Origin of the sequence: Phaeocystidibacter luteus (assembly GCF_008933115.1) — a bacterium.
In the GTDB taxonomy this organism is placed as follows: Bacteria; Bacteroidota; Bacteroidia; order Flavobacteriales; family Schleiferiaceae; genus Phaeocystidibacter; species Phaeocystidibacter luteus.
In genome coordinates this window covers 114223-162539 of sequence record NZ_WBVO01000008.1, presented here as the reverse complement: position 1 = coordinate 162539, position 48317 = coordinate 114223, and the positions used below count along the sequence as shown (strand labels likewise).

At 47.6% G+C, this 48317-nt stretch carries 45 protein-coding genes (1 of these 45 running past the window's edge); 14 read left to right on the top strand and 31 right to left on the bottom strand.

Translation table 11 applies throughout. The features are described 5' to 3' along the window. Window positions 1–349: 349 nt before the first annotated feature. Window positions 350–796 carry a GNAT family N-acetyltransferase gene (locus F8C67_RS10655; RefSeq protein WP_151667832.1) on the bottom strand — a complete coding sequence of 149 codons (447 nt, stop codon included), beginning with the start codon at window positions 794–796 and terminating at the stop codon, window positions 350–352. A gap of 62 nt (window positions 797–858) precedes the next feature. Between F8C67_RS10655 and F8C67_RS10650 the strand changes: the two genes are divergently transcribed. From F8C67_RS10650 to lipB, 3 genes are read left to right on the top strand one after another with little or no spacing between them, the layout of a single operon-like run. Further along, window positions 859–1848, top strand: a complete 990-nt coding sequence (locus F8C67_RS10650) for a bifunctional phosphoglucose/phosphomannose isomerase (protein ID WP_151667831.1) — start codon at window positions 859–861, stop codon at window positions 1846–1848. Continuing rightward, window positions 1845–2384, top strand: coding sequence for a hypothetical protein (locus tag F8C67_RS10645; RefSeq protein ID WP_151667830.1), 540 nt, complete (start codon window positions 1845–1847; stop codon window positions 2382–2384). The genes F8C67_RS10650 and F8C67_RS10645 overlap by 4 nt, the downstream gene beginning before the upstream one ends. After that, entirely contained in the window at window positions 2381–3082 is a 702-nt protein-coding gene (gene lipB / locus F8C67_RS10640) for a lipoyl(octanoyl) transferase LipB (protein ID WP_151667829.1), read from the top strand. The genes F8C67_RS10645 and lipB overlap by 4 nt, the downstream gene beginning before the upstream one ends. On the opposite strand, the gene F8C67_RS10635 is transcribed toward lipB, so the two are convergent. Further along, complete coding sequence (locus F8C67_RS10635) at window positions 3063–4232, bottom strand: serine hydrolase domain-containing protein (protein WP_170266435.1); 1170 nt, start codon at window positions 4230–4232, stop codon at window positions 3063–3065. The two genes, lipB and F8C67_RS10635, sit on opposite strands and share 20 nt — an antisense overlap. 94 nt (window positions 4233–4326) lie before the next feature. On the opposite strand from F8C67_RS10635, the gene F8C67_RS10630 reads away from it, so the two are divergent. From F8C67_RS10630 to F8C67_RS10610, 5 genes are all read left to right on the top strand, one after another. Next, window positions 4327–5025: a ribonuclease H-like domain-containing protein gene (locus F8C67_RS10630; protein WP_151667827.1), complete on the top strand. Its 699-nt coding sequence runs from the start codon at window positions 4327–4329 to the stop codon at window positions 5023–5025. Window positions 5026–5054: 29 nt separating this feature from the next. Continuing rightward, a complete protein-coding gene (locus tag F8C67_RS10625; protein WP_151667826.1) occupies window positions 5055–6707 on the top strand; it encodes an ABC transporter ATP-binding protein in 1653 nt (550 codons plus the stop codon). 6 nt (window positions 6708–6713) lie between these two features. Further along, window positions 6714–8120 (top strand): MBOAT family O-acyltransferase, encoded by a 1407-nt coding sequence (locus tag F8C67_RS10620; RefSeq protein ID WP_151667825.1) that lies wholly within the window; start codon window positions 6714–6716, stop codon window positions 8118–8120. 71 nt (window positions 8121–8191) lie between these two features. Then, window positions 8192–9238, top strand: coding sequence for an alginate O-acetyltransferase AlgX-related protein (locus F8C67_RS10615; RefSeq protein WP_170266434.1), 1047 nt, complete (start codon window positions 8192–8194; stop codon window positions 9236–9238). Then, window positions 9222–10583, top strand: a complete 1362-nt coding sequence (locus F8C67_RS10610) for a hypothetical protein (RefSeq protein ID WP_151667823.1) — start codon at window positions 9222–9224, stop codon at window positions 10581–10583. The genes F8C67_RS10615 and F8C67_RS10610 overlap by 17 nt, the downstream gene beginning before the upstream one ends. On the opposite strand, the gene F8C67_RS10605 is transcribed toward F8C67_RS10610, so the two are convergent. From F8C67_RS10605 to F8C67_RS10565, 9 genes are all read right to left on the bottom strand, one after another. Further along, the gene (locus tag F8C67_RS10605) at window positions 10567–11631 is read right to left on the bottom strand and encodes an alginate O-acetyltransferase AlgX-related protein (RefSeq protein ID WP_170266433.1); all 1065 of its coding nucleotides are present in this window, start codon (window positions 11629–11631) and stop codon (window positions 10567–10569) included. The genes F8C67_RS10610 and F8C67_RS10605 overlap by 17 nt on opposite strands. Window position 11632: 1 nt before the next feature. Continuing rightward, window positions 11633–13402: an ArnT family glycosyltransferase gene (locus F8C67_RS10600; RefSeq protein ID WP_151667821.1), complete on the bottom strand. Its 1770-nt coding sequence runs from the start codon at window positions 13400–13402 to the stop codon at window positions 11633–11635. A 17-nt stretch (window positions 13403–13419) separates the two neighbouring features. Then, complete coding sequence (locus F8C67_RS10595; RefSeq protein WP_151667820.1) at window positions 13420–14082, bottom strand: 3-oxoacid CoA-transferase subunit B; 663 nt, start codon at window positions 14080–14082, stop codon at window positions 13420–13422. Between the two features lie 91 nt (window positions 14083–14173). Beyond that, window positions 14174–15133: a glycosyltransferase family 2 protein gene (locus tag F8C67_RS10590; protein ID WP_151667819.1), complete on the bottom strand. Its 960-nt coding sequence runs from the start codon at window positions 15131–15133 to the stop codon at window positions 14174–14176. Then, the gene (locus tag F8C67_RS10585; RefSeq protein WP_151667818.1) at window positions 15123–16565 is read right to left on the bottom strand and encodes an ArnT family glycosyltransferase; all 1443 of its coding nucleotides are present in this window, start codon (window positions 16563–16565) and stop codon (window positions 15123–15125) included. Before F8C67_RS10585 ends, F8C67_RS10590 begins: the two co-directional genes overlap by 11 nt. A gap of 19 nt (window positions 16566–16584) precedes the next feature. Beyond that, window positions 16585–17286, bottom strand: coding sequence for a CoA transferase subunit A (locus F8C67_RS10580; protein ID WP_151667817.1), 702 nt, complete (start codon window positions 17284–17286; stop codon window positions 16585–16587). Between the two features lie 5 nt (window positions 17287–17291). After that, on the bottom strand, window positions 17292–19607 hold the full coding sequence (locus tag F8C67_RS10575) for a penicillin-binding protein 1A (protein WP_151667816.1): 2316 nt from the start codon (window positions 19605–19607) through the stop codon (window positions 17292–17294). Next, entirely contained in the window at window positions 19607–20089 is a 483-nt protein-coding gene (locus F8C67_RS10570; protein ID WP_170266432.1) for a gliding motility lipoprotein GldH, read from the bottom strand. Before F8C67_RS10570 ends, F8C67_RS10575 begins: the two co-directional genes overlap by 1 nt. Next, on the bottom strand, window positions 20076–21347 hold the full coding sequence (locus F8C67_RS10565; protein WP_317132320.1) for a PSP1 domain-containing protein: 1272 nt from the start codon (window positions 21345–21347) through the stop codon (window positions 20076–20078). Before F8C67_RS10565 ends, F8C67_RS10570 begins: the two co-directional genes overlap by 14 nt. Window positions 21348–21599: 252 nt before the next feature. Here F8C67_RS10565 and porZ point away from each other — a divergent pair, with 252 nt between their 5' ends. After that, the gene (gene porZ / locus F8C67_RS10560; RefSeq protein ID WP_151667813.1) at window positions 21600–23900 is read left to right on the top strand and encodes a type IX secretion system anionic LPS delivery protein PorZ; all 2301 of its coding nucleotides are present in this window, start codon (window positions 21600–21602) and stop codon (window positions 23898–23900) included. Continuing rightward, window positions 23897–24613: a DNA repair protein RecO gene (recO, locus tag F8C67_RS10555; RefSeq protein ID WP_151667812.1), complete on the top strand. Its 717-nt coding sequence runs from the start codon at window positions 23897–23899 to the stop codon at window positions 24611–24613. Before porZ ends, recO begins: the two co-directional genes overlap by 4 nt. Here the strand turns inward: recO and F8C67_RS10550 are convergent. The 12 genes from F8C67_RS10550 to F8C67_RS10495 all read right to left on the bottom strand — a co-directional run bounded on the left by F8C67_RS10550 (window position 24606) and on the right by F8C67_RS10495 (window position 38034). Then, a complete protein-coding gene (locus F8C67_RS10550; protein WP_151667811.1) occupies window positions 24606–25583 on the bottom strand; it encodes a DUF4837 family protein in 978 nt (325 codons plus the stop codon). The two genes, recO and F8C67_RS10550, sit on opposite strands and share 8 nt — an antisense overlap. Beyond that, complete coding sequence (locus F8C67_RS10545) at window positions 25583–27067, bottom strand: lytic transglycosylase domain-containing protein (protein WP_151667810.1); 1485 nt, start codon at window positions 27065–27067, stop codon at window positions 25583–25585. Before F8C67_RS10545 ends, F8C67_RS10550 begins: the two co-directional genes overlap by 1 nt. A 112-nt stretch (window positions 27068–27179) precedes the next feature. Beyond that, entirely contained in the window at window positions 27180–28598 is a 1419-nt protein-coding gene (gatA, locus tag F8C67_RS10540) for an Asp-tRNA(Asn)/Glu-tRNA(Gln) amidotransferase subunit GatA (RefSeq protein ID WP_151667809.1), read from the bottom strand. Window positions 28599–28621: 23 nt separating this feature from the next. Beyond that, window positions 28622–28819: a twin-arginine translocase TatA/TatE family subunit gene (gene tatA, locus F8C67_RS10535; protein ID WP_151667808.1), complete on the bottom strand. Its 198-nt coding sequence runs from the start codon at window positions 28817–28819 to the stop codon at window positions 28622–28624. 73 nt (window positions 28820–28892) lie between these two features. Then, on the bottom strand, window positions 28893–29450 hold the full coding sequence (locus tag F8C67_RS10530; protein ID WP_151667807.1) for a GNAT family N-acetyltransferase: 558 nt from the start codon (window positions 29448–29450) through the stop codon (window positions 28893–28895). Between the two features lies 1 nt (window position 29451). After that, window positions 29452–30468 carry an NAD(P)H-dependent glycerol-3-phosphate dehydrogenase gene (locus F8C67_RS10525; protein ID WP_151667806.1) on the bottom strand — a complete coding sequence of 339 codons (1017 nt, stop codon included), beginning with the start codon at window positions 30466–30468 and terminating at the stop codon, window positions 29452–29454. A gap of 1 nt (window position 30469) precedes the next feature. Further along, window positions 30470–32134 (bottom strand): M20/M25/M40 family metallo-hydrolase, encoded by a 1665-nt coding sequence (locus tag F8C67_RS10520; RefSeq protein ID WP_151667805.1) that lies wholly within the window; start codon window positions 32132–32134, stop codon window positions 30470–30472. Window positions 32135–32179: 45 nt separating this feature from the next. Beyond that, window positions 32180–32794 (bottom strand): lipoprotein signal peptidase, encoded by a 615-nt coding sequence (locus F8C67_RS10515; RefSeq protein WP_151667804.1) that lies wholly within the window; start codon window positions 32792–32794, stop codon window positions 32180–32182. Window positions 32795–32796: 2 nt separating this feature from the next. Next, window positions 32797–33177: a TraR/DksA family transcriptional regulator gene (locus F8C67_RS10510; protein WP_151667803.1), complete on the bottom strand. Its 381-nt coding sequence runs from the start codon at window positions 33175–33177 to the stop codon at window positions 32797–32799. A 66-nt stretch (window positions 33178–33243) separates the two neighbouring features. Further along, window positions 33244–36642, bottom strand: coding sequence for an isoleucine--tRNA ligase (gene ileS, locus F8C67_RS10505; RefSeq protein WP_223277553.1), 3399 nt, complete (start codon window positions 36640–36642; stop codon window positions 33244–33246). Window positions 36643–36749: 107 nt separating this feature from the next. Next, window positions 36750–37457, bottom strand: a complete 708-nt coding sequence (locus F8C67_RS10500; RefSeq protein WP_151667801.1) for an SDR family oxidoreductase — start codon at window positions 37455–37457, stop codon at window positions 36750–36752. A 91-nt stretch (window positions 37458–37548) separates the two neighbouring features. Then, complete coding sequence (locus F8C67_RS10495; RefSeq protein WP_151667800.1) at window positions 37549–38034, bottom strand: hypothetical protein; 486 nt, start codon at window positions 38032–38034, stop codon at window positions 37549–37551. A gap of 111 nt (window positions 38035–38145) precedes the next feature. On the opposite strand from F8C67_RS10495, the gene F8C67_RS10490 reads away from it, so the two are divergent. Both F8C67_RS10490 and F8C67_RS10485 read left to right on the top strand, forming a co-directional pair. Beyond that, the gene (locus F8C67_RS10490) at window positions 38146–39219 is read left to right on the top strand and encodes a transporter substrate-binding domain-containing protein (RefSeq protein ID WP_151667799.1); all 1074 of its coding nucleotides are present in this window, start codon (window positions 38146–38148) and stop codon (window positions 39217–39219) included. Between the two features lie 46 nt (window positions 39220–39265). Continuing rightward, window positions 39266–40000 carry a hypothetical protein gene (locus F8C67_RS10485; protein ID WP_151667798.1) on the top strand — a complete coding sequence of 245 codons (735 nt, stop codon included), beginning with the start codon at window positions 39266–39268 and terminating at the stop codon, window positions 39998–40000. An 856-nt stretch (window positions 40001–40856) separates the two neighbouring features. Here the strand turns inward: F8C67_RS10485 and F8C67_RS10480 are convergent. Both F8C67_RS10480 and F8C67_RS10475 read right to left on the bottom strand, forming a co-directional pair. Then, window positions 40857–41282 carry a RidA family protein gene (locus F8C67_RS10480; protein ID WP_151667797.1) on the bottom strand — a complete coding sequence of 142 codons (426 nt, stop codon included), beginning with the start codon at window positions 41280–41282 and terminating at the stop codon, window positions 40857–40859. After that, window positions 41282–42184 (bottom strand): bestrophin family protein, encoded by a 903-nt coding sequence (locus F8C67_RS10475; RefSeq protein ID WP_151667796.1) that lies wholly within the window; start codon window positions 42182–42184, stop codon window positions 41282–41284. The genes F8C67_RS10480 and F8C67_RS10475 overlap by 1 nt, the downstream gene beginning before the upstream one ends. A 95-nt stretch (window positions 42185–42279) precedes the next feature. Between F8C67_RS10475 and F8C67_RS10470 the strand changes: the two genes are divergently transcribed. Both F8C67_RS10470 and F8C67_RS10465 read left to right on the top strand, forming a co-directional pair. Beyond that, complete coding sequence (locus tag F8C67_RS10470) at window positions 42280–42612, top strand: hypothetical protein (RefSeq protein ID WP_151667795.1); 333 nt, start codon at window positions 42280–42282, stop codon at window positions 42610–42612. Between the two features lie 119 nt (window positions 42613–42731). Continuing rightward, complete coding sequence (locus tag F8C67_RS10465; protein ID WP_151667794.1) at window positions 42732–43190, top strand: response regulator; 459 nt, start codon at window positions 42732–42734, stop codon at window positions 43188–43190. Here the strand turns inward: F8C67_RS10465 and F8C67_RS10460 are convergent. The 6 genes from F8C67_RS10460 to F8C67_RS10435 form a co-directional block, all read right to left on the bottom strand. After that, a complete protein-coding gene (locus F8C67_RS10460) occupies window positions 43182–43703 on the bottom strand; it encodes a GNAT family N-acetyltransferase (RefSeq protein ID WP_151667793.1) in 522 nt (173 codons plus the stop codon). The genes F8C67_RS10465 and F8C67_RS10460 overlap by 9 nt on opposite strands. Then, entirely contained in the window at window positions 43700–44044 is a 345-nt protein-coding gene (locus tag F8C67_RS10455) for a TfoX/Sxy family protein (RefSeq protein WP_151667792.1), read from the bottom strand. The genes F8C67_RS10460 and F8C67_RS10455 overlap by 4 nt, the downstream gene beginning before the upstream one ends. A 48-nt stretch (window positions 44045–44092) precedes the next feature. Continuing rightward, a complete protein-coding gene (locus F8C67_RS10450) occupies window positions 44093–45811 on the bottom strand; it encodes a DEAD/DEAH box helicase (RefSeq protein WP_151667791.1) in 1719 nt (572 codons plus the stop codon). A gap of 137 nt (window positions 45812–45948) precedes the next feature. Next, window positions 45949–46542 (bottom strand): N-acetylmuramoyl-L-alanine amidase family protein, encoded by a 594-nt coding sequence (locus F8C67_RS10445; RefSeq protein ID WP_151667790.1) that lies wholly within the window; start codon window positions 46540–46542, stop codon window positions 45949–45951. Window positions 46543–46602: 60 nt separating this feature from the next. Next, window positions 46603–47913 (bottom strand): TolC family protein, encoded by a 1311-nt coding sequence (locus F8C67_RS10440; RefSeq protein WP_151667789.1) that lies wholly within the window; start codon window positions 47911–47913, stop codon window positions 46603–46605. Then, window positions 47885–48317 carry the 3' end of an efflux RND transporter permease subunit gene (locus tag F8C67_RS10435; protein ID WP_151667788.1) on the bottom strand. Its footprint extends 2729 nt past the window's final position, so 433 of the gene's 3162 nt are visible here — the last part of the coding sequence; its start codon lies off the right edge, out of view; it ends in the stop codon at window positions 47885–47887. Before F8C67_RS10435 ends, F8C67_RS10440 begins: the two co-directional genes overlap by 29 nt.

Genomic DNA, 48317 nt, shown 5'->3' with positions numbered 1-48317 from the left:
GCTAGATCCTAAATACTTTTTAGGTAGACTGCAAACTAAAGGGAAACAGAGATATTTTTGGAATTGACGTGGCTCGATGTGCTGGACGTGGAACAGAATCGGGATTTTATACTGATGCCATTCCCCGGAGGGGATTATTCTATTAGCCTCGCGGCTTTAGCCCGAGGTTACGTGATGGATGGACTCATACAGAAGACACAGAGATATTTTCAGGATTGACGTGGCGGGACGTGGAACAGAATCGGGATTTTATGCTGACGCCATTCCCTGGAGGGTATTATTCTATTAGCCTCACGGGTTTAGCTAAAGCTCTTCGTCTAACCCTCCAACCCTCTAACCCTCCAACCCTCTAATCACAAATCATCCACCAATGCGGCAACCCATCCTCTAAAAACTCCTCTCCCTCTTTCACAAATCCGTAAGATTCATAGAATTTGAGGAGGTACGATTGCGCCATAATGCGGATAGGCTTGCCAAATTGCGATTCCGTTTCCTTCATGGACCTATCCATCAGACGCCGGCCCAAACCTGTTCGCCGAGCTCTTTCAGCAGTAATGACCCTCCCGATGGATGTCTCTTCGTATATCTCTCCAGGAGGGGCGATACGCGAATAGGCCGTTATTCCTTGCGAGTCTTCCGTCCAAAGGTGAAGGCAGTTTTCGTCGTGATCATCGCAATCCAAATAGGGACAATGCTGCTCGACCACAAAGACTTCCTGGCGCAATTTTAGAATTGCGTAGAGCTCTTCTTTGGAAAGCGACTCCCAATCTTTAATTTTAAACGACTCTTGGCTCATTTTATAACTTGCTATCAGACCGACTCAAAGTCGTACTTTCGCCTTAAACCTACAAGGACTACATGAAGGATCTCATTGCCGATTTTCCGAAACACTTGAAAGACGCATTGTCGATTGCCAACGAGGCTCAACTCAGGTCTCAAGGTATGCGCCCAGCTAACGTGCTTATCACAGGCATGGGCGGTTCCGGCATCGGAGGTAGCATTGTAACCGAGTTGTGCGCCCCAACAGCGCGCATTCCCATCGCCGTCAATAAAGGATACTCTGTTCCACATTGGGTTGGAACCGAAACGCTCATCATCGCTTCTAGCTACAGCGGGAATACCGAGGAAACTTTAGAAGCCGCCCTAACCGGACTTGAGTATGGTGCCATGCTGGCCGCCATTACCAGTGGCGGACAACTCAAGAAACTGTGCGAAGAGCGCGGACTTAACCACATCATCATTCCCGGAGGTAACCCCCCGCGCTCGATGTTTGGCTATTCCTTCGTTCAACTTTTTCGACTACTTCAAAATTACGGAGTTCAAACTCCAGACTGGGAAACCGAAATCGCAAATGCAGCAGATTATCTCCTAGAGAATCAGCAGCAAATTTCCGACGATGCTAAGGCCCTTGCTGAAAAGCTTCAGGATAAAACACTAGCTATATACGCAACTAACGGTCTTGCCGGAGTGGCCACTCGCTGGCGCCAACAAGTGAATGAAAATTCAAAAGTTGTGGGATGGGATGCAGCCGTTCCAGAAATGAACCACAATGAGCTCGTAGGCTGGGCAGGCGGTTCCGACGATCACGGAGCTATTTTCCTAAGAAGCGAAACCGAGCACAAAAGAAATGGAGTTCGCGCTGAAAAGAACGCCGAGCTTCTAAAAAAGCAAACGCCTCACGTATACAGCGTCACCGCCAAGGGGAAGACGGATATCGAAAGAGCGCTGTACATGATTCATTTTGGCGACTACGTTTCGCTACATCTCGCCGAACTCAAAGGGGCCGATATGATGGATATTCGAGTGATAGAAGACCTCAAAAGCCATCTCCAAAATATCCCTCAATGATAAAAAAACTACTCTCTGCTCTAATTCTCCTCATTTCGATTCAAGCCGCTGCTCAAGAGCACCCACGCTTGCTCCTCGGAGGTGATGTTCAATTGAGCGGAGAGGGCGTTTTTGGTGAGGTCTCCTACTACGGGAGTATCACACTTTCGACAGGGTATTTCGTAAACGAAAACCTGCTCTTTGGAGTCGAAGGTAACGTGAGTATTTCCCCTGTATCCAGGTACTATGAAGCCGTTCCTATCGTCCGATACCATTGGTTACTTACCGAAAGAGACGTGCTCTACGCCGGCGCGAGAGGTGGATATGGGTGGGGAAACGACATTTCTATTATTTCTTCCGATAAAAAGCACCGCTACGCCTGGCTTTGGGGCTTTAGAACGGGATACCTAAATAGGGTGACAGAGAACGTAGGTATCGATATCTTTGCATTCTACAATAGCAGGCACAGCTCAAGTCAGAAACAAGACGGCTCTTTTACCGAGCCCTCTATCACAACCGTATTCGGACTTGGCCTCGGCCTCCAAGTTTGGTTATGATGCGGAAGGTTCGGTTTGAGGATTTAGGTACAATGAAGTACAAGGAGGCTTGGGACTACCAAGAGCAACTCTTCGATGAAATTGTTGAGATTAAATCAGCGAACAGAAAGCGAGAGGAAGCCGACCGTCAACCTACCCAAGATCATCTTCTTTTTGTTCACCACCCCCACGTGTATACACTTGGCAAGAGCGGAAAGGTTGAACACCTCCTCATCAACGAAGAACGCATGGCGCAGGAGGGAATCGATTGGTACAAGATCAATCGAGGAGGTGACATCACTTACCACGGCCCCGGTCAGCTTGTAGGTTATCCAATTTTCGATCTCGACGAGCATTTTACCGACATCCACAAGTATCTCCGATACCTCGAAGAGGCCATTATTCTGACTATGGCCGAGTATGGATTAAAGGGCGATCGAAGCAAAGGGGAAACCGGAGTTTGGCTTGATGTTGGAACCCCATTCGCCCGTAAGATTTGTGCAATGGGTGTCCGCGCCAGTCGTTGGGTAACCATGCACGGTTTCGCTTTTAACGTGAATGTGGACATGAAGTACTTCGACTACATCGTTCCATGCGGAATTGCCGACAAGGCCGTTACCTCGCTCGATGTAGAACTCGGTTATGTTCCAGATATGGAAGAGGTGAAAGCCAAGGTGAAAAAGCACCTAGCCGATCTCTTTACCATCCAGTATCTGTAGTTGTCTCCCCAATTTTAGCCGAGTAATAGGCCACCAAGTCCTGAACGACTTTAGGTAGGTTTTGCTCCTCGTCTCCGCGAGGTCCAACTTGATGTCCTAAGCGAACAATCACCGCATCATATTCCGGAATGATGATGATGTATTGCCCATTGATTCCACGGAGATAGGAGAATGAAATGCCGTCTACCGTGGCCATCCAAATAGACCTTCCATAGTACGGTGTTGAGAGCGGCTCAAAGAATGATTTTGCCGCCGCACTATCCATAAACAAGTGGTTATTCCACGTGCCATCGTGGAGAAGAATGTGGCCGATTCTCGCAAAGTCAATTGCGTTGCTATTAAAACAGCAATAGCACAATTCCTGGCCCGTATCATCCACATGCCATTCGGCATCGTCTTGCGCTCCTGCGGGTGTCCAAATCCATTCAGAAGCCAATTCCGAAAGCGACCTACCCGTAGCGCGTTGAACACATAGGCCCATCAATTGAGTAGCGCCGCTCTGATAATTGAACTCACTGCCCGGAGGTGTGGAAATAGGCACATCTTCCATCAACAACGCATAAATGCTCTCGCCGTAATACGCCCTAGCAGTTATCCCAAAAGCATTGGTGTAATGTTCATCCCAATCAAGACCTCCCCGCATCAGCGACAAGTCACCAATCGTCAGCTGCTCCGCATATTCACCCTTGAGTTCGGGTAAAAGCTCTACTACCTTTTGATTCCATCCTTTTAAATCGCCGTTCTCAATGGCCATTTCAGCCAGAATAGCCGTGATGGTTTTCGCCATAGAGAAGCTGTTCGTTCGACTAGTTCGACTATAGCCTTCTGCGTACCATTCATACTTCAACTCATCCTGGTGAAACACCGTAAGGGCAACAGATTCCGTTTCATCTAAAAGTGCTCTCAACTCAGGGCTCGGCGCAAATTCCTCAGATATCTGCTCGTCAAAAGCGCGAGGCCTTACCGCGTCGGCTCGAACAATCTTAGTTTCGAAATATGCCCTATCGTCAATCGTGGCAGAATTCTCACCTTGGAGATAGGTCGCGTAAACGCCTTTCAACAAATAATCTAAAGGAGATAAGGATACGAACCAGAGGAGTAGCGCCACCCCGAGGATGACGTAAACGAGCCTTTTAATAAACTTACGCATGTCTCGAATTTCGTGAAAAAGGATGAATAAATCTGTCCCTTGAGATTCCACATGATTAGATTCGACCTTTCTACCTTTGAAAAAAGGGCAAATCATGCAAAACGTACTCTTCCTAGATATTGAAACCGTATCTCTTCAACCCAAGTACAATGACCTTTCTGAAGAATGGCAAAACTTGTGGGCCGAGAAGACCAAATGGCAACGGGGTGACGACATTGAGGCCGACGAGTTTTATGAAGACAGAGCCGGAATTCTCGCCGAATTCGGAAAAGTCGTTTGCGTATCACTCGGTTACTTTCGTGGAACCGGCGCAGGGAGAGAATTTAGGGTGAAGAGCCTTTACAATCACGACGAAGCCACAATTCTGTCGGAGCTATCTCTTCTCCTGAACGAACACTTTAGTCAGTATTTCCTCTGCGCCCACAACGGCAAGGAATTCGATTTTCCCTACCTCGGAAGAAGGATGGTAGTGAACAAGATCGCTCTTCCGGGACATCTCGACCTCGCCGGTAAGAAACCGTGGGAAGTTCAACACATCGATACAATGGAGCTGTGGAAATTCGGCGATAGAAAGAGCTTCACTTCATTGAAGCTATTGGCAGCACTTTTCGATATTCCTACTCCAAAAGATGATATCGATGGCTCCATGGTTGGAACGGTGTATTGGAATGACAACGATCTAGAGCGGATTGCTCGGTACTGCGAAAAGGATGTGATTACTCTAGCCCGTGTTTGGCAAAGATTAAGAGGTGAAGAGCCACTTGCTGATAACGAGGTAGTACTAGGTAATTAATCCTAGACCGATTCCCTTATCTTGCAACGGTGGGAAAGGTGCTCGACATTCAATCATTGAATATTTCCTTTGGCGAGACCAAAGTGGTGAAGGATTTGTCCTTCAGTCTGGAGTCTGGCCGAACACTCGCCATCGTCGGTGAATCGGGTAGCGGTAAATCCGTCACTAGCCTTGCAATTATGGGTTTGCTGAAAGCGAATCTAGAAGCTGAGGTGTTTGAATTTGACGGCACTTCGCTGGTCAACCTCAATGAGGATGAGCACCGAAGCCTACGGGGCAATCAGATGGCCATGATCTTCCAAGAGCCAATGACTGCCTTAAATCCGTCGATGCGATGCGGCCAACAAGTGGCAGAAATGATCTTGCGCCATACCGATTCGGATAAATCTGAGGCAGAGAAGCAGACCTTGCAGTTATTCGAGGAGGTTCAGATTCCAAATCCAAAGGATAAAATGATGGCATGGCCACACGAGCTCAGCGGTGGGCAACGTCAACGTGTGATGATTGCCATGGCCCTTGCCTGTAGTCCCAAGCTCTTGATTGCCGATGAACCCACAACCGCTCTTGATGTGACGGTTCAAAAGGAGATATTACGACTCATCCGCCGCATTCAGCAGGATCGCGGAATGGCTGTATTGTTCATTACGCACGACCTAGGCGTTGTGGCTGAGGTAGCGGACGATGTTCTCGTGCTTTTCCGCGGAGAATTGCAAGAATTTGGTCCGGCCCAGCAAGTTTTGTTTCAGCCTAAATCAAAATATACGGAAGGCCTTTTGGCATGCCGACCTCCAGTAGACACGAAGCCAGAAAAGCTAACGACCGTAGAAGATATCCTAGAGGGTAGGAAGGTCGATACTCGAGAGAAGCCCGATAAGGCAAACGACTTTGCGTCTAAACCACCGATTCTTGAGATTAGAAACCTCGAGAAGTGGTTCTCTTTGAAGTCGGTGAAACTGTTTGGAGACAGAGAGGTGTTCAAAGCCGTGAATGATGTCAGCGTGGCCTTGTATCCTGGCGAAACGCTTGGCCTGGTAGGTGAATCGGGATGTGGAAAATCAACTCTCAGCCGTTGTTTGGTGCACCTTCACGAAGCCGATAAGGGTTCGATTTTCTGGAAGGGCAGGGACATCACCCATTTAAAAGGTGGTAATCTGCGAGCACTCCGCAAGGAAATCCAAATGATTTTTCAAGATCCTTTCGCTTCCCTGAACCCTCGGCAGAAGGTGGTGGATATCCTTACCGAACCTATGACGGTCCACAAGCTGTACCGCGGACAAAAGGTAGAGAGAGCGCGGTTTTTGCTCGAACGAGTTGGACTGGGCGAAGCGGCACTCAACAAGTACCCACATGAATTCAGTGGAGGTCAGCGGCAGCGAATTGGCATCGCCCGCGCTTTGGCCGTGGAGCCTGAGTTGCTCATTTGCGATGAATCAGTTTCAGCTCTCGATGTGAGCGTGCAATCCCAAGTGCTCAATCTGCTTAATGAACTAAAGGAGGAGTTTGGATTCTCTTATTTGTTTATTAGTCACGATCTGAGCGTGGTGAAATACATGAGCGACCATCTGATGGTCATGAAAAGTGGTAAGATTGAGGAATACGGCGTGGCCTCTGAAGTGTACAGCAATCCGCAGTCTACCTATACCAAACAACTCATAGACTCTATCCCAACCGTTTCCCAATAACCCTCTATGGTTTTTAGCAGCGCCCTATTTCTGTTCTTATTTCTACCCGTCTTCTTCGTCGTGTACTTTTTGGTTCCCTACAAATGGAAGAACGTTTGGGCACTCATAGGGTCTACAGTATTTTATGCTTGGGGCGGGCCAGTCTTCGTTTTCGTGCTTTATGGAAGCATTTTGGCGGACTACCTCATCTCGCTTAAAATGGTGTCGAGTCAGGGCGTGACCAAAAAGCGCTGGCTATGGCTTGGCTTGGTGCTCAACGTTGGGTTACTCGCCTATTTCAAGTACGCCAACTTCTTTGTAGAGAACTTTACTGGGCTGTTAGAATTGCTCGGGATGGGTGCATTCCATTGGACTGAGGTAGCGCTTCCAATTGGAATTTCCTTCTTCACATTTCAAAAAATTAGCTACCTCGTTGACGTCTTCAGAGGAGAGAAAAAAGAGCTTCGAAATATGGTAGACTACGCACTGTTTGTCATCCTGTTTCCACAGCTCATTGCTGGTCCCATTGTACGCTTTAAAGATATCGCTACGCAGATAGTCGATCGCCGAGCGAACCTCATACCCGAAGAAAGACTGCTTGGGATTTACCGCTTCATTATTGGCCTGTCTAAAAAGGTACTCATCGCCAACCCCATGGGGGAATTGGCGGATAAATACTTCGACGGAGTGTTGGATCCGTCGAGAGGGGAGTCGTGGGTCGCTGTACTCGCCTACACTTTCCAAATTTATTTTGATTTCTCTGGCTATTCAGACATGGCAATTGGCCTCGGCAGGATGATGGGATTCAAGTTTCCCGAGAACTTCAACTTCCCGTACATTTCGAAGAGCATCACAGAATTTTGGCGTCGCTGGCACATGACACTAAGCAGTTGGATGCGCGACTACCTCTACATTCCGCTTGGTGGAAATCGAGTTTCAGCAACTCGCACGTACCTGAACCTTTGGGTTGTGTTTTTAATCAGCGGATTATGGCACGGGGCGAGTTGGAATTTTGTGATTTGGGGAGCATACCACGGCCTTTGGCTGGTGCTGGAGCGCGGAGTGTTAATGAGCGTTTTGGAGAAGATACCGGGCTTTATACGCATCTTCACGACTTTCGTCATAGCCGTATTTGGTTGGCTCGTTTTCCGCGTTGAGGAATGGGAAGTCTTTACCGCATATCTAGGAGCGATGTTTACGGGAGAAGGCGGGGCGCAGATTTCGGCCTATCAATACACCATCTTCGCCATTGCGATTTTCTTTTCGTTCTGGGCGGCATTCCGACCAGCATCAAAAACAGAGGCTTCGCCTTACGAAACGATTAGCCCGAATAAAGCGGTAAGGATTACCGTCATTTCTCTTTTACTGTTGGTTCTATCTTCGTCGTTTATCATTAGCACCGACTTCAATCCATTTATTTATTTCCGGTTTTGAGCGCGGGCAGGTTATATACAGTTTGCTTTCTCGTAGTCTTTGGGTTCTTTGCCTTTGTTTCACTTCAACATGTGTTAGGCTGGCCAGAGGTTGATGGTGTTAATGGTGTTGAGAAGCCTGTAGAAGAAAACCTGTGGAGTTGGGATCGGTGGTCGAATAGTCAATTTCAAGATCAGTTTTCGGCAGAGTATAAGCGAAACTTGGTAGCTAGACCGGCCTTCATCCGTACCCACAATCAAATCTTTTATTCGATTTATGGTGAATCGAAAACGTATGTGGTGATTGGAAAGAACGACCAGCTCTTTGCTTATAATTACTTCCCTGCTTTTCGTGGATTTGATTTACAGACAGAAGAAACTTGGAAGGCAAAGGTCGATGGGCTAAAACGATTGCAAGATTCACTAGAAAGCCATGGAGTTCCGCTTCTCATAGCAATTGCCCCGAATAAGGTCAGACTCATGCCAGAAAACTTGCCGGATGAGTTGAAGAAAGTGCCTGGAGAAACGACAAACCTCTCAAGATTTTTGTCATTGGCCGAGGAAGCGGAGCTACGGGTCTTTGATTTCAATGCATATTTCGCAAGCCGCAATGAAGTGGATAAGCTCACTCGAAACACCGGCACTCATTGGTCGGCCTACGGAGCCACCCTTGCGATGGACACCCTCTTACGCCTATTGAATACGTCGGACGCCCCTTGGACATCACTTCGATTCGAACGTGGGTTTTTTGCAGACAGTCTGGTTGACGGCGACACAGAATTAGCGGACCACTTGAACATTTGGTTTTCACCTCCAACGCTTCGCGCTACGGTACCCAAAATCCAGTACGACACATTGAATGCAGTAAAACCTGACGTTTTATTCGTTGCAGATAGTTATTTTTGGACGATTAACTCTCTCAAATTAAATCACAATACGCTCTCTCGAAACCACAGTTTGTGGTATTACAATTCAACGAACTTTGATTCTAGACATGGCGAAATTGCTGTGGATAGTTTGGATAGGTGGACAGAGATATTGAGGAGAGATGCCGTTGTGATTTTGGCTACAGAATCAAACCTCGTGGATTTTCCATTCGGCTTGGTTGAAGACTTAAAACTCAATGTTCAAAGCGAATAAAATACTCTTTTCCCTTTCCACGCTCTTACTGGGAATTGTATACTGTAGGCTGATTTACCTTCAAGAGGCAATCGTAGATGGCTCGGATGGTCTGTTGCATTATCAATTCGCCAGGTTCATGTTCGATCACCCAGAGAATGCATTCAACCATTGGGCGAAGCCTCTTTTTACGCTCATTATGTCGGTTCCTGCGCAAGGAGGCTTTCACTTTCTTCAGCTATCCAACGCGCTTCTTGTTCTAGTATCGGGAGGATTGATTTACGCGAGTGCAAATGTCTTAAAACTGAAGTTCGCACCGCTAGCACCGCTCTTTCTAGGCCTAGGTAATTCAGTGACATACGTGATTTTAGGTGGTCTCACGGAGCCACTGTTCATCTTTGTCTTCTCGTGGATTATCTATGCCACGGTTAAGCAGCGCTGGATGCTATTATATATTCTATTGGGTGCTTCATGGTTTGTGCGTCCCGAGGCTATTGTCCTAATTCCCGTGTTTGGGATTTACGGGATAGTAAAAGGAGCTAGAAAAGAAGTGTTGTGGGGACTGCTCGTACCAGCGTTGTATACGATCGTTGGAGTGGTGCTTTTGGATTTAGATTGGACGTGGATTGTGACAGACCAACCCTATGAAACTAAATCGGGGTATTACGGAGAGGGCAATCTATTCTACTTCATCGAGCGCTGGAATCAGATAACACCTTACGTCACCTTAGTCTTAGCTTTCCTTGCATCCTATCGCATCTTCTCACGGAGGGACTATAGAATGGGAATGATATTTCTATCCGGATTTGGAATCATTTTCCTTCATTCATTCCTATGGGCGTATGGCTTAAGAGGAAGTGCGGGACTATTACGCATCCTGACTACTTCCCTTCCAGCGTTGGCTCTCCTCTGTGTATACGCGCTTTCGAAGAATGGTATCTGGCCCAAGGTTACCACCTCTGTAGCCATGATAGTGTTGTTACTTCAGTTTTACTTCTTGAATACCTTCCCAAAACCTGTTTTCTATCAAGAGTTTGGGGTGCGGGAGTTAGTTGCACACTTAGAGGAAAAAGGAGCTATCGAGCAAAACACGCGCGTCGTAGCACAGTATGCGGCGATTGCCTTTCTTTTGGATTTAGACCCATTTGATGAGGAAAGATTCCTGAAAATGTGGAATGTCAATCCTCAGAATCCAGCGGCAACTTTAAAGAATGGTGATCTTATTATCTGGGAAGATATCGTTGCAAACCGCGAGGGCAATATGCCTTTCTCCGCGCTTAATACTTGTGCAGATCTTCACCAAATTGATTCGATTTATGTCAAACCTGCGGACATTGCCATTGTCACCTTCAGGGTAGAGAAATAGAGCGCCAATTCGCTTCCGTCAGCATGATAACTGCTATATCAACTTCCTGAAGAATGCGCTGACGCAGTTCGTTTGTTAAGCTGCCAATTTCCCCTTCCCCAGCTTTGTAAGCGGTAGAATTGTAATAGAAGAAGTAAGAGGGTTCGAACTGTGTGGTCGTATATCCATTGCCATACCAAGTCCAATAAAAGCTATCTCCGACAACGAGAAGGCCATGTTTCTCCCCTTCAACACTATTGTCTAGGTCGAGTTGTCCCACAGATTCACTAAGGTCCATTACCGTAAGAAGGTTGAGCAGATTCCCCAGGTCAGTTTCACTTTCGCTGTAGGAATTGGCACTTCGCACGTTTGAGAACGAAGCGCTATAATCAGATTCGGCCGATAGCGTGTCTATTACATTCAGAAATTGTGTGAGCGAGATGGCTGAAGTGAGGTTTGACCAGTGAATGCCATACTTTGGAAAAACGCTGAACTGACTTGTGTCCTTAAGTGCTCGCGCGGTTTCCCTCAGGTCAATGATGGGCAAATTGCGTCGCTTAAACTCGCCGTGTAACCTGTCGATATTCGTGGTTTCAGAAATGGTCCATGGGCTTGGTATCGCCTCCTCGAAATATTCCGGCTTGCTGGGTACAATCATCAGGTAGGGCTGTGCGCCTGCTTCGCGAGCCCGAACTGTCCAAGCTTCTATTTCATCCACCTTAGCCTGAACTTCATCGTCGCTTAGCGGATTTAAATCGGCATATTCATCGAGGTAATTCTGCTCAAAAAGGACGCGGTTTTTGCCGACGATCACCTCGGCATTCGTTTCGCTATAAAGTTGAAACTTGATTTGATTGTGCGCTCGGACCAAGAACGGACGTGCGGGTAGGTTCTCCACGATTTGCTTGGAGGAGGCCTCTTGGAATTCTTCTGAAAACACATTGTGCAAAGAGAACTCTGCTTTAGGAATCTCGTTTGTAACCCCTTTAAGCTCTTTGCCAAGGGGTATCCATGCCGCTGCAAAAGCGGTAAAAACAAGGATGAATGCTATGTTGTACGTCCTTTTCAATTCAATCGTACCAAGTAGGTTCGAAGACCTTCACTCGAAGTGAATCGATATTGATTTCGCTCATTCCTTCAGACGAAATGAACAGCTTGGTTATGTCACGCTCGTCCTTCAAAATCGGCGTGAGATATTCGTAGTGTACAGATGAAGTATAATTCGAATCGGATTCAAGAAGAAGCTCCTTACTCTTTATCCGTTTATTCCCATGATTGGTTTGAACGCGTAGCCATACTTTGTCGCTTAGCGGTTGACTCGTGTGTACATCGATCTCCCACCACGTATGTTCCGCTAAACTGATGTTTCGCATTTCGTCCCCAAATTCAAATGAACCGGGTCCCCATCTGTGGAGATCCGTTATATACAGGTCGGTTATGGTGGTGTCGATGATGAGTTCGTAAGGAAGTGTCTTATCAAAGGTCGTACTCGGACCTCTGGTTATTCCCATGTACATCCGGTCTTCCTTTGTCACCGAAGTTTTACCAAAGACCTTCCAGTAGTACTTTTCAGTCATGTAGGTGTCCGATAATATCCAATGGTTCATCTGCCAACTTTGAAACAAGTTGAGGCTTATGCATCCAAGGATGAAGACGGTAAGTACGGCTTTTGGCAAGAGCGATTTAGTGGAAACCCAGCTCAAAACGGCCGCTATGGATACCGCATAAATCGGATAAGCATCGATGAATGCTCGATGTCCGAAACTTCCACCATACCACCACGTATTCCAGCTCCCAACAATGTAAAGGTTGAAAAGCCAGAATAGGGCGAGCGGCCATCCTGCCTTGGGGTTTTTGCGGACGAGCGGAATGAGTCCAATAAGGCTCAAAAGCATCAACGGCGTATAAATCCACCATCCTTTTCGGTAGGAGAATAGTACTTCGTCGATGTAAGGCGTGAGGAAATCAAAGCCATCATTCGGGTAGCTGTAATAAATCGGCGACCCCGTGGCGAAGAACCAGTAAACCATTTGTGGCGAGGCGATCATCAGCATAATCACCACAGCTCGGAGAATCAACCTTCGGTTGTCGATAACCCACCATCGCCACCGGTCTCTAATGGCCGACCATGAGTCGCACCCCCAGAATACCGCAATTGGGAGCAATACGAAGGCGCTTGGACGAGCAAGAAGAGCGACACCCCAAATCACTGTGAATGTGTTGTAATGCTTCAGCTTTTTCGTTTCATACCAGCGGATAACATACCACATAAAAGCGGCATACAGGGCGAACTGAAGCGGGTGAGCGGTGAGCGAATTATTGGTGCTTATTTGCAAGAAGTTTGTCCCTAGCACGAGAATGAGAAGGGTGAGCGCAGTCGTTTTATCAGAGAATAACTTGAGGAGTATTTTTCGAGTAAAATGAAGTCCGATAAGCAGATACATGAAGCTGCCAACCACGAGTGACCATTGGTAGGGCCATGACATTCCATCTGCAGGGGCGTCGGTCAAAAGCGCAATGCCGTGTCCTATTATGAAGGAAGGCAAATAGAGGATTGCCATGCCCATGGGATACTTGATGAGGCGAGATCCTTCTTGGACGTTCCAAACTTGATAGAGTGTAGAGGAGGGCTCGTATTCCGCCATAAGGGCGTTCAGCCATGTAGGGTCAGTAAGGAGAGGGTCGCCTTGAATGAAGGTGGCGGGCAGGTACAGGTAGTACCCGAAAACATCCCAGGCAATCGAACCGCCGAAAGTCCAATGGCCCGTAAACATGCTCTTCCCAAAAATCAATAAGAGGAAGCAGATGAGGAGGGCTATTTTGCTTTTGCGGGCTTTCAAGATGATGGCAAGTTCGACTAAAGCTTCATTTCAGGAACTTCACCATCTACAATCAATCGACCTTCCGTGGCTGCCTGAATTTCTTCCACAGAAACTCCTGGTGCTCTTTCAACGAGGATGAAGCCGCGGCCTTCCGGATCAATTTCAAGAACGGCTAAATCGGTAACCACTTTCTTTACACACTGTACACCCGTAATTGGCAATGTGCACTCTTTTAAGAGTTTACTTTGGCCAGCACGATTGGTATGCATCATGGCAACAATGATATTCTCAGCAGATGCGACAAGGTCCATAGCGCCACCCATGCCCTTCACCATTTTTCCTGGAATCTTCCAATTGGCGATGTCGCCATTGTCAGCCACTTCCATTGCTCCGAGTACGGTCATTTGCACATGCTGACCTCGAATCATTCCGAAGCTTGTTGCGGAATCAAAATACGTTGCTCCTGGTAGTGCGGTTATGGTTTGCTTTCCGGCATTGATGAGATCGGCGTCCTCTTCACCTTCGAAAGGGAATGGACCCATGCCGAGGATGCCGTTTTCACTTTGAAACTCAACAGAAATGCCCTCCGGAATATGATTGGCAACCAAGGTTGGGATTCCGATACCCAGGTTTACATACCAACCGTCTTTCATTTCCTTGGCAATACGCTTTGCGATTCCGTTTTTATCGAGGGCCATAGTGAGTGTTTTGAAAGAGGTGAAAAGTACTAAAATTAGGCGATGTAGCGGTGACGATTAAGCGTGATTACCTGCTTTCATCCTTTCGAGCTTATCTGATTATCTGCTGTTGATGCTTTGGGTGATTCGAGTTTTGAACGATGTACAACGGCCTACCCTGTACGTTTTGATGAATACGAGACAAATACTCCCCGATTATCCCCAAAGAGATGAGCTGGATTCCGCCAAAGAACGAAATGGCGAAGATGAGTGATGTCCATCCTGTGATGGTTTCATCAAGTATGAAGTGCGAGTAGAGGGCATAAAGAATCAAACCAAAAGACAATACGCTAATGGATAACCCCAGCCTAGTAACGAGCTTTAGAGGCTGATCTGAAAAGCCTGTTATTCCAGTTACCGCTAAGTTGAGCATCTTCTTGAAGGAATAACCGGTTGTGCCGTGTTCACGCGCATCTCTGTCGTACAACACTTCTGTTTGCCTCATTCCCAACCAAGCAATTTGCCCCCTCAGAAATTTGTTGTGTTCTGGCATTTGAGAGAGGTATTCTACCACTCGACGATCAATGAGACGGAAGTCGCCTGTATCTAACGGTATTTCTACGGAGGTAAGGTGATTTAAGAACCTATAGAATGCTTTAGCAGTAATCAATTTGAAGGGGCTTTCACCTTTCCGCTTGTTACGTTTAGCGTAGACAACATTGTATCCTTCTTTGAATTTAGCATACAATGCTGGAATGAGCTCTGGAGGGTCTTGCAGGTCACCGTCAATAATTATGACCGCTTCACCTCGCGTGTATTCCAAGCCAGCGCTTACGGCTATTTGGTGACCAAAATTTCGACTTAATTGAAGAAAAAAAGCCTTTTCATCTGTGATTTGCTGAAGACCAAGTAAGGTAGCATCGCTGCTCCCATCATCAACAAATATTATTTCATATGATGACGAGATACTTTCGCACACAACTTTCAATCTATGATGAAGGTTGGATAAGTTTTGCTCTTCGTTAAATACAGGAACCACAACCGATAGTTCTATGTAGGCGCTATTCGACATATGATTCAAGAGTATAGATGGTTACGTATTTGTCGATTTCTTCTTTTTGGAAGGTGTAGTGCTGTGTGATATACTCGTGCAGATGCTTCTGGCTAACCATATATCGCTCATTTAATTGAATGTCTTTCGGAGAGGCTATTCCTATAGTATGTCCTTGGTCTTGTAGCAACATCACATAGATTCTATGCTGCGCATCATACCCGTCCCAAAGGACATCAAAGCTCATGGGAGCCGACTCTTCATGAAGTGCATTGCTCAAGTAATCTCCTATTCCATAGGATTGATGAGAATATTTTGGAGATACTGCTCTGTCAATTGCTTGTATATAAGGGATGACACACAGAATTACCAAAAAGACAACTCGTGCTATTCTAAATCTGATTGTTCGAGGATCTGTTCTGAGAGCTAAGAAGGCATATGCCTCCTTGATTCCTATAGAAACCAGAATGGCTACAAAAGGATAAACAGGAGTGAAATACCAGTCGAGCTTAGTACCTGCTAACCCCAGAATAAAGGTGAACGAAAAGAAAAGGACTGTGCTGAAAAGAGATACAGTCTTGACCCGTTCGTCCTTTGATTTTAGACCCAATATGATTCCAATAGGTAGAACGAATAGACTAACGAAAGGAATTGAGTTTTTCAACGTGACAAAATAGAAGAAAAAGCTTCCTTGATGATCCTCGATGGTTTCACCAAATCGACCTCCAAGTTCATTTTGATAGACCGCATTTAAGTATCCCGGTTGTACGTGTTCTCGCCCTAAATAGTACGATCCAACAAGCAGAAGAAAACCAAACAAGCCCAAATAAAGCGACTTGGACGTCAGAATCTCAACGACCTTTTTTCTGAATAGTGCGAATAACAAAAAGGGAGGTAAGAACATGAGACTTGCAATTCCTTTTGTCAAAGCGGCCAAAGAGATGAATAGGAAAAACAGGTAGAGGTACCTGTTCGAGTACTCTACCGCCCTATAGAAGCTTATCGCGGCTAAAGTGGTGAAAAGGGAAAGTAATGCATCATATTCACACGTTCTCGCCGAATGGATCCCTATAAACCCTGAAAAACCGACCAAAATGAATGCAGATATTATGGCGATCCAATGATTTTTGAGCTCAGTTTGCAAGAAGGTAAATATCACTATGCAAGTAAGTAACCCTGCCATTGCAGAGGGAAAGCGAATTCCAAACTCATTAAAGCCAAAAACATAGACGGAACCATATTGCGCCCAGTGAAGCAATCCTGGCTTAGTATTCCAAAACTCAGGGTTTCCGCCGAAAGTAACTCCTAGTAAATCACCACTTTCCACCATTTCATAGGTGTTGATAGCGATACGTCCTTCATCCCATTTTTGGAAAGGTAGTTTTCCAAGAAAAAGGAATATCGGCACCGCGAGAAGCGCGAGCCAAAGCTTTTTTGGGAGCCGAGAGAGCATTGGTGACCTTCAGTTGAAATTATTGCTTTGGACGAACCGTCCTCTGCTCAATTCTCTTCTCGTAGTTCTTTCCTTCGAAGATGCGCTGCACAAAGATTCCAGGGGTGTGAATCTCATTTGGATCAAGCTGACCAGCAGGAACGAGCTCTTCTACTTCTGCAACCGTGATTTTTCCAGCCATCGCCATCATCGGATTGAAGTTTCTTGCCGTTCCCTTAAAGATCAGGTTTCCAGCCTCGTCGCCCTTCCATGCTTTCACAAATGCAAATTCCGCTTCAAAGGCATGCTCCAATATGTGTGGCTTACCATTGAATTCGCGAACCTCTTTTCCTTCCGCCACTTCCGTTCCAAAGCCCGCTGGAGTGAAGAATGCAGGAATACCCGCGCCAGCCGCTCTACAACGCTCTGCCAAGGTTCCTTGGGGAATCAATTCCACCTCGAGTTCACCACTCAACATCTGACGTTCGAATTCGTCGTTTTCCCCAACATAAGAGGAAATCATCTTCTTAATCTGACGAGTCTGAAGAAGCAAGCCCAAGCCAAAGTCGTCAACCCCCGCATTGTTAGATATACAGGTAAGTCCCTTCACACCGGTTTTCTGAATGGCGTCAATCGCCTTCTCCGGAATGCCACAAAGTCCAAAGCCACCAAACATAACGGTCATGTCATCGCCAATTCCAGCGATCGCTTCCTCTGCGTTTGCAACTACTTTACGAATCATGGGTATCAGTTAAATTGATCGTCGGGATCGGAATCGCCCCCGCCAAAGCCAGGGTTTTGATCTCTTCGATATTGGTCGCAGTCTAATTGTATGGTCATCGGATAGTCTGGTTTCGCAAAGTCCTCCCTGCTCACATTCAATTCCGTATCGTTATAACACCTTCTCATGAAGTTGGCCCAAATTGGTAGGGCGGTTGTTGCACCCTGACCATAATACACACCACTAAAGTGTGCCGAACGGTCTTCACAGCCCGTCCAAACTCCCGTAATGAGGTTCGGCACCATGCCCATAAACCATCCATCACTCTGGTTTTGTGTTGTTCCCGTTTTACCCGCAATCTCATTCGTGAAACGGTATGGGAAACCCGTCACCACTCCGTTGCGATAGGTGTTCTCGTTTCCATTAATCTTCAAGCGAATTCCAGTTCCTGCCTGTGCAACGCCTGTCATCAAATTGACAATCGTATATGCGTCTTCCTCACTCATCACGCGCTCCTGACGAGGCAAGAATTCTTGCAGAACCACACCGTTCTTATCTTCAATACGCGTGATGAAGATGGGCTCAGAGTATCGACCTTTATTGGCGAAGGTCGTGTAGCTTCCAACCATCTCGTACACGCTCAAATCAACCGTTCCAAGGGCAATTGAAGGCGCTTCCGGAATTTCAGCTTCGATGCCCATTCTCCTTGCCAAGCGAATCACCGGAACTGGTCCTGTCTGTTTCATCAAATACGTGGTGATCGTGTTCATGGAATGCGCCAGTCCTTCCTTCAAGGTCACAACGCCACCATATTCATCACCGGAGTTTTTCGGACACCAATCGTCCATCAAACCATACTGGCCCGCCTCTATACAGGTGAGCACGTTTGGTACCTGCATGCATGGCGAATAGTGCTTTTGTTCAATCGCTGTAGCGTATACGAACGGCTTAAACGTTGAGCCTACCTGGCGACGACCCTGCTGAACGTGGTCGTACTTGAAGTAGCGATAATCCACACCGCCAACCCATACTTTGATAAAGCCAGTTTGCGGTTCAATCGACATCATGCCTACCTGGTAGATGCTCTTCATGTATCGGATTGAATCCTTTGGCGACATAATCGTATCCAGTGGTCCGTCCCAAGAGAATACCTCCATTTCAACGGGTGTGGTATACACGAGATTGATACTGTCGTCCGAAACGCCATTTTTCTTCATCGACTTGTATTTTGGCGTTTGATGCCATGCCGATGCTAGGATGTTTTCAATCTGACTTGTTGAATTGTTCTGGAAGTAGAATGGGAAGGTAGATCTGTCGCCATCCACCTTCACGAATACGCGCTGTAGGTTCGATAAGTGCTCGGTTACAGAGGCTTCGGCATAGGCCTGCATACGGCTGTCTATCGTGGTGTAGATTTTCAACCCATCTGTGTAGATATTGTACTTGTCACCGTTCGGCTTTCTGTGCGTTTCCACCCAATCTTTCATGTAGCTTCGTACATGTTCTCGGAAATACGGGGCTGGCCCGCGGGTATGTGAGGAGCGATTGAAATTCAGGTCCAACGGAAGCTGAGAAAGCGAATCTGCATCCTCTTGTGACAAGAATCCATTGCGCACCATTTGACCAAAGACCGTATTTCTGCGGTTGATGGTAAGCTCTTCGCGGCGAATGGGATTGTAAAGCGCAGGGTTTTTCACCATGCCAACAAGCATGGCCGCTTGATGAATCTTGAGGCTGTCGGGCGAACAGTTGAAGTAGGTTTGAGCGGCGGAGTTGATACCTACCGCATCGTAAAGAAAGTCGAACTGATTGAGGTACAAGACAATGATTTCGTCTTTGGTGTAGCGTTCCTCAAGGCGAGTTGAAATCACCCATTCTTTAAACTTCTGACCAATTCGCTCCACGAGGGTTACGTTGTCGAAGTTGTCTGAGAAAAGCTGCTTTGCAAGCTGTTGCGTAAGGGTAGAACCCCCACCATTTCGTCCCATTTTAGCCACGGCACGAGCAAGAGCCCTGAAGTCGATACCACTGTGTTCTCTAAATCGCTCGTCTTCTGTTGCAATAAGGGCATTTACCAGGTGAGGAGGAAGGTTTTCGTATTCGGAATGGATGCGATTCTCCTCGAAGAAGGTGCCTAGAATCTCATTGTCGTTTGAGATGATTTGCGATGCCAAGAAGCTTTTCGGGTTCGCAATTTCCTCTGTAGAGGGAAGTGGTCCAAAGGCTCCAACGCGTGCCAAGAGCACACAAAGGAAAAGTGCGAGTGCTGGCGACAGGAAGAGGATCCAAAGCCATTTGACGTACTTCCTGAAATCGTCCTTTTTTGCTTTCTTTTCAGCCATTAGTCGTTTTCTTTGAGAGGGAGAATTCGCAAGCCAATATCTTCAATTCCCGTGAGAACTTCTTCGCGCATGCGCTGCTCTATTCGAAATTGGTAAGTTCCTCTTTGAGGGAATCGGAGCTTATTTCGATTGTAGGGAGCTTCCACCGTTTTCAACGCGCCGAATCCATCGCCTAACCATTTCCCATCGGGTTGTGCCAACTGGTAATTGATTCTGTCGGCATGCATCGATTCGCCATTGAATAGAATCTCCCGAGAAAGCCAAAGGTTCTGATAAGGATACTCCGTATTATGCCTCAATTGAAGTACTATTCCGTACTCCGCGGTGGTATCGTCAATCACAACTTCGAAGGTCACCACGCTGTCTTTATGCCATGACGCATTCGAAACATGGTGAAACTCGTCGTAGATCGCACCATTGTCGCACGATGAAATCGCTATTCCCAAAAGGGCAAGGGGTATGAGGAGTTTACGCTTGATCATTTGGCTTTTGATTACCGGATCGGTTGCGATTCGGACGTCTTCTCTTCTTGTTTCGATTGTTGCTGTTGCCTTGTGCCTTCGGGGCATTGCCTTTGTTCTCTGCAGATGCTTGTTGGCCGCCTTGCTTCTGACGTGGTCCTTTAGGCTTATTCCTGTTGTTGGAACGTTTCGGCTTTTGATTTTCTTTTGCTTCAGGCGCAGCATTTTGTTTGTTCTGTGCTGGCTGACCTGTGCCTCCCTGCTGAGAATTGCCTCTCGGTTTGCGACGCTTGTTGCGGCTGCGTTGCGGTCGATCGAAACGGTTGATGTCATCTTGACCAACTACATTATCGAAATCCGGTTCAGCTACCTCAACCTCAGCCATGAGTTCTTCGAGTGAAGCGGGCTTTTCGCCTTTGGCGTTCATCTCTAAGATCTCTTTTACAGCGCTGGTGTCTAGCGCAACCCAGGTCATCGCCTCATCCACATAAGCATACCACATTTTACCCTGGAAGATGTCCATCTTCATGTATGCTGCGTCGCCGCGCTGGGTTTTCAGTCGCTTGTTGGTCTCAGGAAACTCTTTCAGTGCTTCAACGTAAGAGTCGAGCTCGTAATTCAAACAGCACTTCAATTTTCCACACTGGCCTGCGAGTTTCGTGGGGTTGAGGGATAACTGCTGATAGCGTGCTGCCGAGGTGTTCACACTTCGAAAGTCTGTGAGCCAAGTCGAACAGCACAGTTCACGTCCGCATGAACCAATGCCACCCAGGCGACTTGCTTCTTGACGCGCACCGATTTGACGCATTTCGATACGAACGCGGAACATGCTCGCTAGCTCACGGATGAGTTGGCGGAAGTCTACGCGATCGTCAGCGGTGTAGTAGAAGGTCGCTTTGGAGTTGTCTCCTTGAAATTCTACGTCGCTTATTTTCATGACCAGTTCAAGGCGTTGCGCAATTTCGCGAGCCTTGAGCATGGTTTCATTCTCTCTTTCGCGACCTTTTGTCCAAAGGTCGAGGTCTTTCTGGTTGGCCTTTCGGTAAACCTTGAGGAATTGATCGGGGTGTTGACGAAAGCGCTTCTTTCGCATTTGAAGCCTGACGAGTTCCCCGGTGAGAGATACTTGTCCGACATCGTGGCCTGGCTGGGCCTCAACGGCTATCATGTCTCCCATGTGAAGGGATAGCTCGTCTACATTTTTATAGAACTCCTTTCGGCCGTTCTTAAAGCGAACCTCTACCCATTCGAATGGCTTTTGTCCGGCTGGTTGTTCCATGTCCGAAAGCCAATCAAAAACGGTGAGTGTGTCGCATCCACTTGTTCCACACGATCCATTCCCCCGGCATCCTTTGGGAAGACCGCCACCACTACTGCATGTGCTACATCCCATTTTGTCGATGTGATTTTCCGGGTTATTCCCCTAAATGTAACAACTTTTTAGGGGCTTCCCCGTTCGGGGTTTAAGCGCAAAGATAACGAACGAATCTGCGCGGAACAGAATTGCTTTTCATTAGCGTAATTTGCAAGTATGCGTAACCAACTACTCACAGCTTTTATCTTGGCATCGTGCTCGCTTTTTGCCCAGCAAATTGGAGCATGGGGCGACTTGTATTCGTACAACCGTGTCAACGATATCGTTCGTCTCCCCAATGAGGTTTATCTATGTGCTGCGGGTCGAGCCATGTACACCTTTGATTATCCCGATCGAGAGGTGGCTAAGTTCTCTAAAGCCAATGGATTAAACGATGTTGATGTAGCAAGTATCGAAAGAGATCCTGTATCTGGACGAGTAGTGGTGGGTTATGCAAACGCGAACATCGACATACTCGATGGCGATAGAATCATCAATGTTTCAGACATCTTTGATGCTAGTAAATATGCTGGGTTGAAACGAATCAACGAAATATATATCCGAGACGGAATCGCCTATCTAGCTACCGGATTTGGCGTTGTTGAATTGGATATTGAACGAGAAATTATCCTAGACACCTGGATCCTCGGCGACAACAATACCGAATTAGAAGTTTTCGACCTTGTGTTTCACGATGGTTTCGATTCCGTTTATGCTGCTACTGAAGATGGCCTGTACAGAGCCTCCGTGAACGATCCTCTTTTCTTTTATGAAAGCTGGAGCAAAGACGAGAGAATTCAAGAGCCTCTTAGCGGCATGGTTGACATTGTGAATAACGTCCTCTTTACGGGGGTGAGATTTGTTCAACAAGATTCACTACTCATGCATTCTCCGGGACTTGGTTGGATCAATGCTCCGGATCCAAGCCTTGGTGAGATTCAATTCCTTCAAGCCAAAGGCGATAAGCTGCATGTCTGCTTTGCCTTCTCCTCAGAAATTCGTGGCGACAACGGAGCAATCGAAGATATTGTAACCGGAGGGTTTGGTGGAAATGCAGGATTTAGTCCGCGATGTTTCGAAATAGGTGCCAACGAGAATTGGTTTATCGGCGACAACAACCAAGGATTGATTTTCGTAGACAACCCCAACTTCGTACAACGAGCCAAGCCGCTATCACCAGAATCTAATAACGTGTATTCCGTATACGACGGCAATACGGGGCTTTACATTTCAACCGGAAACGTAAACGGTGTTTGGGCCCCCACATTCAATTTTCAAGGTTTCTATCAATTAAATGATGAAAAGTGGACCACCTTTGGAGTGGGCGCCACGGATACAGCCCACGACGTCCTCCAAGTTCTGGAAGATCCATTGGACCCGACGCGTTTCTTCGTGGCAGCTATGGGTACGGGTATCCTAGAGTATCGAAACGGTACTTTATTCGAAACCTGGGATGTTGCAAGCACGAACGGTGTGCTAACGAACACAGGAAACAACCAGAACGACCTCCGCACAGGAGGAATGGTTTTCGATGCCGACGGCGTGTTGTGGGTCACTACTTCCGAGGCACCAAATACGCTGACGTCCTACGACAGAGACGGAAACTGGCAGGCCTGGCCAATCGGTACTTTTAGCGGACGAGGCGCGAAGAACATTCGCGTTCTCGAAAACGGGGACATTTGGATTCAAGGAAGAAACGACGGAATCTACGCTGTCCGGATTGAGAACGGACAAGTTTCAACTCAGCACTTGAGCACTGGTCAGGGGAACGGAGATTTATCGAGCTCGTTCATCCACGATTTTGAAGAAGATCGCGATGGAGAAATTTGGATTGGAACCGGAGAAGGTGTGATGGTCCACTATGCCCCTAACAACCTATTCGAACCCGGAAGAAACTACGATGCACAATCAATTTTGATTCTTGAAGATGGAGTGTATCAAAGACTCTTAGGATCAGAAGGGGTTCTAGCCGTTGAAGTTGACGGCGCTAACAACAAATGGTTTGGCACGGAAACAGGTGGCCTGTTCTACACTTCCGACGATGGAATTGATGAAATCTATCATTTCACAAAAGAGAACTCCCCTCTGCCAAGCAACAGAATTGTTGATGTAGAAGTAGAAGATGAAACGGGCGTAGTTTACATCGCAACAGACCTCGGGGTAGTTACGTTCAATGGAACAGCTACTGGCGGTTTGGACCAAATGGACGAAATCTCGGTTTATCCGAATCCTGTAAGACCAGGTTATGAGGGCCCAATCGCTATCCGAGGATTGGTCACAGATGCCCAAGTTAAGATCACTGATGTTTCGGGAAATCTTGTCTTCGAGACACGCGCCAATGGCGGTCAGGCTATATGGATGGGAACCGATCTCGACGGTCGACGGGTAGCCACCGGAGTTTACCTGGCGTACATAACCGACGATCTTGGGGAAAACACCGCTGTCGTGAAGATTCTACTCGTCAACGGTAACGGATGAGCCCTTCAGAACAGAAAGTTCAAGCCATTGTGTTGGGCGTTGTGAAATATGGCGACCACGGCCACGTCATGCGAACCTTCACCCCCTCTGTAGGATTAACGCCTTTCATGGTCCACAGCTTAAGGTCAAAGAAGGCCGGTACCATGCGACCGTCCATGACCATGCCCATGAGTGTTCTCGACATCGTTGTGAATGCTCGTGGTAAGGGTAATCTCAAGACCATCTCTGAGGTTCATCCCATTGAACATTGGCGGACGTTACACACCGACCCAATTAAGATGACGCTTTGCACTTTCGCATCAGAGGTTGTTCAAAAGGTCATTACCGAAGAACATGCGGAAGAGGCGCTTTTTGAAGACCTTCTCAAATGGCTATATGCATTGGATGATGAAGATGCCAAACTGGGGACTTCCGCCCACGAACTACTGCTGAAGCTCTCGCGCCACCTCGGCTGCTTCCCTCATATTGAAACGTATAAGACAGATTATGTGTTCGATATGCTCGATGGCTACTTCGTTTCAGATGCCCCAAATCATTCCCATTGGCTTACGGCACGTGAAAGCACAGCGCTGGTAGACTTGATTCATCACAAGAAGGTGGATAAGGTTATGAGGCAAACGCTTCTAGGCGAATTACTCTCGTATTTGAGAATTCACCACGAGCCGTTTGGTACGGTAAAGTCGCTTGAGATTATTCGAACGCTCCTTACTTGAGCTTGATTGAGCGGAGGACAACCTCCATCTCCATCATCAATTTATTCTTCTTACTATCTGGTCCGAAGATGAATGCATCAGCGGTGACGATAACGCCATTTTCCTCATCGTAAATAGAGTAGCTGAGGAATGGACCACCCATAAAATCACCGTATGTTCTCCATAGACCACGAAGTTCGAATGCGAGATTCCCATCGATTGTTGTGGTCGTCAAGCTTGGCGGAATTCGCATTTCGGTGCCTGGGTAAGAGCCTTCAGAAGGGCCTTCGAAATTGTGTTTCAAGATGGAATCACGAACGGCAATGATATCGGCTCCTGGCGACACATTGTCGTCAATCGGGCGAGTATAAAAGAACATTGCCTGATTGGTGTGTGCATTAACTGCGTAGAAGATCTTGAGGTTGGGCTTATCCTGTGTAAGTGTGAGATTATCGGGTAGAATCATGGATTCAATTCCCAATTCGTTGAGCGCTTCAGGTAGCGCATTCTTGGCAGTTCTGCGAACACGTCTGCGTAAGACCGACATGTCGTGTTTTTCGAAAAGCTCTGCCAATTCTGGTTCCTTTTCGTTGAAAAGTTGAGCGAGTTCAAGCTTGGTTGGAGCCACGAAGCTCACAATGAGCTGAGGCTGGGCCCATTGATCTCGAACAGTGAACATTTGGGCCGTGGTATCGGGATTCACATGGAACATGACAATGCTCTTGTAGGTCTCGAAGAGGTCACCAAAGGCTTTGTGGTCAACTTGGAAAAGAAGGAATCGAGGTTCCGGTTGAGGTAGCCCTGCAACTGGAGATGCTAGTCTGTCGCGAATGAGACTTCCGAATTGCCCTTCCCACAACTCGTCGTCCATAACGAGCATCATTTCGTTGTGTGTTCCTTTGCTGTCGCGCAAAATGACGCGCGGATCTTTGTCGGACGAACAAGCTGAAAAGAGAACTACAGAAACGAGGAGGGCAAATATCTTTCTCATTATTGTGGGTGTATAACTAGCGTTTGACCTGGTCTTAAGCTAGATGCACTGCGAATATTGTTCCATTCCATGATATTGTCGGCAGAAACTCCAGGATATTTTCGCGCGATGTCATAAAGCGTATCGCCGCTTCTCACGGTATAGCGCACTCCGCCATTGCTAGTTGTCGTAGTTGCGGTTCTCGTTTCTTGCTGAGGAAGTCTTCTTGGATAGATGATGAGACGTTGTCCTACGCGAATCGTCGTTCCTCTCAACCCATTCCAACTCTTGATTTGTCCAACGCTCACTCCGTACTTTTCACCAATGACCCCGAGCGACTCGCCACTTCTCACGCGGTGAACGAGGCGTTCGTCCATTTCTTGATGCTCTGGTTCTTCTGCTTCCTTCTTCTCGAACTCCGCTGCAGCCATGGCGTAAATACTGTCTTCGTTTGTAATGAACACACCCATTGCTTCTCTCGGCAGAACGAGGTAGTGATTCTGACCAGAGATCTCTGGAATGAACTCTGTTTTGTAGCTGGGGTTCAAGATGCTGATGGCCTCTTTATCTACTCCGGTGACTGTGCTGATTTGGTCGAAGTTCAGCTTGTGGCGCACGCGAATTGTATCGGTTTCATAATACGAAAGGATAGATGGGGTAGGGTACAGACCGTGCTCCGGAGCATAGCTCATCACGTAATTCACGGCGATGAAGGCAGGCACATATCCTGCGGTTTCGCGCGGCAACCAAGGTCGGATTTCCCAATAATCGCGCTTGCCGCCAGAACGACGGATTGCTTTATTCACGTTACCCGGTCCACTGTTGTATGCAGCGAGGGCAAGGTTCCAATCTCCAAAAATGGAATATAGTTTTGTCAGGTAATCACATGCGGCCTCCGTGCTTTTATGCGGGTCACTTCTTTCATCCACATAACTGCTTACGCGCAGGCCTTGCATGCGGCCGGTGGCGTACATAAACTGCCATAGGCCTTTCGCCCCAACGCGACTTCTAGCCTGAGGGTTCAATGCGCTTTCAACGATGGCCAAGTACTTCAACTCGATAGGCATATCGTACTTATCCAACGTCTCCTCAAACATCGGGAAGTAGTATTCGGCCAATCCAAGCATTCTTGAAACTTGTTCTCTTCTGCGGTTCGCGTATAGATCGATGTACCGGCGAACTTCTTGATTGTAAACGAGGTCGAATGGTGTTCTGGAATTCAGGTCAGCCATGCGCAATTCCATTATGCTATCGGAGAATTGCGGAATGGAATCTAGTGCGTAGAGGGATGAATCTAGCTCTAGTTCTGGGAAAGTCTCCGATGCAAAAAGCACAGAATTCATGAGGCTATCTAGTCTCGCCGCAAAAGGATCGTCTTCGAACGTCCACTCTTCGTTAGCCAGAGTATCTGTAGTGCTAACATCGGTAGAATCACCTGGCCCTGCCCATGCCGAGAAGGACATGGAAAACACGGTGAATATGAGGAGGGGATTGTGGGCTTTCATGATTCAACAACGTTACGGTTGTGTTGGTACGTATACTGTGAACGTACAAAGATATATTACCTCCAACGCACTGGTTGTCGGATAGTTCTGAACATTAACAGGCTGAAAACTGCTATTCGGAAATCAACATCTTGGCAATTCGAAGGAGCTTGTCGTCTTCAAATCTGCCAGTCATCAATTGGATACCGAAAGGCATGCCATTGCTGTGAGTGCCTGTAGGAACCGAAATTGCTGGATTTCCAGCGATGTTGGCTTGAACCGTGAAGATGTCTTCCAAGTACATCACTGTAGGATCCGAGAGTTCTTGCTCGAGCGGAAACGCTGTGTGTGGGGAAGTTGGAAGGAGAATCGCATCGTAGTCGGCTAGCACTTCGTCAGTTTTTTGACGAATGAGGTTTCTCGCCTTTTGAGCTTTGCCGTAGTAAGCGTCGTAGTAGCCGCTTGAAAGTACGAATGTACCAAGCATGATTCTACGCTTTACTTCTTCGCCGAAACCTTCTGTTCTAGACTTTTTGTAGGTACTCTCGAGGTCGGTTGCATTCTCACTTCTATATCCGAAGTGAACGCCGTCGTAGCGCGCCAAGTTAGACGAAGCCTCAGCCGTAGTAAGGATGTAGTAAATCGGCACTAGAGAGTCGAGGTATGGAAACTCGAGGGCATCAACTGTGTGTCCTTCAGCGCGAAGGCCTTCGATTTTTTGCTCGATATGTGCCTTAATCTCCGGATCTAAGCCCTCTCTCTCGAGTACATCGGCATAGTATGCGAATTTCAAAGGCCCTTCGACTTTGGCTAGGTCGCCGTGGTCGTCAGCCGGACGAGAGCTCGAGGTGCTGTCCATCTCATCTTTGCCGCCCATTACTTCCATGACACGAGCGATGTCGTCCATGTTTTTGCCAAACGGACCAATTTGATCGAAAGAGGAAGCGTAAGCAATTAGCCCGTAGCGGGAAACGCGGCCGTAAGTAGGCTTGTGACCGATTACTCCGGTAAAGCTGGCAGGCTGACGAATGGAACCGCCGGTATCTGAACCAAGCGCGATATGGCAGAGATTTGCGGCAACAGACGCGGCTGCTCCACCGCTAGATCCACCAGGGGAAAGCGATGTGTTGAGTGGGTTTTTCACAGATCCGAAAGCCGAATTCTCGTTGGAGGAACCCATGGCAAACTCGTCGCAATTGGTTCTTCCGATAACGATGGCATCCTCGGCGAGGAGACGTTCTACGGCAGTGGCGGTGAAAAGCGATTCAAAGCCTTCAAGAATCTTAGAAGCAGCAGAAACCTTGTGGTCTTTAAAGCACATGTTGTCTTTAATTGAAACCACAAGGCCGGCAAGTTTACCCGCGGTGCCGTGTTGAATCTTTTCATCGATTACGGTGGCACGCTGACGAGCGTCTCCGGCGAAAACTTCTAGGAAAATATTGAGGTCGGTGTGCTGATCGATGCGCTCGAGAAACTCGTTCACGACATCAATCATCTTCACCTTTCCGGCTTTAAGTTCGGCTTGCAAATCCGCCAAGCGCGTATACTCCATTCTGTGTGCGTCTGGAATTAGGCTTATTTCTCTTTGTTGTCAGACTTGGCGTCCGACTTCTCGTCTTCCTTCACGGCATCCTTGAATTCCTTGATACCACCGCCAAGTCCGCGCATGAGCTCAGGAATTTTGCGACCTCCAAAGAGGATAAGTACAACAACAAGGATGAGGACAAATCCCCAAATGCCGAATTTCTGAATGAAAAGGAATGTCTCGTTCATGATTCCTCCTAAAATTTAGTTGCGGCAAAGGTAGTAAAAGCGCGGCAGGGAGTGCTCAGTTTCGGTTGTGGAATTACCTCGACCAATTTTGCATCCATTCTTGGCGTAACAAACCGTAAACCAGCAGGTCGCGGTACTCGTTTGCGAAGTGTGTCACATGGCGCAAGTGGCCCTCTTTCACAAAGCCGAAGTGTTCCACCACGGCAGAACTTGCCGTGTTATGTGGGTTTATCCAGGCCTCAATGCGCTCAAGCTGCATTTCCTCAAAACCGAATTCCAGAGAGGCTTCAATGAGTTCCCGCATGTAACCTTTGCCTGTTTGAGTGGGGGCTAGACCGTACCCTAGCTCGCCTGTCTTGTTCTTCTTATCCCAGCGCCAAATACCAGCATAACCTACTTGCTCGCCCGTGGTTTTGTCTTCCGCAATCCACTGAATCCCCGTTTCATTTTCGGCACGGTCGAGAATAGTATTCAAATGCGCAACAGATTCACTTCGCTCGGTCATACACGGCCGGTCCATGTACTTCATGAATCCGTCATGCGAACGCAGTTCGAAAAACCAGTCGGTGTCCTTCTCCAAAATGGGTTTTCGCAGGAGGAGACGAGCGGTGGTTTTGCGTGGGATTTCCATGTTACGAGAACTTCTCAGCCAAAGCCGCCATCACCTTCTTCGGATTCTTACCCTCGTAGAGGATTTTGTACACCGCATTGGAAATTGGCATCTTGATGTCCAAGTCCTTTTTCACGCTTTTGATAAGCTTTGTAGCGTAGTATCCCTCCGCAACCATGTTCATTTCCAACATGGCCGAGCGCACCGTGTAGCCCTTTCCAATCATAGTACCGAATAGCCGGTTTCGGCTAAACTGAGAGTAGGCAGTAACCAACAGGTCGCCTAGGTAGGCCGAGCCGGTAATGTCACGCTTAATCGGGTGAACGTTCTTGATGAAGCGCTTCATTTCTCGCGTAGCATTGCTCACCAAAACGGCCTGGAAGTTATCTCCGTAGCCCAATCCATGACAGATTCCCGCTGCAAGCGAGTAGATGTTTTTCAGAACAGCGGCATACTCGGTTCCGTAAATATCGTCGGATGTGGAGGTCTTGATAAAATCGCACGCCAGCGCCTTGGCCATGTTTGAGGCGTATTCTTCCGTTTGGCTTGCACACGTGAGGTAGCTGAGGCGTTCAAGGGCAACCTCTTCGGCATGACAAGGCCCCATGATTACTCCAATGTTCTCAATAGGAACGCGGTACTTGTTGAAGAAAAATTCTCCCACAATGACATTCTCATCGGGTACAATTCCCTTGATAGCCGAGAATACCACTTTGTCTTCTAGTGGTACTGTGAGTGCTTCTAACGCAGGTTTTAAAAAGGCGCTAGGAACGGCGAAAATGATGTAATCAGCTTCAGATACGATGTGATCTAAATCTGTGGTCACATCTATTCTTTCTGTCTGAAGCTCTACACCCGTAAGGTATTTTGGATTGTGATGGTAGCGTTTGATGTGCATCACCGCCTCTTCATCGCGCATCCACCAACCCACGTAATCATTCGTTTCCGAGAGGATTTTAACGAGCGCTGTGGCCCATGATCCTCCCCCAACTACGGCTATATTTAGATGCGTTCCCTTGCCTTCTTTGTTCTTTCCCATGCTAGAATGTTAGTTCGTATTCGAGCTCCTCTTCTCCGCGCTTAACCGTCACGGTAGTGGTCTGCCCAGGCTGAAAAGCGCCCAAGGCCTTCATGTATCCGTAAATGTCAGTGGTCGGGTATTCACCCAGTTTCATGATGATGTCGCCTGCTGCAAGGCCTGCTTTCGATGCAGGCTTTCCGTCCGTAACACCGTCTACCTTCACCCCTGGACCACCGAAAACATAATCTGGAATGATACCCAATGTGACGTTGAAACGTGGAGTAGATTGCGATTCTTCGGCAGTGCGCTGAAAGGTGATGTCTGCCGGAATTGCATTGGCAATGTCGGCCAAGTAATCCGCAACATTCACGAGCCCTTCAAAGTTGATTTTATCGATATCATCACTCGGCTTGTGATAGTCTTCATGCGTTCCCGTGAAGAAATGGAGCACCGGTATATCCTTCTGGTAAAAGGAGGTGTGGTCTGATGCTCCCGTTCCACCCGCGCTCGATTTTACATCGAAGCCGTAGGTGTTTTGTTCGGCGATAATAGCGTCCCATTCCACGGCAGTCCCCGTTCCAGAAATAAGGATGGCCTTGTCTTCGTCCAACCTGCCAATCATATCCATGTTCAACATGGCTACAATGTCTAAGCTCTCGAAATACGGTTGCTCTGTGAAGTAATCAGAACCGAGGAGACCTCTCTCTTCTCCCGAAAATGCGATAAAAACGAGATTGAAATCTGGGGCGATATCATTGGCTATTCGTACCAAATGCAAAAGGCCGGTTGTGCCGCTGGCGTTGTCGTCAGCCCCATTGTGAATTGCTCTTTCGCCTCGGTACAACGAGTTTTCTCCACCATAGCCAAGGTGGTCGTAGTGCGCTCCTATAACGAGTGTTTGTTCTTTTCCACGGTCGAGTAAGCCAACTACATTCCGACCTTCTACAGACTTTGGAATGAGCGCAACTTCAACTTTGAATTCGGACTCGCTATCGAGGTATTCGTAACTCTCAGTCGCTGGTAGATAAATGGCCGGTATGCCGCCGGGCAAGGCTGAGTTGAATGATTTTCGAGGCGCTTGAGAGGTTTCGTCCTCCTTGATGAATATCACGCCTACCGCACCATGAGCAGCGGCGTTTTCAACCCGGTAATCCAAGCCGTGGTATTTCAAATATTGCGAATGTGGGTGGACACCATCCGGAGATGAGATGTCGATCACGGCTATTTTGCCCTCCACCTCCACGCCGTCGTAATCGTCGTGTTCCATTTCGGGAGAGGTGATGCCGAATCCTACTCTGACGAGTTTGCCTCGAGCTTCGCCGTTGCTTGAATAGCGAACCGGGTATGCCGACATCGCTGGGCCAACGGTAACCCAAAGATTATCTCCAACTTTTTCGCCGTTCGTGTAAAGCTCTTGAACGAACATCGAAATACCATTTTGGTGTGCTGGAGCCTCCATAGGCTCTGGGATAGGAAACGACTGAGTCCACGAAGAGTCGAGCGAATAATCGAAGGCTTCTTGTATATAATCACGTGCTTCGGCGATTCCGGGTGTGCCGGGACCACGACCTTCGAGTTCATCGGATGCGAGAAAGGCCATGTCCGCTCGTGCGAGGTCAATCTCGTTTTGGGCGAAGGCTGTAATTCCTACAAAAAGTAAAAGGGAGCTAAGCCACTTCTTCATGGGTGGAAAATTTGAAATCCTAACAAAGATAGGATTCACGAGCCACTATGACTTCTTTCCGCGGTTGAAGAAAATGAGAAGGATGACGCCTACCGTGATGGCGCTATCTGCAATATTGAAAATTGGTCGGAAGAAGCGGAAACTTTCACCGCCCCAAATAGGCATCCAATCGGGGAATGTGCCTGAGAAAAGTGGGAAGGAAAGCATATCCACAACGTTTCCTTGAAGGAATCCGGAGTATCCTGCACCGAACTGCGAAATGCCGCCGTAAGCTACCCAGTTTTCAATTTCGGCATTGTACGTTAAACCCGAATCGAAGATCATCCCATAAAAGGCTGAATCAATCATATTTCCTGCAGCTCCAGCAAGAATGAGGGCGATAGAAATCAATTGAACTTTGGAGGCGTTCTTCTCAACGGATCGCTTTAGCCAGATGAAGATGGCCACGATAGCGACCAATCGGAAGCTGCTCAATACAATCTTTCCAATGTTTCCACCCCATTCTAATCCGAAAGCCATGCCTGGGTTTTCGATGTAATGAATGTTGAACCAATCGGTTACCTGAATGGAGTGGTTGTAGCCCATTGTGGTCTTGACCCAAATCTTAACGACTTGGTCCACCACTAAGATGGCCAACACTATGAGAAGGTGTTTCTTCAAGATTACTGACGGTTTTTCGCTTCGATGCTAAGCGTTGCGTGTGGAACCAAGCGAAGGCGCTCCTTGGAGATGAGCTTGCCCGTTACACGACAAATACCGTAGGTTTTATTTTCAATGCGAATAAGTGCATTCTTGAGGTCGCGGATGAATTTCTCCTGACGAGAAGCGAGCTGTGATGCGGTCTCTTTGCTCATTGTAGCAGAACCTTCCTCGAACGACTTGAACTGCGGAGAGGTGTCCTCCGTGCCATTGGTGAGGTCATTCTGGAACTGCTCGCGAAGAATGATTAAGTCTTCTTCGGCCTTGTGGATTTTCTCTTGGATAATCGCTTTAAAATCAGCGAGTTCTTTATCCGAGTATCTTACTTTAGGCTCGTCACTCATGATGTGTTTCTTAAAAACGGAATGTGCGAATATAGTTTTTTGGAACTATTATCCGCAGAATTCCAATTATGCTTTTTCGATGTGCACTTTCAGCGTGAAATCGTCGATTTCTACCGATGTTGCATCACCGTTTTCTTCCCACTTCCAATCTTCTGCGAGCACTTCAGAACAAACGTATTCTGAATTGGCTTCAACTGCTTTTTGGAGTTCACCAGATCCACCAAGTGTAAGCGAGATGCGATCTGTTACATCCAAACCAGAGTCCTTTCTGAGATTCTGAATTCGGTTCACCACTTCACGGGCCAAGCCCTCAGCAGTGAGTTCTTCATCAAGCGTAATATCCAATGCCACGGTCACTCCGTTCTCAGATGCTACAAGCATTCCCGGGATGTCGGCAGTCGATACCTCGATGTCTTCTGACTCGAGTTTCACGCTCTCACCATTTACGTCAATTTCCAAACTTCCGTTGGCTTCAAACGCACGGATGGCATCCGTGTCCATCTGATTTACATAGCCGGCTATGCCCTTCATGAGCTGGCCGTACTTTGGACCTAAGGTCTTAAAGTTTGGCTTGGCTTTCTTAACGAACATTCCTGCACTTTCGTCTACTGCTTCAACTGCCTTCACGTTCACTTCTGATGCCACCAAGTTCTCAATTGCTGATAGTCGGTTCTTGAAGGTGTCGTTAAGCACAGGGACGGTGATTTTTCTCAGAGGCTGACGCACACGGATTTTCTCCTTCTTGCGTAAACTGAGAACCATTGAGCTCAACTGCTGTGCAAGGTGCATGCGCTCCTCCAAATCCTCATCAATGGCAGAGTTGTCAACCGAAGGCCATTGCGATAGGTGCACGCTCTCAGAATTATCTTTTCCCGTTGCAGCATTCAAATCGCGGAAAAGGCGATCCATGAAGAATGGCGCCAACGGAGCACTCAATCTTGAAACCGTTTCAAGACAAGTGTAGAGGGTTTGATACGCCGAAAGCTTGTCGGTACCCATCGTTCCTTTCCAGAATCTTCTTCTACAAAGGCGTACGTACCAGTTGCTCAACTTGTCGTTCACAAAGTCACTTATCGCACGGAAGGCACGAGTAGGCTCATAGCTCTCCAATCCCGAGGTAACATCGTTAATCAAGGTGTTCAATTCCGAGAGAATCCAGCGGTCAATTTCCGGACGATCCTTCAACGGTACATCGGCTTCGCTGTACGTGAAGTTGTCGACGTTCGCATAAAGCGCGAAGAAGGCGTATGTGTTGTAGAGGGTGCCGAAGAATTTCCTTCTTACCTCTTCAATTCCAGATTCATCAAACTTGAGGTTGTCCCAAGGTTGCGCATTCGTAATCATGTACCAACGCGTTGCGTCCGCACCGTATTGATCCATCGTTTTGAATGGATCCACCGCGTTGCCCAAACGCTTCGACATTTTCTGTCCGTTTTTGTCGAGCACGAGGCCGTTGCTCACCACATTCTTGTAAGCTACACTGTCGAACACCATGGTTCCAATAGCATGCAGTGTGAAGAACCAACCACGTGTTTGGTCAACGCCCTCAGCGATGTAATCCGCTGGGAAAACTTCACCAGAGTCAACACGCTCTTTGTTTTCAAATGGATAGTGCATTTGAGCGTACGGCATCGAACCTGAATCGAACCAAACGTCGATGAGGTCAGCCTCTCGTTTCATCGGCTTTCCACTTGGGCTTATCAAGGTGATACGGTCGGCATACGGACGGTGCAAGTCAACCTGATCGTAGTTGGCTTCGTCCATATTTCCCGCTTCGAAGTTGGCATACGGATTCTCATCCATCAGCCCAGCTTCAACGGCTTTGTCAATTTCATTCACAAGCTCTTCAACCGAACCAACGATGATGCGTTCGTCGCCTTCTTCGGTTGACCAAATTGGAAGTGGAATTCCCCAGAAGCGCGAGCGGCTAAGGTTCCAATCATTCAAGTTTTCAAGCCAGTTTCCGAAACGACCCGTTCCTGTGCTAGCAGGCTTCCATTGGATTTCTTTGTTGAGAGAAATCAATCGATCTTTTACGGCAGTTGTGCGGATAAACCAGCTGTCTAGTGGATAATAGAGCACCGGCTTATCGGTTCTCCAACAGTGCGGATAGCTGTGAACGTATTTCTGAACTTTGAATGCGCGGTTCGTCTTCTTGAGGTGGATTGCGATTTCCTCATCCACGCCGAGATCCGGCATTTCATCGTCGTTGTAGTATTCTTTCTTGACGTATTTACCTCCGTGTTCGCCAACACTTTTCACAAATCGACCTTGTAAGTCAACGAGCGGAACGGGGTTGTCATTTTCATCCAAAACGAGCATTGGAGGTACGCCTGCGGCGGATGCAACCTTGGCATCATCTGCACCAAACGTCGGAGCCGTGTGAACGATTCCCGTACCGTCGTCCGTAGTCACAAAGTCGCCAGGAATCACTCGGAAAGCCTGATTAGCATCCTGGTATGGCTGAGCCCAAGGAAGAAGCTGCTCATAGCGTACGTCCACGAGGTCGGCACCTTTGAACGACTTGAGCACTTTCCAAGGAAGGGTCTTCTTGTTGCCATCCCAGTTTTCAAGCTCACCGTCTACCTTGTCTCCTTCTTTCAGATAAGAAGAGAGCAGTGGGGTGGCCAGAACGATTCTGATGCGTTCTTGTGTGTATGGATTGAAGGTCTCTACGAGACTGTAATCGATTTTAGGACCAACAGTCAATGCTGTGTTCGATGGAAGCGTCCACGGAGTGGTCGTCCAAGCAAGCAGGAAAGTTTCTTCATCGCCAAATAGGGCCTTCGACTTTTCGTCGGCCACCACTTTGAATTGTGCGGTGATGGTGGTATCGGTAACATCTTTGTACGTGCCCGGCATGTTGAGTTCGTGTGAACTCAGACCAGTTCCCGCTTTTGGTGAGTACGGTTGGATGGTGTATCCCTTATATAGCAAATCTTTGTTGTAGATCTGCTTGAGGAGCCACCAAACGGTTTCGATGTATTTGGTTTTGTAGGTGATGTACGGATCATCCATATTCACCCAATACCCCATCTCTGAGGTGAGGTTCGACCACACATCGGTGTAGCGCATGACCGCCTTTCGACAAGCCTCGTTGTATTCTTCTACAGAGATGCTTTTGCCGATATCTTCTTTGGTGATGCCGAGCTCTTTCTCGACGCCGAGTTCAACAGGAAGGCCGTGTGTGTCCCATCCCGCTTTGCGGACCACCTTAAAACCTTGTTGCGTTTTGAAACGGCAGAACATGTCCTTAAGGGTGCGCGACATCACGTGGTGAATGCCTGGAAGCCCGTTTGCAGATGGAGGTCCCTCGTAGAAAACGTAGCTTTTGCCGCCTTCACGAGTAGACACACTTTTCTCAAACGTATTTTCCTGCTCCCACTTTTGTTTGATGTCCTTGTGGGCATCAGTGAGATCGAGGTGCGAATATTCTTTGTATGGTTTCTGTGGCTTTCCGCTCATCATCAAGGACTTTCGTCGATTTTAGATGCGCGAAAGTACGAAAACGAGAGGGTTTCTAGAAGCTATTCAGCCACTAGCTTGCCCTCTTGATAGGATAGATTGCTATTTTATTTCTGAGGCGGTCGTGCAGGTCGAACTTCAACCTTGCTCGGAAGTGCTCTCGGATTCATTTTGAAGAGGTCAACACAAAGCTCCCCAATGTCTTCCGGTTGAATCTTCCACGCGTCTTCTTCGCTTGGTGTATGTCCGTTGAAATGCGACGTTACCGAACCTGGCATAATGGTGCTTACATTGATTCCGTGGTGGCGTAGATCGAGCATGACGGCTTGGGTAAAACCGGTAAGCCCGAATTTTGAAGCGTTGTAAGCAGAGGCTGTTGGGAAGAAATTGGTGCCAGCCAAGCTTGAAATGGTGATGATATATCCCTTGGACTTCTTTAGTTCATCTAGGCCAGCCCGAATGGTGTGGAATACGCCGGTCAAGTTGGTATCGATTGTGTCGTGCCATTGCTCATCGGTAAGATTTTCAATAGAGGCAAAATGACCAAGACCGGCATTGGCGATTAGGAAATCAATTTTGCCGAAACGGTCTACCGTAGCTTTCACAGCAGCGTCCATAGACGCGCGGTTACGCACATCTGCTTCGATTCCCAGTGCATCGTTGCTGACCTCTTTTGCTCCAGCGTCTGCGCTCGACTGTGATCGAGAAGTAACCGCAACTTTTACGCCTTCTGCAGCAAGAGCTTGAGCGATTCCGAGGCCAATTCCTTTGGAACCGCCTGTGATGAGGGCAACTTTATTTTGGAGACTTGACATATCTGTATTTTGATTTTTGTGTTTTGAATGTGGGAATAAAAAAAGCCGTTCATCAAGAAGACGAACGGCTTTGGATATTGTTCACGATGGTTTAGAACTGGTATCGAATACCCAGTGCTATTCCATTCCAATCGAACCCTGCATCGTCTAGTACCCAAAAGTTTGGACGCCAGTCGAGGCTTAAGAGGAGGGGGAAGTCAAAATTGTACTCAAGACCTAGTTGGCCAGTAGCACCAATGTTTAGACCGCCTTCTGGAGAGCCTGGGAAATCGTCATCATAATCCCATGTGGCAACTGCAGCACCTGCGCCGGCATACCAATTGAGACCTCCGTCTAGGTTCCAAACCCATTGGTAAACCCCGTTAATGCCGATGACTGTGAGGTTATCATTTGAATTTAAGCCGAGATCAATTTCAAGTCTGTTGTTGCTGCCCATCGCACGCTGATAAGAAATTTCTGTTCCGAGGCCGTTCCCAGCACCCGCACGAATTCCGATTGCGTTAGGACTAATTGATTGTGCATTAGACGCGAATGAAAGGCCAAATGCAAAAGCTGCAATTGCTAAAACTTTCTTCATCTTGTTAGCTTTAGGTTGTTAAAAAAGTTGGATACTTCCATCTAAAATAGCGTTTTCCGCCATAGGTATCCGTATTTTTCAACTGGATATTGAACTCTTTGTTTAGGAATCATGAGATTTTCTTTCACACTTTTCTTGTTGTTGTGTTCATTTGCCTCGTTCAGTCAACTGGCTGATTCAACTAAATTTCTTGGTCCAAACGACACGATTCGGATCGGCGTTAAACACGCTCCTCCATTCGTAGCCATAGACGAATCTGGAGTCCACGGCCCCATTGTGAATTTTTGGGAAAGAATAGACCGAGAGTTCTATTGGCATTCAGAGTATGTTGAATATGAGACGGTTGAGGATATGCTCGACGCTGTCGCCTCTGGCGAGGTGGACATGAGTGTAAACCCTGTTACCGTTACGCCCCTTCGGTTAGGACAAGTGCATTTCACCCAGCCGTTTTATATTACTGATACCGCAGTTGTCCAAGAGCGAAGCAACCGGTACTTCACATTCATCAGGAGCATTTTCACGTGGAAATTTATTTCTGGCATTTTTGGTCTGGGAGTGATAATTCTCGTCTTCGGATTGGTGGTTTGGATCATCGAGCGAAGAAAAAACCACGAATTTCGAAAGGGCTTAAAGGGAATTGGCGACGGATTTTGGTGGAGTGCAGTAACTATGACCACCGTTGGATATGGAGATAAAGCGCCAAAAACCGGAATCGGACGAGCTATTGCCTTCATATGGATGATCACTGCAGTGGTTGGAATTTCCGGATTAACCGCTGGTATTGCATCGTCCCTAACCGCTCAACAATTTGAATCCGATATAAAATCCGTGCGCGACCTAAAGTCGTATCGCGTTGTGACGGTCGACAATACCAGCACGAGTGATTACTTGAGTAGTTTCAACATTCCATACGTGGGAACGTCTTCAGTGGAAGAAGCCCTGGAAATTCTCCATAAAGGCGGTGCAGATTACGTGATTTATGATCGGGTGCTCTTGCGCTATGCCCTTTCTGAAACTCAGCTAGGTGAAGATTTAGAGATCTTGAAGACCGGTATTCGAACGGATTACTACAGCTTTCCAATCAACAAGGAGGTCAACATTATAGATCAAGTAAACCTGACCTTGGTACGCAATCTCAATGGAATGGACTGGATAGCCATTCGAGAATTCTATGGCTTGAAATAGTTTCGTACTTTCTGCGTTCATCACAAGAACCTAAACACTTGAAACTATGAAGGCTATAGCGCTATCGTTAGCCATTGTGGCTTGTTCCTATGCAGCCACGGCACAAACTGAATCAAATCGTCCTACTTCCGGAGACTATGCAATTGGACTTTCTTTCCGTCCCGATTTACTCTTTGGCGGAAACCAAGGCTTCGGTCCAGCCAATTGGTTTGACGGGCTAGATTTCCGCTACTACGGATCGAACGTCGCGCATCAGGTGAACGCCAACATGTTCATATATGCAAATGGTGTGGACGATGTTGATTTTGAACCTACGGGTGAGTATCAATATTCCTATTCGAACTTCAGTGTCCAAGCCGACGCCCGCTATTCATTCCTGTGGATGTCTGACATTGGCACAAATTGGCAAGTTTTGTACGGTCCGCAAATCGGAGCGGGCATCAATACCCAAAGAACGACTTACGATTATTCGCACTCTGCTCAGGAGTATGCTGACGCGAATCTCTACGGAAACTATTTCGAGGATCCAATCACGTACAACAACTATCAGCTCTTTCTTGGGGGATACGCAGAGATAGATTATTTCATCTCCAAGAGCCTCTATGTTGGCGTTTCAGTTTCGATTGAAGCTGCCCAATCCTTCAACCCTGGCCGAGAGATAAACTATAAGAGGTTTAGTCCCGGTTTTGTTGAAGATGTAGAGAGCAAATCGCCTTCTTCGTATAACCTGCAGGTAACGGGAGTGAATGCGGCGTTTGTGAAGTTTGGGGTGGTGCTTTGATGGGGTTGCCTCACACAGAGAATCAGAGGTCACGGAGAGGACGCTCGTAGTGAGAATGAGGGATGAGCGTGGTGGATCATCGTGTGTGTTTCTCGCAAAATCGCAAAAAGCAAAACCGCCAAAATCAAAATCATCGGAGTGCCTAGAAAAACCCGTCGGTGAACGGACATGGCGCAAAACGAGGCAAGAGTCACGGTGCTTTAGCGCGTGCCGGGTTTGGGATATGGTCGGGATTCTAACGCGATTCCCCGCCGGCTGGCGGGGATAATTATCATAGCCTCGTGGCTTTAGCCCGAGGTGTGTTCGCGGTGCGGGTTTCACCCGCCGGTAGTCGGGCAAGCTGCAAAACCGCAAATATTAAAATCATCGGAGTGTGCAAGAATCGCAAAACAGGTGCGGAGAATCGCCCACATGCGTTTTGTAATTTATAGCTGCGCTGAATTCCCTTCGCTTGGTACGGTGCTTTAGCGCGTGCCGGGCTTGGGATATAGCTGGGATTCTGATGCGATTCCCCGCCGGCTGGCGGGGATAATTATCATAGCCTCGCGGCTTTAGCCCGAGGTGTGTTCGCGGGGGTGTTTTTCCCGCCGGTAGTCGGGCAAGCTGCAAAATCGCAAAAAGCAAAACCGCCAAAATCAAAATCATCGGAGTGCCTAGAAAAACCCGTCGGTGAACGGACATGGCGCAAAACGAGGCAAGAGGCACGGTGCTTTAGCGCGTGCCGGGTTTGGGATATGGTCGGAACTTTCGATAGGCACGGCGCTTTAGCGCGTGCCGGGCTTAGGATAGGGTCGGAACTTTCGATAGGCACGGTGCTTTCGCCCGTGCCGGGTCACGGAAAGGGCCGACTTTCACCTCACTCCACCGTCGCCACACACTTCAATTCAATCGCAATGGGTGTAGGCAGGCTGTTGATTTCAACCGTTGTGCGACAAGGCTGGTTCTCCTTGAAGTATTCCGCGTAAATCTTGTTGAACGTGTGGAAGTCGCGCTTCATGTTTACCAAGAACACCTGCACGTCTACGAGTTGCTCCCAGCTAGATCCAGAGGCCTCCAAGATGCGCTTGACGTTGTTGAACACACTGTGCACCTGAGCTTCAAAATCGAACTCAAGAAAATTGCCGTTATGGTCGAGCTTTAGGCCCGGAACTCCACTATCGTTGGCGTCGGAACCAGCGGTACGTGGACCAACACCAGATAAGAAAAGAAGGTTGCCAACTTTTCGTGCGTGAGGGTAAAGGCCAACTGGTTTTGGGGCGTCTTCAGCGTTAATCTTGCTCATTACAGTAAGTATTCTCCATGGATAGGCTCTAGCGACTCTGGGAGGTCAGGCTCATCCAACATTTCTAATAAGTTTCTTTCTAGCGTGCGGGTAAGTGCACTCATTGGAGTGTCCGATGGGAGGTTCTCAAACGGATTCATAATCGTGAGTCCGTTGTAGAACGTCGTATAAAACACATACCCGATAATCCATCCAAAAAGGATAGCCCACCATCCCAAGATGGCGTGAATTGAAATAGCATTCAGGCTGATGAAAAGGAAGATGAAGAATTTCGTGAAGAACACATAGCTTGTCGGAAATACCGTGTTCTTAATCCGTTCACACATTCCCATTTGGTCTGTCATTCGAACCAAAGCTTCATCCAAGGCCTTAAAGGCAAATGGGTCGAGCTTCTTCTCCTTCAATCCGCGATGTATGTCCTGAGATTGCATCAACAAAATCGTGTTGGGCTGATGCTTTGAATCCCGCACCTTTTCTCGATCATCGGCGTTGAGGTATACGGCGTAGGTCGTTGACTCCAAACCACGCAAGTGATTCTTCACACAGTGTAGCCAGGCGAGGTGCCGGCGGACCATTCTATGTTTTGTTTCGGTATGCTTCGGATCGCCCTCGTCCCAGTACGTGAGCACTGAACGAGCCCATGAACGGGAATCGTTCACAATCATTCCCCACACTTTACGGGCTTCCCACCAACGGTCATATGCCTGGTTGTTCGTGAAACCAATGAAGAATGCAATCGCAGTACCCAGAATAGCGGCCACAGAGATTGGAACCACAAAATCATCTTGCACGAAATAGTGGTATCCGAGAACGACAATACCAACTTCACCGAGGATGATGAGGTTGATGCGCCAAGTACGACGCAAAATTTCTCCGACTGACCAGTTTTTTTGGATGAGCATTGAACAAAGATAGGGTTAGGGCGGACATCTGAAAGTCAATTCAAAAATGATGAACCGTAGATTTTGCCAGACAAACGATTCAAAATCAACGATAAATGATTCCGCGGGATGTAAATCACAGCTTTTTGGTCGTTTACAGCTTGAATGTTTCGAGCTATCGAATTTCGGCCATCTCGCTCTATTTCTTTGACTTACTTAAGGGTATGTCAGGAATTTACTCATCCATATCAGAAAGAAAAATGCAAATGTCTAACCCCTCAGAAAGAGCGCTTGGCGGAGCTAAGCCTATTGAATTGCTTGTAGATCGTCTGCAAAACACGATTGAAGAGCAAAAGCGCGAAATAGCAATTTTGAAGGCGAAATTGAGATTGGCCACAAAGGCTGCCATTATTAGTGTTGAATCATTAGAGCAGGCATCCGCTGCTTAGTGTAGAGTTGACGCTAACTTCAGTTCGTAGCGCTTTGGTTTTTTTGCAATTTGTCGGAATTCTCATCGCTTTTGCCGAAATTGGGCTCACGGTTGAAGACAAATTTCGTTCATTTCAGCATGCCCGATTCACTAAGTTCGTCTACTGCACAACGCCAAAGAACTGCCTCCACCCAGCTGGTTTCCGAATCAGATGTAAAGTTGCAATCGTATCCCGATGCGCGTGTCCTCATCGTAGAGGATAATGCCTTGAGCAGAATGACGCTCGCACGCGAACTCGAAAAGTGGGGCATCATGCCAGAATTCGCGGTAGACGGAAAGCACGCTTTATACCGTTTGGAAAACGAAGATTGGGACGTTGTGTTTATGGACGTCGCTATGCCTAGGATGGATGGTCTCGACGTGTGCCGAACGTTCTTCGAAAGCCATCCATCAAGTGACCTTCCTATAGTGGCCATAACCGCCACATCTTCTTCTGAGCTTAAAGAAAAGGCCATCGAATGTGGAATGAAAGGCGTAATTGCCAAAGCTCACTTGGCTCAAGCAACCAACTTGGTGCTTTCTAAATTTCTAGGCTGACAACCAGTCCTCTCGAGATAGGATATACTGCCTATCCACACATTTCAACGCCGTATTTTCAGCTTCCTTCACAAACCGCATGTGCCGATCTAAGACTTTGGTGGATGCAGGATTCTCAACATCAGCCTCCGCGTAAATTGCCACGATATGGGGAAAAGAAAAACCCCATTCCAACAGTACCGGAAGGAGTTCCTTCGCATACCCATTGCCCCAATGACGCTCCAAATATCGGTAGCCAATTTCCCAAACGCCATCCTTAAAAGGGACTAACGCAATGGTGCCCAGAAAGGCATCATCGTTCTTTCGAATCACAGCCCAAATAAGCTTATCCGGATTGTCAATAGCGTAGTTCTCGATAATATGGGCTAGGTCTTTTTCTGCTTCTTCCCTCGACGCCGTAGGGTAGCCGGTATACTTAACTACGTTTGGATTGGCTTCTAATTCAGCGAAGCCTTCTATGTCGGTAGTTTCAAGCGGACGAACATAGGTCCGCGCCGTTTCATACCGTTTCATTTCTTCTTTTTGCTTGATTTCGCGTGTGGATTGAATTCCAAACACCACTTGATCCACTTCATAAGGTCGGCATCTGTGTCCAACCCTTCAGAGTCGACAAATACATAGCCCTTCATGGGGCGACCGGTAAATTCCATGGGACGAGCGCCTGTTTGCTCAAGAGCTTCAGCTTGTCTGTCGGGACCAACACGCGCCATGAGGTCGTCCCTGACTATGCCACAGCACATTTTGTCGTCTACCATAAAGGCGAGGCCGCCAAACATGTGCTTGGTTGCATAGTTGGTACCCGTTTCCTTGAGCGCGCGCTCAATTCGATCTGAAAGGAAAGTATCGTAGGCCATCGGTTCGTTTTTCTAAAGTTCGAAAATAAACCGCAGCCTACGCTTGTCTTATCGGCGATTCTTGCGACCGCGATGCTGACCTTTCGGTCCGCCGCCACGGTGACCCGCTCCTCGTTGACCACCTTTCGGCTTATTCTGGAAGCTGCGATCAGCCGTTGTCATCTCATCCATTTGATCAACAAAAACCTTCTTGCCGAAGTACGACCAGCGCTTGAATGCCTTGAACGCCTCGCTGCTACGGTATTTGTCGAGCTCAATAATGGTGTGGTCTTCATGAATACGAATCTTACCGATTTCAATACCCTTGATGGCACGCATACGGTTGATTTCTTTCATCAAAGTACCCTTGTTGATGCGGTCACGCGCACCCAAGCTCAACTTGAAGATAGCAAATTCGCCTGAACCAGAACTTTCGCGATCACTATGACGATCTCTCTTCATAGTCATGTTGATGTTCTGAGCCGACTTGTATTCGTTGATGTATTCCTGAAGCGCCATGCCCGCTACACGGTGAAGCAGCTCAGTCTTATCGAGGTCCTTCAACCCTTCATCGATAATTGGCCAAAGGTGCTCTAACGATTCCTCGTTGCTTTCAGAGTTCATGATTTCATCCACCCAAAACTTAGCACGAGCCGTAAGCACTTCTGATCCTGAAGGCAATTCGATATGCTCGAAGTCTTTGCCAATCAATCGTTCAATTGACTTCAACTTGCGACCATCACGGTGGTGCGCAATGGCGATTGAAACACCCGTTTTACCAGCTCTACCCGTTCTACCCGAACGGTGTACATATACCTCAGGATCGTCAGGAAGCTGATAATGGATTACGTGTGTAACTTCTTTCACGTCGAGACCACGAGCAGCAACGTCCGTAGCTACCAGCACTTGGAGGCTCTTCTCACGGTATCTTCTCATTACCACGTCACGCTGATTCTGATTCAAATCGCCGTGAAGCGCATCAGAGTTATAGCCATCGCGAATGAGTTTGTCGGCAACGTCTTGTGTTTCTGCTTTCGTTCTACAGAATACAATACCGAAAATATCTGGGTGCGCATCTAGAATTCGACGGATGGCCGCATATTTATCGCGGGCATTTACCGTACAAGCTTGATGGGTGATGTTTGCTGATGATGAGTTCTTCGCTGCGGTAGCAATTTCATCCGGCTCGTGCATGTACTGACGAGCAATGCGCGAAATCTCTGGAGAAATAGTAGCGGAGAACAACCAAGTTCTACGATCCTCGCGAGCGGTAGAAAGAATGGCATCCAAGTCATCTTTGAATCCCATATTGAGCATCTCGTCGGCCTCGTCGAGAACAAGAACTTCAAGATTGCTGAGGTCGAGCTTACGGCGTGTCACTAAGTCGAGAACACGACCCGGCGTGCCAACTACAACTTGAGCACCTTTTTGAAGGGCTTTAATTTGAACGCCGATAGAAGCACCACCGTAAACAGCTACGGGCTTTACCGATCTGAGGTCGGCTGAGAATTTCTCAAGGTCACTCGTGATCTGCAGGCAGAGCTCGCGTGTTGGGCAGAGAATCAAAGACTGTACATGGTAAAAATCTTCTTCTACATGTTGAAGAAGTGGAAGACCAAAGGCTGCGGTTTTACCAGTACCTGTCTGGGCAAGACCAATGAGGTCTCTGTCGCCATTCAACAATTTTGGGATGGCCTCTTCTTGAATCGGAGTTGGTGTTTCAAAACCGATTTTATTCAATGCGGATAATAGCTCGGGACGAAGTCCGAGGTCGGAAAAAGTAGTCATAAATGGACCGTTATGTTGCTTGTGCAACGTTTGGCCCAGTTCATTCCCGAATCATCTCTTGCGCGGGCCAGTTTCGCAGAAATGCATTCTTTAAGGCCGCGAAGGTAGTGAAATTCAATACGATAAGATGATTTCGCCTATTCTTTTACTAGAGCGTTCAACAATTGGTCGTTAAACTGCGCTCTGAATTCTTCAGATTGAAGGAGTTCAAGATTGTCGGCGTTTGACATGAATCCAGCACTAATCATGATTGCAGGATAGTTTCGGTTTCTCAGCATGTAGAAATCCCCCTCTTCTAAACGCGTCTCATATATAGTGTCGAGATGTGCTTTGATTATCGCAGCAAGAGATTTAGTGGCTTCATCTGCATCTTCAGAGGTGTACACCCGTGTCCCTTTTGCATCTGAGTTGTTGCTAGCTGCTTGGTGAAGAGAAATTAGAACAACATTGTCATCCTCTATCGCATCGGCAATAGCAGCTCGGTCAGATAGCTGGATGAATTCATCTTCTTCTCGGGTAAGGGTGACCTCAATTCCGCGGGCTTCTGCCGCCTCCTTCAATTCCAATGCCCATTGCAAATTGATATCAGATTCGTAAACCTGCTCAACCGGATGGCCAGGGTCTTTTCCGCCATGGCCCGGATCAATTACAAGGTGGAGTTTCTGGGATTCCGAAAGGGCGAATGCGCTTCCGAACAAAGAAAGGACTGCAAAAACGGCTAGATGCTTCATGATTGAGTCAGTTAGGTGAATATCCTAACGACTCAACCAGAAGGTCTATTGTTGATACTGTTAATTATTATTTAAAAGGATGCCTGAGAGCTGCAATAGTCGAATCTCTGCAACCTTCGCCAAGTACTTCGCATCCAGCAACGCAGCTTGAGAACGGATGAAGTTCAACTGTGCCTCTCGGAAGGTGGTGTTCGTCACCTGACCCAATTGAAAGCTCTCTCTCGTGCGTTGGAAGTTTAATCGCGATGTTTCTACATTCCGTTCTTCCGTGCGCATCACATAGAGGGCGTTTACATATGTATTGTATGCGTTTTCAATGTCGGTCATCAACTGTTGCTCTGTATTCAGCACTTGTCTCCGAGCCGTTTCAGCCTGAAGACGCGCATTGTCGGTCCGGGTTTGTGTAACCTGTCCGTCCCACAAGTTCCAACGCAAGGTCAAACCGGCGTTCCAACCTGTTGCTTGGTTGCTCACCAAGAAACCGGCTTCTGCATCTTGTCTGTTGAATCCATAGCCGCCATTCAAGCTCAAAGTAGGCCAATACCCACTGCTGGCTACGCCAATGGCATACTCACTTGCACGCTGGTTTTTACGTGCTGAAACAAGCGACGCATTTTGTTCTAAAGCACGTTCCTTGAAATCTTGAAGGGGAAGTAAGCTCGCAAATTCAACGGTCGTATCCACTTCAAAATCGGTGGATGGATTCGTCGCCAAAAGCACAGTCAAATTGCGCTTGGCATTTTGAAGCTGTGTATATGCTGTTCTATAGCTTACACTATCGCGGTTTAAGTCAACCTCCGCATTTAGCAGGTCTAGCGTTACACCTGCACCCAATTCTTTGCGAAGCTCTGCACGCTCGTATCTATCTAAGCTAATGGCAATGGCTTCTTCCGCCACCTGCACGTTCTGTGTTTGCCTAGCTACCTCGTAGTACTGCGCAATCACGCTGACCAGTGTGTTCTCTACGGTGAGACGTTGCTGGGCAAATGACGCATCTTCTTGGGTTTGCGCTTGTCGGAACGACTTCCAGTTACGCATTCCATCAAAAATCACGTAACTCATCCCGATGTTCGCATTTGTCGATGCGGTTCGAGCCGCATCCACATTTTGAACTTCACCGGTCACGAATTCGATCTCAGTATCGTTCTGAGTGATGTTTGCTCCGCCCGTAGCGCTGATGGTAGGGTAAAGTCCGCTTACACCCGGCCGAGCGTTGTTGCTGGCAATTGAAGTGTTGTTTCGAGCGATTGCTATACCGTGATTCTCCTGAACGGCACGCGTAATCGCCGAGTCTAACGTCAGCTGGGTTTGCCCAAAGGCCGACGTGGCAGCTAGCGCTAGACTACTGCAAATCAGGATGCTCTTGTTCATTTCTATATGCTTTTACTGCGGGCTCTACCGCTTCTTTTTCTACTCTTTCGTTTGTCCATGCCGTATGCAAGAACCTTCTAAAATCATTCAACAACGACAATGAAACCGGAAGCAATACTAGCGTCAACGCGGTTGCAAAGGCGATTCCATAGGCTACCGAAATGGCCATCGGTACCAAGAACTGAGCTTGGAAGCTCTTGTTAAAAATGAGGGGAGCCAGACCAGCAACCGTGGTGATTGTGGTTAGGAAGATGGCGCGAAAACGCTGACGCCCCGCTTCGTAAACGGCTTCGTCGAAGCGCATACCTTCCTTCATATTTTGATTGAACTTCCCAACAAGTACAAGGCTGTCGTTTACAATCACCCCAATCAAGGCAATGATTCCAAGGAAGGAGAATAGGCTC

What these genes read in the sequence shown, in the direction of transcription:
- F8C67_RS10450 (WP_151667791.1), bottom strand. Translation starts at nt 45,811, where the DNA reads ATGACTACTTTTTCCGACCTCGGACTTCGTCCCGAGCTATTATCCGCA.
- F8C67_RS10575 (WP_151667816.1), bottom strand. Translation starts at nt 19,607, where the DNA reads ATGGCTGAAAAGAAAGCAAAAAAGGACGATTTCAGGAAGTACGTCAAA.
- tatA (WP_151667808.1), bottom strand. Translation starts at nt 28,819, where the DNA reads ATGAACGAGACATTCCTTTTCATTCAGAAATTCGGCATTTGGGGATTT.
- F8C67_RS10500 (WP_151667801.1), bottom strand. Translation starts at nt 37,457, where the DNA reads ATGTCAAGTCTCCAAAATAAAGTTGCCCTCATCACAGGCGGTTCCAAA.
- F8C67_RS10480 (WP_151667797.1), bottom strand. Translation starts at nt 41,282, where the DNA reads ATGAGCAAGATTAACGCTGAAGACGCCCCAAAACCAGTTGGCCTTTAC.
- F8C67_RS10510 (WP_151667803.1), bottom strand. Translation starts at nt 33,177, where the DNA reads ATGAGTGACGAGCCTAAAGTAAGATACTCGGATAAAGAACTCGCTGAT.
- F8C67_RS10465 (WP_151667794.1), top strand. Translation starts at nt 42,732, where the DNA reads ATGCCCGATTCACTAAGTTCGTCTACTGCACAACGCCAAAGAACTGCC.
- ileS (WP_223277553.1), bottom strand. Translation starts at nt 36,642, where the DNA reads ATGAGCGGAAAGCCACAGAAACCATACAAAGAATATTCGCACCTCGAT.
- F8C67_RS10630 (WP_151667827.1), top strand. Translation starts at nt 4,327, where the DNA reads ATGCAAAACGTACTCTTCCTAGATATTGAAACCGTATCTCTTCAACCC.
- gatA (WP_151667809.1), bottom strand. Translation starts at nt 28,598, where the DNA reads ATGGAGTATACGCGCTTGGCGGATTTGCAAGCCGAACTTAAAGCCGGA.
- F8C67_RS10620 (WP_151667825.1), top strand. Translation starts at nt 6,714, where the DNA reads ATGGTTTTTAGCAGCGCCCTATTTCTGTTCTTATTTCTACCCGTCTTC.
- F8C67_RS10475 (WP_151667796.1), bottom strand. Translation starts at nt 42,184, where the DNA reads ATGCTCATCCAAAAAAACTGGTCAGTCGGAGAAATTTTGCGTCGTACT.
- F8C67_RS10635 (WP_170266435.1), bottom strand. Translation starts at nt 4,232, where the DNA reads ATGCGTAAGTTTATTAAAAGGCTCGTTTACGTCATCCTCGGGGTGGCG.
- F8C67_RS10520 (WP_151667805.1), bottom strand. Translation starts at nt 32,134, where the DNA reads ATGAAGAAGTGGCTTAGCTCCCTTTTACTTTTTGTAGGAATTACAGCC.
- lipB (WP_151667829.1), top strand. Translation starts at nt 2,381, where the DNA reads ATGATGCGGAAGGTTCGGTTTGAGGATTTAGGTACAATGAAGTACAAG.
- F8C67_RS10455 (WP_151667792.1), bottom strand. Translation starts at nt 44,044, where the DNA reads ATGGCCTACGATACTTTCCTTTCAGATCGAATTGAGCGCGCGCTCAAG.
- recO (WP_151667812.1), top strand. Translation starts at nt 23,897, where the DNA reads ATGAGCCCTTCAGAACAGAAAGTTCAAGCCATTGTGTTGGGCGTTGTG.
- F8C67_RS10655 (WP_151667832.1), bottom strand. Translation starts at nt 796, where the DNA reads ATGAGCCAAGAGTCGTTTAAAATTAAAGATTGGGAGTCGCTTTCCAAA.
- F8C67_RS10610 (WP_151667823.1), top strand. Translation starts at nt 9,222, where the DNA reads ATGTTCAAAGCGAATAAAATACTCTTTTCCCTTTCCACGCTCTTACTG.
- F8C67_RS10565 (WP_317132320.1), bottom strand. Translation starts at nt 21,347, where the DNA reads ATGGAACAACCAGCCGGACAAAAGCCATTCGAATGGGTAGAGGTTCGC.
- F8C67_RS10590 (WP_151667819.1), bottom strand. Translation starts at nt 15,133, where the DNA reads ATGTCGAATAGCGCCTACATAGAACTATCGGTTGTGGTTCCTGTATTT.
- F8C67_RS10595 (WP_151667820.1), bottom strand. Translation starts at nt 14,082, where the DNA reads ATGGCCCTCGATAAAAACGGAATCGCAAAGCGTATTGCCAAGGAAATG.
- F8C67_RS10490 (WP_151667799.1), top strand. Translation starts at nt 38,146, where the DNA reads ATGAGATTTTCTTTCACACTTTTCTTGTTGTTGTGTTCATTTGCCTCG.
- F8C67_RS10530 (WP_151667807.1), bottom strand. Translation starts at nt 29,450, where the DNA reads ATGGAAATCCCACGCAAAACCACCGCTCGTCTCCTCCTGCGAAAACCC.
- porZ (WP_151667813.1), top strand. Translation starts at nt 21,600, where the DNA reads ATGCGTAACCAACTACTCACAGCTTTTATCTTGGCATCGTGCTCGCTT.
- F8C67_RS10570 (WP_170266432.1), bottom strand. Translation starts at nt 20,089, where the DNA reads ATGATCAAGCGTAAACTCCTCATACCCCTTGCCCTTTTGGGAATAGCG.
- F8C67_RS10460 (WP_151667793.1), bottom strand. Translation starts at nt 43,703, where the DNA reads ATGAAACGGTATGAAACGGCGCGGACCTATGTTCGTCCGCTTGAAACT.
- F8C67_RS10545 (WP_151667810.1), bottom strand. Translation starts at nt 27,067, where the DNA reads ATGAAAGCCCACAATCCCCTCCTCATATTCACCGTGTTTTCCATGTCC.
- F8C67_RS10650 (WP_151667831.1), top strand. Translation starts at nt 859, where the DNA reads ATGAAGGATCTCATTGCCGATTTTCCGAAACACTTGAAAGACGCATTG.
- F8C67_RS10445 (WP_151667790.1), bottom strand. Translation starts at nt 46,542, where the DNA reads ATGAAGCATCTAGCCGTTTTTGCAGTCCTTTCTTTGTTCGGAAGCGCA.
- F8C67_RS10645 (WP_151667830.1), top strand. Translation starts at nt 1,845, where the DNA reads ATGATAAAAAAACTACTCTCTGCTCTAATTCTCCTCATTTCGATTCAA.
- F8C67_RS10485 (WP_151667798.1), top strand. Translation starts at nt 39,266, where the DNA reads ATGAAGGCTATAGCGCTATCGTTAGCCATTGTGGCTTGTTCCTATGCA.
- F8C67_RS10440 (WP_151667789.1), bottom strand. Translation starts at nt 47,913, where the DNA reads ATGAACAAGAGCATCCTGATTTGCAGTAGTCTAGCGCTAGCTGCCACG.
- F8C67_RS10585 (WP_151667818.1), bottom strand. Translation starts at nt 16,565, where the DNA reads ATGCTCTCTCGGCTCCCAAAAAAGCTTTGGCTCGCGCTTCTCGCGGTG.
- F8C67_RS10580 (WP_151667817.1), bottom strand. Translation starts at nt 17,286, where the DNA reads ATGATTCGTAAAGTAGTTGCAAACGCAGAGGAAGCGATCGCTGGAATT.
- F8C67_RS10550 (WP_151667811.1), bottom strand. Translation starts at nt 25,583, where the DNA reads ATGAGAAAGATATTTGCCCTCCTCGTTTCTGTAGTTCTCTTTTCAGCT.
- F8C67_RS10525 (WP_151667806.1), bottom strand. Translation starts at nt 30,468, where the DNA reads ATGGGAAAGAACAAAGAAGGCAAGGGAACGCATCTAAATATAGCCGTA.
- F8C67_RS10470 (WP_151667795.1), top strand. Translation starts at nt 42,280, where the DNA reads ATGATTCCGCGGGATGTAAATCACAGCTTTTTGGTCGTTTACAGCTTG.
- F8C67_RS10495 (WP_151667800.1), bottom strand. Translation starts at nt 38,034, where the DNA reads ATGAAGAAAGTTTTAGCAATTGCAGCTTTTGCATTTGGCCTTTCATTC.